Here is a 56,365-nt window from a genome sequence, read left to right as displayed (position 1 = left end):
GGTAGTTTGTCTCCGCATACGGTGGAGGAACTGAGTGCGTGGATGGAAGATTTGTCAGAGGAGCTTGTGCTGAAGGCTCTTCAAATTGCGTTTGAGAATAATAAGCGGACGGTTGCTTATGTGAAGGGCATTTTGAGAGGGTGGCACGGGAAAGGTTTTACGAAAGTGTGTGAGGTGGAGGCTGATACGGCTAAGTTTCGGAAGAAGGATTCGTCTGTTAGTACGGGGGAGACGGAGGAGTTTTTGGCGAGGTGTGAGAAGTGGGAGAAGAATGCGCCGTCTGAGGAAGAGTTGCAGCGCTTTTTAGCGGAGCGCGGGTGGCGTCCATGAGTATTCAAAATGTGGAGGCGGAAAAGACGGTGTTAGGTTCTCTATTACTTGATGGAGAGCTTATTAAGGAGTGCCGTTTGACGGAGCAGTATTTTTCTCTGTCAGTGCATAAGTCTATATTTCAGTTAATGCGAAAAATGGAAGAAGAGGGGCAACCGATTGATCTTGTGACGTTCATTTCTAGGATAGATCCGAAGTTTTTAGAGGGGATCGGGGGAATGGAGTATTTTATAGGGTTAATGGATGGTGTGCCTACAACTGCCAACTTCTCTTATTATGAGGGGCTTGTTCGAGGTGCCTGGAAAATGTATCAGGCGGGTGTTCTCGGGTATAAGATGGGAGAGCGTCTTATTGCGGAGAAGAATGAGAAGATTATTGGTGAGACGATTACGGCACTTTGTGAGTTAGAGGAAAAGGATTGTGTATGTGAGTTTGATTTGAAGGATGCGCTAGTTGATTTATATGAAGAGCTTCATCAAGATGCGAAAGAGATTACTGGTATTGAGACTGGTTATATATCGCTCAATAAAATGACGTGCGGATTGCAGGAAGGTGATTTTGTCGTCCTTGGTGCACGCCCTTCTATGGGGAAGACTGCTTTTGCGTTAAATGTTGGACTGCATGCGGCGAAGGCTGGAGCGGCGGTTGGACTGTTTTCGTTAGAGATGAGTAGCAAGCAATTGTTAAAAAGGATGGCGTCTTGCGTAGGTGAAGTGTCAGGAGGAAGACTGAAAAATCCGAAGCATCGTTTTGCGATAGAGGACTGGGAGAAGGTGAGTAAGGCATTTGCGGAAATCGGGGAATTACCATTTGAAATTTATGATAATGCGGGCATTTCGGTGCAAGATATTTGGATGCAAACTCGTAAGTTAAAGAGGAAGCACGATGATAAGAAGGTTTTAGTTATTGTAGATTACTTGCAGCTTATTACGGGCGATCCGAAACATAAGGGCAATCGATTTCAAGAGATTAGTGAAATTTCACGTAAGCTTAAGGTATTGTCGCGTGAATTAAATGTTTGTGTAGTGGCGTTGTCGCAATTATCTCGTTCGGTAGAAGCACGGCAAGATAAGCGTCCACTTTTATCTGATTTAAGAGAGACAGGACAAATTGAGCAAGATGCGGATGTCATTATGCTTATGTATCGAGAGGATTATTATGATAAGGAAACGATGCAGAAAGAGATGACAGAGATTCATGTGGCGAAGCATCGGAATGGGCCTGTGGGGAGTTTTAAGTTGAGGTTTTTGAAGGAGTTTGGGCGGTTTGTGGAGGGGAAATAGTTGAAAGACTTGAGTATGACTTTGCAAATAAAGCATAAGTTTTTCATTTCATTAACTTATGCTTTATTCTTTGATTCTTTCAATATACTTCTTATTTCCCCATAAAGAAGGATTTTCTCTCTGTAGTGATCCATTGCTGCAAATCGTCTTGGCTACGTCGGACAAGTCGATTTACTAAAACATCATGCCATACATAATCCTCTAGTAAGTATATATGAACGGGGTCATCTGTATAAAAAGCAATATTACGCTCTTCAATTGATGGTCCATAAATCATCTCTTTAGAATCTATCGATAAAATAAACCAATGTTCTGTAGACAGAGTTTCTGTATAGGGTGTGATACGATGAGCTTCTAGATTTTTAATTGGATTTTCAACATGTAAGGTAATACCTTGTACTGAAACTTTATCAGCTACCTCACATAGTTCCTCTTTTAACGCTTCATACATCTCATCCCACATTGAAATGACAATACGGTGTTCTGCTTTTTTTATTAATGCCTGACAATAGCTAATGATTGTTTTGTTGTCTTTTAAAGTAATCACTCGATTATCCGTTTTTTCCTCGGAAGTTTCGAGTTTTTTTAATGAATCACTGATTCCTTCATAAGTAGACTGCCATTCTGATTGAGCTTTCTGTAAAAAGATTTCAACAGGTAGAGGTGAATAGCGAGTGGTGTCATTTATTTCTTCCTTCATGACGATTCCTTTTTCTACAAGGTTACCTAAAATCTCATAAATTCGCGCTCTTGGGACCCCTGAATCCTTACTTACTTGGTAGGCTGTGACAGGCCCCTGTTTAACAAGAGATACATAAGATTTAGCTTCATATTCATTAAAACCAATTTTTTTAAGCTGTTGCACTATGTAGTCCACTTTTTTCGTCCTCCGATGTTTGCTTTTATCCCGCTATTTGCCGGGCAGTAAGACCCCCACCTCAAAATTCAGCGGAAGCAAAGAAGTTAGGTGGGGGGCGGGCTGCCCGTAAAAGCCCGATTGGTGAGGGCTGATAATCAGTGGGGGATGAACAAAACCCCCCACTGATTAAAGTTTCACTTTATATTTCAACGTTACAATAACTCTTTACATTTAGCAAATTGATAGTTACTATTACAATAGTGACTAAAGGGGGGAGGCTACTAGTATGGATTTGTATTTAGACCCATCTATATTAATTATTTTGATTGTTTTTGGGTTTGTGGCTGCATTTATTGATTCAGTTGTAGGCGGTGGTGGATTGATTGCCTTACCAGCTTTATTATTTACAGGACTGAATCCAGCAAGTGCAGTAGCCACGAATAAACTAGCATCAACAATGGGGAGTGCAACTAGTAATATTGTGTTTTATCGTTCTGGTAATCTTGATTTGAAATCGGCTTTGAAATTATTTCCAATCACTTTTATAGGCTCTATAGTAGGTGCATGGACCGTTCATTTAATGAACCCAGAAGTACTGAAGCCATTGATGCTGGTAATGCTTGGTGCGGTGGCTATTTATACGATATTCAAAAAGGATTGGGGTAGTATTTCTACTCATAAGAAATTATCTGGTCGACACGTCATTATTTTTACCTTTTTTATTTTTGCTATTGGTTTTTATGATGGATTTCTAGGGCCTGGCACAGGTTCGTTTTTAATGTTCGCTCTTTTATTTATTGGATATGATTTTTTAAAAGCAGCAGGTAATGCGAAGTTTCTTAATTTAGGAAGTAATGTTGGTGCATTGTTAATATTTATGTATGTAGGGCAAGTAAACTATGCGTATGGTTTTATAATGGGGATTGCTCAAATTGCTGGAGGAGTCGTTGGCTCCAAATTTGCTATAAAAAAAGGAAGCGGGTATGTTCGTGCTCTTTTCATTACAGTAACTTGTTTATTGTTAGCGAAAAATCTGTATGACTATGTGCAGTAAGTAATGTAGAAAAGGTTAGCTATGCAGGCTACATAAATATAATAATTCTTTGTAACATATTTTAGATGCTACCTTATTCAAAGATAGCATCTAAAAAAATTAAGGTAAGAGGATGAAAATAATACAAACGAATATTTTCGGGGTATGTTTATGTACTTTAGCGAAATAACTATTCCATATTCTTCTTATAATTAACCCGCAACAACCCCTTAAAATCCACCTCAGCAATCAATACACTCACTAATATAAGCGTCGCCCCTAAATATCCTTTTCCAGTGAGCGTTTCACCTGTGAAAACGAAAGCGAAGCCTGCGGAAAAGACAGGTTCTAATGAGAAGATAAGTCCTGTATGTGTAGGCGTCGTGTATTGCTGGGCGATTACTTGCACGATGAATGCGACTGCGGTGCAAAATATGCTTAAGGCTAGGATGATGAGCCATGAGTTGGTTGTGCTAGGCAGTTTTGGCGTTTCGATAATGAATGAAAAAATAAGACTAAATAGGCCGACGAAACCGAGTTGTATGACTCCAAGTGCAATGGAGTTCACATGTTTTGTTACGCTACCAGTAATGATGACGTGAATCGCATAAAATAAGGCAGACAATATGCAAAATATATCGCCATTACCGATCTTGAATTCGCTCGTTAATGTTAATAAGCCGATTCCAATTATCGTTAAAAAGATTCCTACTATCACTTTCTTTTCCGGAATGTGTTTTAAAAATATAGCTGATAAGATCGGAATGAAAATGACTGTGAGACATAGTAAGAAACCAGCATTAGAAACACTCGTATACTTTGTGCCGAATGTCGCGAAAATGTAAACGATAAATAAAACAAAAGCGAGTATAAATGCATATTTTACCGTTTTAAAATCGAATTTGAATAAATGTTTGTAAAATATTAAACCTGATAAAAGAAAGGCGATGATAAATCGTAATGCAATTAAGTTGTATTCTTCGATGCCTTCAAGTCCAACCTTTGTAAGTAAGATGGATGCACCCCAAAAGAATGTAACTAGTAGTAGCCCTAAATCCGCTTTTAATTGTAGTTTCATTTCTATTCCCTCGTTATGTATAAAATTTATAATCCCATACCCCTATCCCCATTTTTTATTTTAATATTAATTCTGAATATTTGTAACTTAAATTTATCGACGTTTTATTTCATTGATGAAGCCTTTTCATCCACTTTTGAAGAAATTCGGTAGTGTAATTACTTCAGAACAATTAGGAAGAGCAATGGTGCGAGTTGGGAAAGACGGACATTCTCATTCGATTATTGAAAGTTCGGATTTGAAGAAGATCAGTAAGTAGTGTGTACAAAAAAACGCCTATTTCATATAGGCGTTTTTTGATGGTAAAGTTATTCCTCTTCAAACTGAAAAATATCCCGATTAATAAGTTGGTGGAGATATTGGTCCATTTCAGCCGCAGAAACTTTTCTTTCATTTTTAAACCACCATGCGCTTAATGAGGTAATTGCCCCGGAATAAAATTCAATGATTAAATCATTTGGCATCGTATGGTTTTTGCAAAGTTGATGTAACGCTGCTATTTCTTGTTTTCTCGTTTCGTGACTTAAATACTGTGTCCGGCTAATAAATTGTTCATCAGACATTTGTGTCTCTAATATTTTACCGATCTCTTCATGATGTAGAAATTGCTCCATTACTTGAAATGGTTTACTTAATCGATCTGAAACCGGTATTCCCGCAATTATCTTGCTGTATCGTTTAAATCCAAATGCTAATAAAGCATCTTTATCTTCAAAGTGCTTATAAAAGGTTGTTCGGTGTACCATCGCAAGGTCACAAATTTGGTTAATCGTGATGGAACTATATTTCTGTTTTGATTGCGTCATTAATTCAAATAAGGAATCCCACAATAATTTATGTGTACGTCTAATACGTAAATCAAGTTGTTTTTCATTATCATTCATCTACAATTCTCCTTTTTTGTAGATTAAATATACAATGGCTGAAAATTGATTCTCCCTTTTTAATCTACATATGTATATTATATTACATGTGTTCGGGTTTATTTAAAGCTTTTTAAGTAAGAAATAGGAGGAGAATTTGCAAATGGATATGACAACTAAGAGCCCTGTAAGTGGCAAAGTTGATACTTCTAATATGAAACATACCCCGATTTTAATTGCATTACTTTTAGGGGCAATGGTTGCATTATTAAACGAAACGTTACTTGGTAATGCGTTAACTGTATTAATGAAAGAATTTGGCGTAACGGCTTCAACGATTCAATGGCTTTCTACAGCATACATGTTGGTAGTTGGTGTTTTAGTTCCAATTACAGCGTTACTTCAGCAATGGCTCACAACGAGACAAATGTTTTTGATCGCTATGGTAACGTTTTTAGGCGGTACATTAATTGCGGGATTCGCACCGACATTTTCCGTTTTATTAGTCGGCCGTATCGTCCAAGCTGTAGCGACGGGATTAATTACACCGTTATTAATGAATACGATTTTAATCATTTGTCCGCCTGAAAAACGGGGTGCGACAATGGGATTAATCGCACTTGTGATGATGGCAGCTCCGGCAATTGGTCCTACATTATCTGGAGTAATTGTGGATTCATTAAATTGGCGCTGGTTATTCTATGTTGTTATTCCTATCGTGATCATTTCAATTATGATTGGGATGAAGTACATTCAAAATGTTTCAGAGTTAACAAGGCCAAAAGTAGATTATCCATCTATCCTTTTATCAACATTAGGATTTGGCGGGTTTGTGTATAGCTTTAGTGCATCAGGTGATTTGGGATGGTCCGATGCGAAAGTGTATGGCACTTTACTTGTTGGGCTTATCTCATTATGTATTTTTGTCGTTCGACAATTGAAAATTGAGAATCCAATTTTAGAATTACGAGCATTTAAAGTTCCGATGTTTACATTATCAGTTGGATTAATTGTCATTGTGATGATGTCGTTATTTTCAACGATGACTTTATTACCGATGTTCCTGCAAACAGTTTTACTCGTTACAGCCTTTAAATCAGGAATCATCATGCTTCCGGGAAGTGTTATTAGCGCCATAATGGGACCAATCGCAGGTAAACTATTTGATAAATTTAGTCCGAAAGTTATTATCGTTCCTGGTATTGTGTTAGTGGGGATTGCAATGTTCTTATTTAAAGGCATTACTCCTGATACATCAATGGTACAAATTATTGTCATGCATAGCGTATTAATGGTTGGACTCATGTTTGTCATGACAGCACAAACATACGGTTTAAATCAATTAACACCAGATTTATATCCGCACGGAACAGCACTGTTTAGTACGTTACAACAAGTAGCTGGCGCAATTGGTACGGCTATATTCATATCGAAAATGTCTTCAGGAACAACTAGCTATATGGAAAGCTCCGCAAACCCACTGGACCCAGTAGAGAAGTTAAACGGTTTAACATCTGGATTCCAAGGTGCGTTTACACTAGGGTTAGTCTTTATCATTATTGCATTTATCGTATCGTTGTTTTTAAAAGAAGAGAAAGAGGGAGTAGAGACAGCGAGGGTTTTACAGAACGAGAATTAAGGTTCATATAAAAAAAGACATCTTTAAGAGATAAAGATGTCTTTTTACATTTCTTTTGTAACATCATACTTTAGCAACTGCTCCTGATCATAAAACCTCTCAAAAATAAGCCCCATTACATAAAAGAATACTAGCCCGAAACCAATATGAATGAGTGTAAAAGTAGTTCCAAATGAAGAAAATTCATACACGAGAATTGGCAATTTCGCAGTTGTCCAAACGCCTAAGAAAAATACGATGTACCGAATGCTTGCACCTTTTTGTAAGAGTAGTGCTGCAATCGGGAAGGCAACGTAGAGAGGACCAGCTGCAATGCCGCCTAATAATAAAGAGAATAAGATTCCGTATACGCCGGAATTTTTGCCCATATATTTCATAAGCGTTTCTTTCTTCACCCATTGATCAAGTAATCCTACAAATAGTAGGACAGGTGGGAGTAGAAACAACATATCTAAAATGCTATTCCCTGTTAATTGTAATGCGCTCCATCCTAAAGATTGATTTATAAAAGTTAATACAATGAGCCCCAGTAGTAAGATGAAAAAGAAGCGATATTTTTTTAGTTCCTTCATACCATCACCACCCAAATGATATAGGAGAATAGGAGAGACATGAGCAAAGCAGATGCATTACGTGCGTAAGCAAAGCTTCGTCCGAATATTTTTTGTTCCATCGGTAATGTTGTAAGCCCTACTGACATGAGTGTAGACATAAGTGCTGCAACTTGAGGAAGGCCTGCGCCGTGTTGAATTAATGTATTACCGAGAGGAAATACGACGAAGCTTGGAATAAGTGCAACGGATCCGAGTATTGCTGAATAAATAATACCGGTGAATCCAGATTGCTCCCCAATAATAGAAGAGATGAAAGACGGCGTTAATATAGAAAGCGATAAGCCAACGAAGAGCATGATGGAGAGCATCGCAGGTAGAAGATTGCGAAACATTTTCCACGACTTCATTAGAGCTTCTTTCGTTTTATTGCGGTCTTTCATAAAAGAAATCCCCGTAAGAATAATGGCTAAAGTGTAAAGGATTATGCCGTTAATCATGATCAGATTCCTTTAAGTCTTTATATTTATCTAAGAAAAAAGATAAGTTCTTCATTTTCTCTTCAATATCCATTTGAAAATCTGCCAATTGTTCCTTTCCAGCAGGCGTAATTTTATACATCTTTCGCGGTTTGTCTTGATGATCTGTACTTACATAAGATTCAATTGCACCTTCGTTTTCTAATTTTTTTAGCGTACGATATAAAATAGCGCTATCGATTGGATTAACTGGAAGTTCTTCCTCGCACTTTTGCAACAATTGCCCGCCATAGTTATCACCTTCTGCCAAAAATAACAAAAGAAATGCACCTGTATGTCTTCCTGTATGTTTCATGGATATACCTCCTTGAATGAATTAGAATTTATACTGTTAATGACAGTATACTGTTGTTAACAGTATATGGTGTATGAAGTGCTATGTCAATTTTAAAATGTGCGAATTTCGAGGATACTATTTTCTAACTATTGCCGTTGATAAACTACCAATGAGAAGGGGTTGTACATCAAAAAACACAAAAAAAAGACACTCTCAAGAGTGCCTCTTATTAGCAGCCGAATCCGCCGCCCCAACAGCTAGCTCCTACGATGATTAATAAGATAAAGAGTACAACAAGTAAAGCGAATCCGCCACCGAAACCGCAGCCTCCACCACAACTACCGCCATATCCCATATTAACTCCTCCTTCCATAAAGACCATTTAATTAATGGATTTAATTTACTTTATGTTTTTACGGATAAACTTGAGCAGGTCCTTTTGAAAAATAAAAGATGCTTAGATTTTATAAGAATTGACGACCTTATTTTGTCACGGGTATTATGCTGATGACATATTGTATTTTATTCTGTGTATTGGGGGAAGGAGGATCTTTATGGCCAATTCTGAAATGATTTTACGATTACTTACGGATTTAAAGATTGAACAGCAAGCTTTAAAAGAGCAGTTGGAAAAAATACAAACAGCTGTGACTACTCTTGAAGAAAAATCAGCGATTGTGGAAGAGAAACCAACGACTATTGAAGAAAAACCAGCTGTTGCTGCTGCAAAGCAAAGAGCTCATTCTGGACACCCGACATCTTTTCGTGCTTGGAGAGCATCTGCTCAAAAGAATTCATAAAAATATAAGAAAAGAAGACATCGATTACGATGTCTTCTTTTGCTTGTACAATCCAAATGAGTTAAGAAGGTATATCCATATTGCTTTAAAAATAAGAAGAAAATAACGATTGTCGACTCCTTTTTTAGTATAGCATGTAATAATAAAGATTTTTTATGTAATATTGCATATATATAGATTATATGATGTTAATCTTATATATTTTAGTTGTCTGTTATTTGTTTTCATTCATTTACTTATATTATTTTTTTGAGCGCCCCATTGATGGGGCCTTTTTTTATAATTGTTTTAAGGTGGAAACCCCTGAAGCATTATGAGGGGTTTCATGACTAGGAAAAAGATTATTGGTGCTTAATGAGATGAAGACCCGGATGTTGTATCTGAATTTCTTCTAAATGGATTACTATTAATTTTTAAGCTGTTCCCCATAAATGATAAACCATGCCGATAACAAAAAATGCTAGTCCTACAAAAAACAAAACGGTTAAAGCAAGCATTCCATTTTTATTATGTTCCATAAAGTTAGCTCCTCTTTGAGTTATATACAAAAAGCCTTTAGTCGTAATTATGGCTAAAGGCTTTGCTCTTCATACTTTGTAGTTTATAAAAAAGTTGCACTTCTGTATTAATTTGGAATATGATTGTTTAAAGAGTAGGTGATGAGTACATGCAGGAAAGAAAACAATTCCCGCTTATATCTGGAAATCTCTCATTAGATTTAGTGAATACAGAGTTAGTTAGGCGTGGACAACGTTATGATTTATTAATAACAGATGAAGATGTATTAGAATGGCTACATGTAATAAAGGTTAATCTTCCTTTCTGGAATGAAAAAACACTTATAGGAATTCAAAAGCGAATGAATCAAGTTACATCTAGCATACTGGAGCTAAGAGAATTACTGAGAAAACAGTTTGAGGCAATTGCCGATCAGCACGAAATCTCTGATGATTTTATTACGTATTTAGAAAAACAAATTGAGAAGGCACCATTTACATATAAAGTTATTGAACAGAGTTTAGTACCTATTCCAGTTGGAGAAATTGAGGATGTACTTGTATCGTTAATTGCATTTGATGCTTTAACGTTAATAGTAGAAAATGAGCTTATTTCTCTTAAAAGGTGTTCAAACCCTGACTGTGTTTTATTATTTATAGATAAAAGTGGAAAGCGAAAATGGTGTTCTATGAAAATATGTGGGAACCGAAAAAAGGTAGCAAAGTTTCAGGTTCGAAAATCTGAAGAAGTTTAGGGAATCAACTTATAACAGTTGATTCTTTTTTTCTGCGTCTTTAAACTAACCTCTAAAATCAATGTTGACCGGTTAGTTTGTTCGGGATATAATTATTGGTAAATAAAGGAGGAGAATGATGAGTAATATAACAGCAGCTAAGCAGAAAGAGGATCAACCAATAAGTGTACGATATTTTGCAAAAATGAAAGGGAAAGGAAGAAGTCCATTACAGGTAAATATAAAGGACTCTTTAACGGGATTATTGGGGGGATTTTTAACGATTCTCACCTTAACATATTTAACGAGTATAACTTCTACAGAATTATTAATGGCTCCATTTGGAGCGAGTTGTGTATTAGCGTTTGGAGTTTGGAATGCACCGCTATCTCAGCCGCGTAATATTATTGGAGGACATTTGATTTCAACTTTCATTGGTCTATCAATATATCATTTGTTTGGAAATGAATATTGGACAATTGCTTTAGCAGTTGGGATGTCGATTGCTATTATGATGTTAACAAGAACAACGCATCCTCCGGCAGGGGCTGATCCCATTGTCGTTATTTTAGGAGCATACAGTTGGAGTTATTTAGTAACACCGGTTTTAGTTGGTTCCCTTGTTATTGTAGTTATTGCTTTATTTATTAATAATATGAGTAGTAAAAGGAGCTATCCAACTTTTTGGATATAGTTTGTAAAGTGAAAAACAATATAAGTAATTATATTATTTTTACTATGTTTCATTTTTTATATAGAAAAAGCCTTTAGTCGTAATTACGACCAAAGGCTTTTATTCTCATGCTTTTTAGTTTACAAAGAAAAGACACCCATATAAGAGTGTCTTTCCGATAGTTTGTTTAGCAGAAGCAAGAAGCTCCAACGATGATTAATAAAATAAACAATACAACTAATAGTGCAAATCCTCCAGAAAAACCGCAGCTTCCGCCGCAACTACCACCAAATCCCATAATAGTTCCTCCTTTAATAAGAGGGGAAAACAAAGGGTCACTCATGTTTTTTAACGGATTCTATTTACTTTATGTTTTGACGCATAAACGTGAGCAGGTCCTTTTAAAAATAAAAAAAGACACCTTAAGGTGCCTTTATCCCGCTTTAATGGGCAGTAAGACCTCCACCTCAAAATTCAGCGAAAGCAAAGAATTTAGGTGGGGGATCAACTGCCCATAAAAGTCCGATTGGTTCAACTAATAATCAATGGGGGATGAAGAAAACCCCCACTGATTAAAGTTTCACTTTATAAAAGAGATAATTCTTATGAAAATAAATAAAAAAGACACTGTAAAGTGTCTTTTTTATTTGAGTTATGCGCATTGCTTAATAAGACGCTAGTTCCTCAGTTTGAATATGAGTAACTATGTAGGGTAATTTTATTATAACATTTTAACCATTACTGGGTCTATATGGAATTTTATTAATGATTATGTTTGATTATTCAGGATGGTAAATATGGTAAAATACGTAAGTTATCTATGGTAATTGTAAAATATAATGATGTATATATCTAGTCTTGTAATGAATGCAAGCAACAGCTGATCGATTGTTAGTATTTTTCTTTGTAAAAAAATATTCAATATTTTATTATTGCAACCGCTTACTCTTTGTGTATAATAAAGGTAAGTTAATAAGTAAAAGGATTGTTACTGTTCGGCAGGCAAAACCTAAATTGATCTAGAGGCTACGGGTGTAGTGTGGCTTTTGGAATCAGTTTAGGTTTTTTTTATACCTTTTGTGACTTTAAGAAGAAGAAGGCGGAACAATATGAGAATCCATAAAATCTTAAATAACAATGTTGTTTGTACGATGAAGGATACTGAGACAGAAGTTGTACTGATGGGCAGAGGTTTGGGATTTCAGAAAAAAGTAGGCGATACGATTGATGAATCTAAGGTAGAAAAGACCTTTGTGCTAGAAACAAAAGAATTATCAGAGAAACTCGCTAGGTTGCTAACTGAAATTCCTGTAGAAAATTTAGAGATTACAGAGAGAATTATTCAGTTTGCTAAGAACGCTTTGCCGGGGACTTTAAGTGATTATATTTATCTTACATTAACGGATCACTTAAGTTTCGCCTTAACTCGGCATAAAGAAGGAATGGAACTTAAAAATACTTTGCTTTGGGAGATTAAGAGGTTCTATCAGAAAGAGTTTGAAATTGGTCTACAAGCTTTGAACATAATTGAAGAAGAGACTGGGCTTAGACTTTCTGAAGATGAAGCAGGGTCAATTGCACTACATTTCGTTAATGCGCAGCAAGGAGAACCGGCGATGCAACAAACGGTAGCGATGACGAAAATCGTCCAAGATATTTTAAATGTTGTAAAGTACCACTATAAGATGAACTTAGATGAGAATTCATTTAATTATAGTCGTTTTGTAACGCATTTAAGATATTTTGCGCAGCGTTTAATGCAGAAGGAATTGAACTCGGCCGATGATGATTTTTTATACGAGCAAGTGAAAAGTAAGTATGAAGAGGCATATTGTTGTACAGAAAAAATTGAAGCGTATTTACGAAAAGCACATAATAGTCATCTTTCAAAAGATGAAAAAGTGTACGTAACGTTGCACATTCATCGTGTAACGAAACGCAATGAATTATGTAATTGAATAAACGGGATTGTTACTGTTTGGCAGGCAAAACCTAAATTGACTTGTAATGGAGTGATTCGTATGTATCACGCCGTTACGGTTAGTTTAGGTTTTTTCTTTTATAAAAAATAATAAATGGGATGATTGTAGGGAGGGAAAGTTACTATGAAGTATGAAAAATTAGCAAAAGACATACTGAAACATGTTGGCGGGAGAGAAAATATACATAGCGTTGTACATTGTATAACTCGTTTACGATTTCAGTTAAAAGATGAGGGGAAAGCAAATACAGAAGTACTGAAAAACATGGAAGATGTTGTGACTGTTATGAAAAGCGGCGGACAATATCAAGTTGTAATTGGTAACCATGTATCCGACGTGTATAAAGCGGTTATTGCTGCTGGAGGGTTTCAAGAAGCTGAGGAAGAAAATACGAGTGAGAAGAAAAAGAGTAGTCTTATAGATATTCTTTCTAGCATTTTCACTCCTATTTTAGGAGTGTTAGCTGCAACTGGGATGATTAAAGGATTTAATGCATTATTTGTAGCGTTAGGCTGGTTAAGTACACAGTCAGGAACGTATCAAATATTAAATGCAGTTGGCGATTCGTTATTTTATTTCTTCCCGATCTTCTTAGGATATACAGCAAGTAAGAAATTCGGGGGATCACCATTCATCGGTATGGCAATTGGGGGGGCTTTAGTCTATCCAGCTTTATCAGGTTTAAAAGCCACTGAGCCATTATATACGTTATTTGCAGGAACGATGTTTGAATCACCAATTCATATTACGTTTTTAGGCATACCAGTTATTTTAATGAACTATGCATCATCTGTTATTCCAATTATTCTCGCTGCTTATTTTGGAGCGAAAGTAGAACATTCTTTAAAGAAAGTTATTCCGGATGTTGTGAAAACATTTTTATTACCATTCTTCACATTATTAATCGTTGTACCAGTTACATTTCTCGTTATTGGTCCAATTGCGACCTGGGCAGGGCAGTTTTTAGGACAGGCGACGCTTTGGGTGTATCATGCAAGCCCATTAGTAGCAGGTGCTTTACTCGGTGCTTTCTGGCAAGTGCTCGTCATATTTGGCCTTCATTGGGGCGTCGTTCCGATTGGCTATAACAATTTAGCAGTAAACGGTGTTGATCCGATACTAGCGCTTATATTTGCTGCCTCATTTGCTCAAATTGGTGCTGTGCTTGGCGTTTGGATGAAAACGAAAGATAAAAAATTAAAAACACTTAGCATTCCAGCTTTTATTTCAGGTATTTTCGGCGTTACAGAGCCGGCGATATATGGGATTACACTTCCTCTTAAAAAGCCGTTTATTATGAGCTGTATCGCTGGAGGAATTGGCGGCGCAATACTTGGCGTATTTGGTACACAAGCTTATATGACAGGTGGACTTGGTATATTTACGCTTCCTACATTCATTAGTCCGAAAGATGGGATTACAGCTGGATTTTGGGGCGCAATTGTTTCAATGATTGTTTCTTTAGTAGTAGGTTTTATTCTAACTTACTTATTTGGTTTTACGAAAAAGAAAACATCTACAGAAACAGAGGAAACAAGTAATAAAATTGCTGCATCAAACGATGATGAAGTAATCTTTAGTCCTTTCCATGGCGCCGTTATGCCGCTTCAAAATATTGAAGATGCTGCATTTGCATCAGGTGCGCTAGGTGAAGGAGTTGCGATTGAGCCTTCAGAAGGAAAGTTGTTTTCACCAGTTTCAGGTACGATTGCTGCGCTTTTCCCGACGAATCATGCAGTAGGAATTACGGCGGATTCAGGTGCTGAAATTTTAATCCATATTGGAATGGATACTGTGAAATTAAATGGCGAATTTTTCTCTTCTCATATTGAACAAGGAGCGAGAGTAGAAAAAGGGCAATTACTTATTGAGTTTCATATAGCTGAAATTCAAAAGGCGGGTTATATTGTGACAACACCAGTTGTTGTTACAAATTATGATAAATATAGCATCAAAAAAACGGAAATAGAAAAGATTCAAGCAGGAGATTCCTTACTAAAGTTAGGAGTTAAATAGTAGTTACATTTCATACAGGTTCAAACGAAGAAAGGTATTCTTTAAAACTTACAATGCCTTTCCTCGTTCATTCTTATATAAAGGAGTTTTTCTATATGTCTAAAGTTAATTTTCCAAAAGGATTTTTATGGGGTGGAGCAACTGCAGCCAATCAAGTTGAAGGCGCATATGTAGAAGACGGAAAAGGATTAACGACGGTTGATTTATTACCAACTGGTGAAAATCGTTGGGATATTATGAAAGGAAATATTCATTCCTTTACGCCAGTAGAAGGAGAGTTTTACCCGTCACACGAAGCGATTGATTTTTATCATCGTTATAAAGAAGATATTGCGTTGTTTGCAGAAATGGGATTTAAAGCGTTACGTGTATCGATTGCGTGGACGCGTATTTTCCCAAGTGGTGAAGATGAAAAGCCAAATGAAGCAGGATTACAGTTTTATGATAATTTGTTTGATGAACTGTTAAAGCACGGTATTGAACCAATCGTTACGATGGCTCACTTTGATGTGCCTGTTCATTTAGTAGAAAAGTATGGAAGCTGGAGAAGTAGAAAACTCGTAAACTTCTTCGAGACGTACGCAAAAACTATTTTTAATAGATATAAAGATAAAGTGAAATATTGGATGACGTTTAATGAAATTAATATGCTTTTACATTTACCTTTCATGGGAGCAGGTCTAGCATTTAAAGAAGGTGATAATAAAAAACAAATTCAATATCAAGCAGCGCATCACCAACTTGTCGCAAGTGCGTTAGCTGTAAAAGCGTGTCATGAAATCATTCCAGATGCAAAAATCGGTTGTATGCTTGCTGCTGGTGCGACGTATCCGTACACATGTAATCCAGATGATGTACTTCGTGCAATGGAACAAGACCGTGAATCATTCTTCTTCATTGATGTACAAGCAAGAGGAGCATATCCTGGATACGCAAAACGTTTCTTTACAGATAACAATGTAACAATTGAAATGGAAAAAGAAGATGAGGAAATTTTAAAAGAGCATACGGTTGATTATATTGGCTTTAGCTACTATTCAAGCCGAGCAACAAGTACAGATCCAGAAGTGTTAAAAAGCATAACGAGCGGAAATGTATTCGGTTCTGTTGAAAATCCATACCTTGAAAAATCAGAGTGGGGATGGACGATTGACCCGAAAGGCTTCCGTATTACAGCGAACCAACTGTACGATCGTTACCAAAAACCGTTATTTGTTGTTGAAAATGGTCTCGGTGCAATCGATCAATTAAATGGTGAAGACGAAGTGAATGATGAATACCGTATTGATTACCTAGAGAAGCATATGATTGAAATGTCAGAAGCGATCCAAGATGGAGTAGATATTATCGGATACACAAGCTGGGGTCCAATTGACCTTGTAAGTGCTTCTACTGGAGAAATGAAGAAACGTTACGGATATATATACGTTGATAAAGATAATGAAGGAAAAGGTTCATTAAAAAGATTGAAGAAAAAAAGCTTCGATTGGTATAAGGAAGTAATTAAGACAAATGGTAAGAGTTTGGAGTCTTAAGTATGAAAGGGAGACATCTTGATTGATGTCTTCTTTTTTCATTGTGAATAAAGAAGGGAGCCATATTTCCCTTTACACGAACATAAAGGTATAATATAGTTTAGTTAAGTGAACTAAACTATTAAAACCGAAATAACAGCATGGAGGAAGAACGCTATGACTAAATCGTATAAAGAAGTAATTAATGAAATGAATCGAGCCTACACGGAACTCTACATTTTATTATTTCAAGATTTAAAGGATGAGTTCGGTCTTACTGGGCAGCAAGAGAGCATGCTATTTCATATTCATTTAAATGAAAACACGACAGCAAATAACATTGCGAGTACGTTTAATATAACGAAAAGTGCTGTGAGCCAAGTTTTATCGAAATTGGAAAAGCAGAAGATGATTTCGAAACAAGTAAACCCTAATAATAAAAGGGAGTATTTCCTTACACTCGGCCCAAACGGTAGTAAATATATCGAACGATTGTCTGAGTTAGATGATGTGTTAATCGAGAAATATTTCTCGAAAATTGATATCGAAGCTTTGCAGCAAATGACTGATACGTTAACGAAAATAAATAAAGTGATATTGGAAGAAAAACAGAAGGATCTTGAGTCTAATGAGTAAGAAGCAAGATGAAGCAATTAGTAGAAAGGAGGGGAAGCGTGTGATGAGTTACATACCAAATATGATTACGATAGCAAATTTTGTGTGTGGGCTTTTGGCTATTCACGCTGTTTTCGTTCACGATATGTATGGTGCAGTTCTGTTCATTATTACAGGTATGGTATTTGATCTGTTTGATGGTATGGTTGCTCGGAAGCTAGATTCTGTTTCGGAAATGGGCGGAGAACTAGATTCATTTGCGGATTTAGTGACCTTTGGTGTGGCACCTTCTATTCTTGTATATAGTGTCGCTTTAAAAGATTTGCAGTCTATTGGGATGATATGTGCGCTTGCTTATAGTATTTGCGGAATGCTGCGGCTTGCGAGATTTAATACACAACAAAGCAAACTCCCAACATTCATCGGAATGCCCATTCCATTTGCAGCAATGTGTCTCCTCATTTTATGCCTCCTACATAATACAGTGTCGGTGGCGTTTGGCACATGCGTACTCGCTTATTTAATGGTGAGCAAAATCAAATTCCCCCATTTAAAAAAAGATATATCGGAAGGTTTGAAATCCGAAAGATGGGATTAATGAGAAAGATAAGGAGCATAACATGATTCGTATGGCATTAAGATCATTCAACATACAAATATATTGTTTACTAGGCGTGATGTTATTGGGATGGTTGATGACACCTTTCTCAGCCCAGTTTGTAGGGATAAGCGTTGGCCTTTTAGTTAGTATGTACTGCGCCTGGATCTTAGGAAGGCGTATTGAAAAGTTCGGAAATAGCATCGTAAAAAAAGAAAAAGCACCAATGCTTGGCATGATGAATCGGTTTGCAGCCGCCATACTCGGTGCGATTATTATGTATGAAATTGAACACCGTGAGTACATGTGGACATTTGCAGCTGGAATTATGGGTGGGTATTTCTTAATTATTATTAATTTAGGTTATTACAGTATGAGGGATGAGAAGAAATAAAGTGCTGTGTAAATCACTAATTTGGATGTGAAAACTTTCCTTTATAGAGAGCTTTTTATTACAAAGAAAAGACACCCATATAAGAGTGTCTTTTCCGATAGTTTTTTAGCAGAAGCAAGAAGCTCCAACAATGATCAATAAAATAAACAATACAACTAGTAAAGCAAAGCCGCCGCCACAATTACTACTACAACTACCACCAAATCCCATAATAGTTCCTCCTTTAATAAGAGGGGAAAACAAGGGGTCACTCATGTATTTTAATGGATTCAACTTACTTTATGTTTTTTACACAATAATTGAGCAGGTCCTTTTGAAAATAAAGAAAAGACACCCTAAGGTGCCTTTCTCCGACTTGAACCATCTTAATTTTAATAATATTGGACTCCCGTCCGAATATTATTTTACCATGTTAAGTTGTTTTTGGAAATATTTCATATCGATAATTGCAATACACATTTTAGTTTTTGAATTATGTATCTGTCTAAACGTTGAAATTAATAAAGGAACGACATACTTGAGGGTTTTTATGAGTGATTACAATCATACCATTAAAAAGAGCCCCATAAATGATAAACCATTCCACTAACAAAAAACACTAATCCTAAAAATAAAACAATTAAAGCAAGTACTCCATTTTGATTATGTTCCATAAAATTAGCTCCTTTTAGAATTATTTTTATATACAAAAAAGCCTTTAGTCGTAATTATGGCTAAAGGCTTTGAGCATTATACTTTTTAGTTAATAAAATCTAATAAGAAGAATTTATAATGTTTTTTATCGAATTTGGAACTGAAAATGTACTAGCTTGATAATGAAGCCTGGCTATTAGAATTGAAAAATTTTAGTTTTATTATAATTAATAGAAATGAGAGTAGTGTGAATGTAAATCCGCTCCAAATAAGCTGGTGAATACCTAAGTTTGAAATGAACCAGCCTCCAATAGTGGTTCCTAAAGTAATTCCGAGATTTGAGAACGAAACGAATAGACTGTTACCAAATTCGGGTGCTTCTTTAGCTTCACTTATTAACCATGTTTGACCAACAATTAATCCACCAGCATGTACGATTCCCCAAATGAATACTATAAAAATCATTGGAACAAGGTAGGAACCTAAATAATAAACCATTATGTAAACAATAGAATATAGAATAGGGAATGATATTACAGTGTTTATTATGCTTTTTTGCAGAAGACCACCAAATAAATGATTACCTAAAATCATAACTATACCAAATATGAATAGCATGATACTGATGAGAGATCCATTCATGGAAGTTACTTTTGCAAGGTACTCAGCGAAGTAGCTGTATACGGAAAACATGGCTGCAAAAAGGAATGTGACGGTTAAAATATTTAACCATAATCCTGGTTTGCCGAGTATACGAATTTGTTTGCCGAAAGACATTTTTTCTTTAACAGGCATAGAAGGAAGTAGGAGTAGTATTCCAATGAATGCAACAGTGTTAACGAATGCTCCGAATAAGAAAGCCATTTCGAGTGAAAATTGGTCTGCAAGGTAAGAGGTTAGTGGTACACCTAAAGCAAAGCCAACAGTAATTCCCATGAAAACTTTTGTAACTGCTTGACCGCTCTTTTCTGGAGGGACAAGTTTAGCAGCTGTTACAAGAGCGATTGAAAAGAAGAGTGGATGAAGCGCTGCCGGTAAAATACGAAAAATAAGCATGATTTCAAATTGTGTTGTATAAGCGTAGATTAAATTTGAAATAACAAATATGAAAATTGCTGTTAATAAAATTATTTTGCGATTAATACTAGAGACGAGCAGAATTAAAAATGGACCAGAAATAGCAACAACTAGTGCAAATATACTTACTAAAAATCCAGCTTGTGTAGTTGAAATTCCGAATTTTTCAGTGATTTGTGGTAATACGCCGACAATACCCATCTCGGTAGTAATAATTCCGAACACACCTATTGCGAGTGTCAGAATAAGTAAAGGATTTACTTTTTTCATTTATTAAACTCTCCATTCGTATCAGTATTTTGAAAATAAATTCATTAACAAAGAAGCATTATTATAAGCATGATTGGATGCCAATATTATCAGGAGTATGTAATTTGAAATACAATAACAGATATCTAAATAACTAGATGTGATATGTTAAAAAAATTTCTCCTTTCGATGTTTCTTGCTTTTATAGGCAGTGCAATTTATACAAAAGTCATTGGATACCTGTAAAAAAGCAGAATGTGTGAAAGCTAATAATCAATTAGTATGCTGATTGATTATTAGCTTTCATTTTATAATTCGTTTTGGACGTATTCAGAAAACTCTCGTATTGTTTTTTCATTTCGACGATAGTAGGTCCATTTTCCAATTCGGTCAGACTCTAGTAGGCCTGCTTTTTTCATAGTTAATAAATAACTAGAAATAACCGATTGGGCTAAGCCAGTTTTAAGTTGGATATCTCCTACACATACGCCAACTTGAAAGTTAAGGTCTTGTTCTAGATAAGGTTTTTCATCGAAATGGTTTTCTGGATTTTTCAACCATGATAAAATTTGACATCTTGTTTCATTTGACAATGCTTTATAAATTAATAAAGGTTCCATAAGGATATTATATCTACTTTTATAGATTTGTAAATAGGTTTTAGTGATTTTAAGGGAAGAAGGTATAGTTAATCCCCTTGAATAGGAATAAGGTGCTCTTGATCTGTACCCTTTGTAAAGGACATTTTTAAAAAAGTTAGGCAACCTAAAAAAGATGATTTCTGTATGCAAACAGGAGTCATCTTCTTTAAATTCTATTGATAGCAAGCGTGATTATAGTACGTCATATATTTCTTAATTTCATGTTTTAACTGAACAAACGATTCACATGATTTTATATATGCTTCATCGGTTAAAGTACTACGAGGATTACGTGCAAAAATGATAATATTGTTAAGTTTAAGCATGTTGTTGCCTAGCTATCAATGACGGATTCCTAAGAAGAGTAATAATAAAACCTAACTGAAGATTTAAGAAAAATTTTATGTTTACCCCACTTTTTATTTTAAAAGTTTTTCCTATCCTATAAACAAGTAATATCAAGAAGGATACTAAAAACGATAAATCCATAGATGAAAATGTAAAGTTAGGAGATTCCACATGCATACAGGAGTTTTAATGAGTTATTTGTATACTTATTTTTTTACTATTATGTTTTGTATTGTGTTTCAAATTGGATGTTATTTTAATGCGAAAAGAAATATATCTATTCTGCATTTTCTATGGGTATATGTTTTTCTATTCTACCTTTCGCTAGTATATGGGGTGACGCAAATCGCGACTGTATGGGATATAAGTAGATATGAAACGTGGATTCGTGTCAGTCAAATTAACTTGACTCTATTTGATACGGCAGGTAGTACTACGTATCTTTTGAACATTGTACTGTTTATGCCGTTCGGTTTTTTATTACCGACTATTTGGCCAAAGTTTAGAAAAATGAAAAACACCGTATGTGCGGGATTCTTTTTTTCATTGGCAATTGAGTTAAATCAATTACTAAATAATAGAATTACAGATATTGATGATTTATTTACGAATACCCTCGGGGCGATTATTGGGTATGTATTATATAGAGCTTTATTTAAAATGATATGTAAAAGAGAGGAAAAAAAGCTTGATACCAACTCTTCTTTAGTCATAAAATACGAAGCTGTTTTTTGTTTAGTGTGTTCATTTGTAGGTGCGATGTTCATTTATTATCCTGGAGATCTGTAAGCCTCCAATAAGATTGCGATCTATTCTAGTTCTCCTCGCTTAAACACGGTAAAATGTGAATAACTCATCGCTTTTTCTAACTTAATAGATGCGGTTTATGTATTACATGATAGGTAGGTGTAAATGTGTTAAGTGTTCAATTATCTCAATACCTTACTAAAAGAGTCTAAACCAGCTCTTCATACAGATGGAAAACGAGAGTATATGTTAAAAAATGAAGGGTTATCACCGTATCCTATTTATTTAAATCACCCTATTATGATAGGAGTGGGAACGAATTGGAATCAGCATACAGGATTCGAAGAAATCATTAAAGGATTTATAGGCGCAAATAAAAAATTTCCTATGTACATATTATTTGAAACTTATTTATGTAGGGACTTTATTGAAGGATTTTTAGAAGAGAATAAACTTCATTTTGAGCTAGTTTTTACTAATAAGAAAAGGGATACGAACTTTTTTAAAGTGTGTATTACCGATAGTGATGATATAACGACACTTATGCAGCATTTCTTTCAATCAGCACAAGATTCCCTCTATACGTTATTAAGCTATTCAGCAGACTGTAAGATTATCAGTAATCGCACTGGTGAGATTGAAATAAAGGCTGACAGTTTTTATCCAAGCTTTTCATTCATGTATGATGAGCAAGAATTATTTATTATTGGTGGGGAAGAGAAATGGTCACATATCCATTATATAAAAAGATTTTTTCATCTTGAGCAGATTACAGATGAGTTAACTATTGATTTAAGAAAATGAGAGATGAGAAGAAATAGATGAGTAAACCCTCAAGTATAGAACGACATACTTGAGGGTTTTTATGTATGAAGAAGGCTTTTCTATTTTTCCCGAGAATGAACAGTAATATATAATCTAATTTTCGTGAATGTAATGGGGAGGCAGTAAAATTTGAACAGGAAAATTTGGTTTGTAGTTACTTTTTTTGCTCTTTTAGTAGCTGGCTATGTTGTTGTCCAATATTTTATTATGGATGGATTTCAAACAGGGCTTGTAAAAGTGAAGCTTATGTTTGGATCTAAATTAAGTGCGTTCTGGTATATGATGCTACTTATACATATTACAACTAGTATAGTAGCATTAGTAATTGGCCCTTTTACATTATCCACTAAATTTAGAGAAAGGAATATCAACCGTCATCGAATAGTTGGGAAAATCTATATGGTTGGTATATTATTAGGCGGCGTTTCTGGACTATATTTATCCTTTTATGCTACGGGAGGATTGGTAGCGAAGCTAGGTTTCGGTTTGTTAGCCGTATTTTGGCTAACATCAGCATATCAAGCGTTACATAGAGTTAAGAATAAAAAAATTAAAGAGCATCGGAATTGGATGATTAGAAATTATTCTTTAACCTTTGGAGCAGTTACATTAAGAATTTGGCTACCGTTGTTTATCGTTCTATTTGGAATAGAGCGATTTGAACTTAGTTACGCTATTATTGCTTGGTTAGCGTGGGTACCTAATTTAATTGTTGCAGAATTATTCATAAGAAAAAGACGTAATAAAGGAAAATACGAAGGAAATGAGGATTTACATTTTTGATGTAAATTTGCTGTCATATTGAGGGCAGAATTTTTTTATAGCTGAATTTCGTACAAAAATAGGATGGCCAATTGAAGTCATCCTATTTGTATTACCAACTAGCAGTTTCCGTACGTTCTTTCAACCACTTCACCCAATCCAAATCCTCCACCTTAAGCAAACTGAGCGAAACACCCTTCATATCTAAAGAAGTTAGTAGCGTACCAACTTTTACGAATGTAATATGTAAGCCTTCCAGCTCACATAAACGGCGAATATCATTTGCGAAAATGTATTGTTCCATTAGTGGAGTTGCACCTAATCCGTTAATGAGAATAGCAAAGTTGTCACCTTTTCTCCAGCGGTAAATGCTTTTTAGTTTGTTCATTAGTTCGATCGCTAATATTTCAGAAGAAGATAGCGCTTCTTTACGGTATCCTTTTTCTCCGTGAATGCCGACGCCGTAAAAGACTTCGTCGTCGTTTAATGTGAATGAAGCTTTTCCTTTCACTGGGTCGTTTGCAGGTGAAAGGGCGACTCCTAATGTGTGTAAGTTTTCGGTGATAGAATGGCCGAGTGTTGTTAGTTCGTCTAAAGAGTGACCTGCAAGAGCGGCCGCACCGAGTATTTTTTGAACGAAAACAGTACCAGCGACGCCGCGTCTTCTTTTATTAAATGAAGCATCATCTTCAATTGAAACGTCGTCATTTACGATGATGTGGTCAATTTGTCTTCCTTCTTCTTTTGTGATTTGTTCTGCCGCTAAAAAGTTTGCTACGTCATCTTTAAAGTTTTTAATGATGAATAAAATACTTTTATCTTTTGGCATGAGACGGGTTGCTGCAATAATTTGTTCCACTGTAGGCGGAGTGAAAATACTGCCGTTTACTGTCGCCGTAAGCATACCTTTTCCTACATAACCAATATCAGCAGGTTCATGTCCGCTACCACCGCCGCTTATAATAACAACGTTTTGCTTCAGTTTTTCTATATCTTTTACATAAATGATGTTATTTGTTTCATCGTAATTTACTTTTTCGTTATGTTCAAAATAAAAGCCATGCATCATATCTTGAACAACATTTTCTACATCATTCATAATCTTTTTCATTGCTGTTGCCACCCTTTAATTACTTTGCTGATTGTTCCAGTAATAGTAGTAATTGATTGTTTATCATATTTTTCATGAGAGAAGACATAATGGAAGGATCTACTTCGCATTTGCTTTCAATCCAATCTTTTATCGTTCCAACGAAGCCGTGACTATAAAAGGAGGCAATCGTATTTTTTGTCTCATCAGAAAGGCTGAATCCACAGCTCACAGATAGTTCATCAATAATCTTCATATATAAGTTTTTCGTATGCTCAAATAAATAGTGATTAAACGAGTTTTGTTCAATGACTTTAAAAGCGTTTCGGTAAAATTTTTGATTTTCATAAAAGTAATCAAATAATAAATCGAAAATGTTTTCCCACGTTTCATAGTCGAGAAAGTCGATAATGTTTTCTTTCGTTTCTTCTTTATAAATCCAGCTTAATAGTTCAAATTTATCTTTAAAATGATAATAAAAAGTTTGCCTACGCATTTGACAGTGTAACATAATATCGCTCACTGATATTTTATGAAATGACTCTGTTTCCATTAAATACTTCAATGAATTCGCGATTATCTTTTTAGAAATTATAGAAGAGGTCATCTGAATCATCCCTAGAATGTTAGTAATATGAAAATCCTACCTACAAATGAGAGCGGTGTCTTTAGACAGATTGTCCATTTTGTCCGTTTACTATAAAACGCTTTCATTTTAACATGGATAGTAAGAAGAAGATTTCAAATATATCACAATATATTAAAGGAATTGAGGGAGAATCACAATGAAAAAGATTATAAATAAACCAGAAACATTAGTAATGGAAATGTGCAACGGAATGGTTATGGCTCACCCAGAGCTTGAGCTTTTGAAAAAATATAAAGTCATTAAGAAGAAAGAAATGAACGAAAATAAAGTAACGTTAATTAGTGGCGGCGGTAGTGGGCATGAGCCAGCGCATGCAGGTCTAGTCGGAAGAGGAATGTTAGATGCGGCAGTGTGCGGAGATGTGTTTGCTTCTCCTTCACAAATTCAGGTGTATCAAGCAATTAAAGAAACAGCAAGTAAAAAAGGTACGTTATTAATTATTAAAAATTACAGCGGCGATATTATGAATTTCAAAAACGGTGCTCATTTAGCGACGGAAGATGGAATTGAAGTAGACTACGTAAAAGTGGACGATGATATTGCGGTAGAAGATAGTCTATATACAGTAGGACGACGCGGCGTTGCGGGCGTTATTTTAGTTCATAAAATTGCCGGCGCAGCAGCGGAAGCAGGTATGGATTTAGGAGCGGTGAAAGCTGTCGCAGAAAAAGCAGCGGCTAACGTGCGCACAATCGGTTTAGCGTTAACTTCTTGTACAGTTCCAGCGAGCGGATCACCTACTTTCACACTTGCGGAAGATGAAATGGAATACGGCGTAGGTATTCATGGTGAACCAGGAATTAAGCGTGAAAAAATGTTGTCAGCAGATGAACTAGCGAACCGTATGACAAACGATCTTGTAAAAGATTTAGGAGTAAAAGATGGCGAAGAAATTGCGCTTCTAGTTAACGGTTTTGGCGGAACACCACTGCAAGAACTTTACTTATTTAACAACGCAGTGACGCGAGAATTAGCAGCTAGAAAAATTAAAATAAACAGAGTATTCGTTGGCAATTATATGACGAGTATCGATATGGCTGGTATGTCTTTAACAGTAATGAAATTAGATGATGAGCTAAAAACATTACTATCGAAAGAGTGTAATACACCAGCGTTTAAAGTAGATGGACCAGTTGAAAGTGTTGAGTACGTAAATGTGCTTGAAGAGACAGAAGAGAAGGAAGTTTCCTTTGAAATAGAAACAGCGGAAGAGCATGCTGTTATTAAAAATAATGTCATTACATTAAACAACATGATTTATCTCGTTGATAAAATGAGCGACGTTATTATTAAAAATGAAGTACCGTTCTGTGAGTTAGATACGCATGCTGGTGACGGCGACTTCGGAATGAGTGTGGCAAAAGGATTTAAACAATTAAAACGTGAGTGGCATTCTATTGTAGATCAAGAGAACGTAACGATCGGATCATTCCTTGACGGTTGTTCGATGATTATTATGGAACATTGCGGCGGCGCATCTGGTCCAATTTGGGGCGGTGCATTCCGAGCAGCTAGTAAAGCAGCTGGCGAAAAATGTGAGTTAACAGTGAAAGAATTCGCTGAAATGTTACAAGCGGCACTGCAAGGTATACAATCTATCGGTGAAAGATCATTCGGTAGAGGAGCGGTAGTTGGTGATAAAACACTTGTTGACGCACTTGCTCCATGTGTAGATTCTTGGTTAGACAGCGCTTCAAACGAAGTAGACATGAAAACTGCCTTTGAAAAAGGTGCAGAAGCAGCGGTTAAAGGAGCAGAGTACACGAAAGAAATCGTAGCTCGCATGGGCCGCGCTGGTACAGTTGGCGAAAGAAGCTTAGGATATCCTGATGCAGGTGCGCATGCACTTGGAGTTATCTTTACGGAGATTGCGGGTAGTTTGAAATAGGAATTAGAAGATCCCCTCTGCCTTATGGTGGAGGGGATCTTTATTGATAACCATCATTCTTCCAGTGAAAACTTTTATTTGTTAGCCAATCTAGAAGCAGCCTCTTCAACTTCTTTATAGGCATTTTGTAATACTTCATTTGGATCTAGTAATGCTGTTCCTTGTGCACGAACGATTTGATAATCTTCAATACCAAGGAAGTTAAACATTGCTTTTAGATATTTATGAGAGTATTCCACTTCTGTATACCAATCATCATTTGTATAGATTCCTCCACTTGCTTGTATAACAAGCATTCTTCTTCCATCTTTAAGTAGTCCTACTGATCCGGTTTCAGTATATTTAAATGTTTCACGTGCAATCATAATATTGTCCATGTAATCTTTTAACTTTGATGGAATATTAAAATTGTGCAAAGGTAATACGATAACATACGTATTTGCACTTTTAAATTGTTGTAAAATTTCGGACATACGCTCCGTTACTTTTTGTTCTTCACCAGTTAACTCTTGTTCAGTTCCTTGTTTTTCCCATGCACTTAAAACAGTTTTATCTATCATTGGTACTACATCATCGTATAAATTAATCTGTTCAATCGTTTCATTATTAGGAATTAATTCTTTATAAGATACTAAAAAGTGGTTAAGAACCTTAATGCTGACTGATGATGTATCATCCACTTTCGGATGTGCGTTTATAATAAGTGTTTTGTTCATTTGTATTTCCCCTTTTTAAAAGTTTTTACGTTTTAATTGTCGACAATGTTAATCGTCGATTAACATTGTCTTTAATATAATCTCTGAAATTATTTTTGTCAAATGAAATACATACTATTCTAAAAGAGCCTTTTTTTATTTGACTAAAATTCTAAATGGTCCTAAGATACAATTTGATAACCCTTAAAATAAAAAGCAGGTGATTTGTATATGCAATATAGTGTTGGGGTTGAATATGCCTTGCATTGCCTAGTTTATTTAATCAATGCTCCTTCCAAGGAAAGTGTTGGAATAAAAGATTTGGCAGAGTTTCAAGGACTTTCTGAAACATTTCTTTCAAAAGTTTTCGGTAAATTATCTAAAGCTGACATTGTGAATTCTGTCCCAGGTGTAAAAGGAGGATACAGGTTAGCTAAGTCTCCAGAAGATATTTCTTTTTGGGATGTAATAGAAGCCGTCGAAGGCCCAAAACCTATTTTTCAATGTAAAAATATTGTACAAAATGGTCTACTATATCGAGACGACGCTTGTAATTCTTGTGAGCCTAGCAATTCTTCTTGTACAATTAACTTAGTAATGCTTGAAGCAGAAGAACACATGCGTGAGTTTCTTCGTAAAAAGACTCTTGCATGGTTAGATAAAGAACTTGATATTGTTTTACCTGAAAAGATAAGGGTAGATACTCGTGAATACTTCAAACAAAAAAACTCTAACTAAATCGCCATGACGAATTAGTTAGAGTTTTTTTGTTTTTTAACATTAATTCCATCATGTGAGTACTTCATCACAAATTCCTTCTTTAAATATCACATTTAATTAACTCATAAAGTTTCAAATTGATTAACATTGAAATTCTAAAAAATACAATTTTATTTTCGTAAAAAGTAAATGAATTTATGTGTTCAGATATTTTAAACATAGTGAAAATTGCCTTTGAAAAAGGCGCAGAGTATACGAAAGAAATCGTAGATCACATGGGCCGCGCTGGTACAGTTGGTGAAAGAAGTTTAGGCTACCCAGATGCAGGTGCACATGCGCTTGGGGTTATCTTTACGGAGATTGCGGGTAAGTTTGAAATAGGAATGAGAAAGTCCCTCTGTCTTAAGGCGGAGGGACTTTTATATAGTTGGTAGAAGACTACTTTCGGGCTCTCTCTGTAAAATATGAGTTTGTTAATATTTTTGATAAAATCTTATTTCAAAACTACAACTAATATTTCTCAACATTAATATATTGAAAATAGTTAGAATATTTAAGATAATCATTTATGAAGCAATATATTATAAAAAAAGGGGGAATTTATTTTGTTACGTCGCTTATCTATTTGTACTTTATTAACAGCTTTTATGTTTACTTTGTTTACATTTAACGGCTCTGCTTTTGCGGCTACGAATACTACTGAAAATAAAACTGTAGTAGCAGCTTGTGCAAAGGGAGGTACGGTAGGTGTATATGGTGCAAAGATGCGCAGTGGTTACACTGTTGGATCACCTGTCTTACATACATTTAATGATGGTGCGAAAATTACTGGAACATGGGTAACTGGTGAATATGTTCAAGGTCATTACAGTAATTCTAAACAGTGGTTAAAAGTTACATATAAAGGGATGACAGGTTATGTATCCCATACAACATTATATAACGTTTGCTCATAAAACTATGTACTATAATAGCTTTTGATGTATTGAGCTAATCTCTTTTAGGGATTAGTTTTTTTTTGTCTCCTAGTTTTTAATGGAGCATTTTTTGAAAAAAAACCAACGATTCATTAAATCGATGGTTTTATGTTTATATATTATTCATTTGTATCTATATCAAATTTTTCAGTGCTTTTTGCTTATTTGAGACTTAGTTTTTTTGTGATTGCAACTTATCGATTTTCCAGCGTGCTCCTAGAGGATCTAAAGAGCTTTCAATATAAAACATATATTCATCTGCGATACTTGGTACTTCAAAAGCTATTTTCAATTCTACCGTTTCATTTGGTGTAACTTGTATACCAGAAGGGTTTTGATCAAGCACCTTTCCTTCATAGGCCTTTCCGGCTTTTTCATCTTTTAAGTTATATTTTAATTCTGATAGTCCAATCGTTTGACCTCGTACATTTTTTACAGAGACATTAACAACGACGGAATCGTTACTAGCATTTAAATATGCATTTTGAACGGCGGTCAAGTAATAGCCTCCCTTAACACTCTCACCAACTAATAAAATACCTTGTTCCAAGCGGCTCATATCTTCTTTTTCTTCAAAATTTATTAATTCTTCATTTTCATTTTTTGCGGTTGGTTCTTCTATTGGACCATTTTCAACGGCACTATCTTTTTTATCTTGTGTGCAAGCAGCCGTAAAACTGACTAATACTAGAATTAAAGTAAGTAATATGAATGATTTTTTCATAAAATTAATCTGTCTCCTTAAGTTTCTCAATTTTGTGCAACTATACATATAAGATTAACATAATGTCTCATTATTGGCTCAAAATAGGTAATCTTTTAGACACCTTATTCTTTTTACTTTTAATATACATTCGATTGGGTTTCACGATATTTGTTAATCTTGTAAATCATTGTCTTAGTAATACTGAGGGTTATTATAAATATATTAATCATATAATTTGTCCCTATCAAAATGAACGTTTCTTGCATCTAATATATTGTAAATATATTTTATTTTGAAAGGATGTGATTATATGGCTCATAAATCTACTGGAGTGTTTCGAGTTCCAGTTTCTGAAAATGGGATTATTCCAACTGCTCTCAACATTATGTTAAACAATGATTCGCGCTGCCATACTAGTAATGTAACGGTAACTGTTAAGAGAAGTCGAAACATTTCTTTCCCAACTCAAAATGAATTAGTTGAAATCTCTCGTACTTTTGTTTCTTTAGAACCAAACAGAACAACTAAGATTGTGTTGTTTACGCCAGAATTCCAAATAGAAGATTTTCTTGATGTCATCATTAGTGGAAATAAAGATGATGTTAAGGATGTTCTTGTATATTCTTTCTTAGCAGATTCAGCAGGTCACAATCTGCCATCTACTGTTTTTAGAAATGCAGAATACACTTTTGCTTGCTGACACCGTGATGATGTATTCTTTACTGTCATATATTTGAAGAGAAATGTTAAATAGGAGTTGATTTAACTTTTATTTGGGTTTTCCAAAGGAGTCTGCTTTAGCCAAATAAACAAGGAACCGACTAATAGGTTCCTTGTTTATTTGCATTTAACATGCAATTTCGTGTCTATTATTCCGAAAGCAACTTTACAGAGGAACGGATTTTTCCTAGTGAAGCAGCACCTATAGATGAAAGTACCCAATATTCCAATTCTAAAGGTAAGCGAAATGCTTGAATGTTACCATTATTAATAACCATCTTCATAATATGTAATTAGTATTATTTTATTCTTCAAATATCTCCGGTTTCTCCACTCTAAATGATTTCACCTCACCACATTCTAAACAAAATGTAGTTAGTAGTTTGGAACGTTTCCCCACTGAAAAGAGCCTACTAGAATCATCTTCACAAACATATGCATGATAAGCAGATCCAACTCTTCCTTCTTTAAATGTAGTAGAACCACAATTCTCGCATCGTTTATTTTTCATGCTACTAACACCTCATTTGCTGTGTTTTTAAGATAGAAGTAAAGCAACTTGGTTATACATGATGTTTTCGACATGATACAACATACCCCTTTATATATTCGTAAGTAAAACAACACAATACCCTTATAAATCTCTATAACAATATGATTTTTCATATATCATTTAATGTATATCGGAAAAATAAGTATTAAAGGATTGATTTTTATTATTCTGATGATTATAATAAATGGAAATCAAACAATTCTTATGCTGAGAAGTGGAGGGACGGGCCCTATGAAACTTCGGCAACCTCGTTTTAGACGAAAGGTGCCAAATCCTGCAGGTGAAAAAACACCTGAAAGATAAGAGCGGTTCACTTAGTCAAGAAGGCTACTCTTATTTCGTTAAGAGTAGCTTTTTTTATGGCTAAAAGTTAAAGGGGGAATAGGTAGTGGAGTACGGTTTTTGGTTACCGATTTTTGGGGGATGGCTTCGAAATGTAGATGATGAATCTATGCCGCCTACATTTGAGTATGCAAAACAAACAGCGCAAGCAGCAGAACAATTAGGTTTTTCAACAACACTTATTGCAGAATTAAACTTAAATGATATAAAAGGTGTTTCAGCACCAAGTTTAGAGGCGTGGACAACTGCAGCAGCTCTTGCTGCAGTGACGGATAAATTAGAGATTATGACAGCTGTAAGACCTGGTTTCCACAATCCAGCAGTTACAGCGAAAATGGCAGCGAATATCGATCAATTAAGTAATGGCCGGTTTACATTGAATGTAGTTTCAGCGTGGTGGGAAGAAGAAGCGAAACAGTACGGCGGGGTATTTACCGCACATGATGAAAGATATGATCGCACAGAGGAATTTGTAACAATTTTGAAAGAGCTTTGGAAAGAAGAAGAGTTTTCTTATAAGGGGAACTTTTATGAGCTTCATCATACACATTTAAGTCCAAAACCTGTGCAGAAACAAGGTATTAAGCTTTATGCAGGTGGTGAGAGTGAGCGAGGAAAAGAGGTCATTGTAAACCACGCGGATGCATATGTAATGCACGGGGGAACAGTGGAAGAAGTATCTGTGAAAATAGAAGATATGAAGAATCGTAGAAAGAAAGTTACAGAGGAGCCATTACAGTCATTCGGGCTGGCGGCTTACGCTATTTGTCGTGATACAGAAGAAGAGGCATTAGAGGAATGGAGACGTATAACGGATGTGAAAGACGATGCTTTAGGTTATGCGGGTTATCAAGACTTTATTAGTAAATCGCATTTGGAACAGCAAGTGAAGCTCAATGATTATTCCGTATCTAATCGCGGGTTACGTCCTAATTTAATCGGAACACCAGAACAAATTGCAGAAAGGATACTTGCTTTTGAAAAAGTGGGTGTTACGTTATTACTTTTACAATTTTCACCGCAGCTTGAAGAGATGAAACGATTTTCTGAAAAAGTGATGCCATTAGTTGAAGCAAAAAGAAAGGAAATGATTACAAATGAGTAAAATTTACATATTACATGAAAATAAGGAATGGACGAATCATTTAGTGAAAAGGCTGGAAGAACTGGAGTTGCCATATGAGGAATGGCTTTTAAATGAAGGAACACTTTCGTTGGAACAAGAACCTCCCCAAGGTGTTTTTTATAGCCGCATGAGTGCTTCTTCACATACGAGAGGGCATCGATATGCACCTGAATTGACTGAAGGGGTTCTTGCTTGGTTAGAGGGATACGGGCGAACAGTATTTAATGGATCTCGAGCATTACGTCTTGAAGTAAGTAAATTGAATCAATATGCAGCATTAAGAAAATTTGGGATACAAGTGCCGAAAACAATTGGTGCTGTTGGACGTGATCATATAGTAAAAGCAGCAAAGGAGTTAGGGAAAGTACCGTTTATTACAAAGCATAACCGTGCAGGGAAAGGCCTTGGTGTTCAACTGTTTCATTCCATTGATGCTTTAGAGCAATATTTGGATGGTCCAACGTTTGAAGAGCCTATTGATGGAATTACTTTAATCCAGCAATATATTGAAGCGCCCGAACCATATATTACACGTTGTGAGTTTGTAGGCGGCCAGTTTGTATATGCAGTTAAAGTAGATACGTCAGAAGGATTTGAGCTTTGCCCGGCAGATGCATGCTCGATTCAAGATGCTTTTTGCCCAGTAGGAGAAGAGAGTAAGAAAGAGACGCCAACAAAATTTGGAATTATATCAGACTTCCAAGAGCCAATTATTGAACAATACAAAGAGTTTTTGAAAGAAAATGAAATTACCGTTGCTGGTATTGAATTTATTCGCAGTGCGGATGGAACAATTTATACGTATGATATTAATACAAACACAAACTATAATTCTGGCGCAGAGTCTGTAGCAAATCAATTTGGTATGCTTGAACTTGCTACATTCCTTGGAAGAGAATTAGAAAAGCAAGTAGATTTAGTTAAATAGTATAGAAGGTTCTAGTGAAAACCTTTGTTAAAGTAATCGTGGTCATATGACCAAGTTTAGGATATCCAGATGCAGGTGTGCATGCGTTTGAAGTGATATTTGCGGAGATTGTGAGTAGTTTGAAATAGGCATAAGAAGATCCCCTCTAGCTTAAACTAGGGGGGATCTTCTTATGCCTATATATATTTCAATAACCGCTTCTATTGTATTGAAATAATGGTATCTACATTAAAAAAACGACTTATAAAGGGACTTATCCAACGTAACATATAAATGTATCGTAAAATTGAATAAGTCTATATTTTGTTTTTAGATAGATATAATTTGAGGGTATTTCGATGATATTTCCTCTAATAGAATTGTGTGATAAGCTGCATATAACTATATATTGTTAGGGCGGGAGGTTGCTATCCTTTCTCTGATTTTATATAAGAAAAAAATTATCTGAGCTTTAATGAAAATGGAGAATATATTATATGATTTTAGGAATTTCATATTTTGATATTTTTGTACTGTAGTGATTGTCTCGTTTTTCTTGATTTTTTGGAGATTGAACGTATGGTATAACAAAAAACATAATGTTCCTAAGGTTTTTCAATGGTTTCCTAGAAAATGGGGTAAAAGAAAAGTTTCAGAGCATTTATCACAATTAAATGAAAAGCTAGCGGCTGAAGGTAAAGGTATTTGGGTTACAATCTATGCTATAGATTTATACATTGTAACTATTCCCTATACAGTCAAAAAATATAAATCTTAATAAATATATTTAAAGAAAGACCTTTTAACTAAAATAAAAGGTCTTTTCTTTTTATAAATTTTAGAAGTGATTTGTTGAGTCCATGTGTTTATGTGGAGAAAGTTACTTGAGTTCGATGAGATAGAGGCAGATTGTAGTCAAGTGAACCGTGTAATAATCAGTTTAGGACGAGGCCTTAGTGAAGGGTAAAAACCAACGGGTATTCCGCAAGAAGTTTGAGAAAAATTAGTAGGAAGAGAATTCAAATCTTTTGACGATTTTAGAGAAGAATTTTGGAAAACACTTTCTGATTCGAGCTATGCGGCAGAATTTAATCCTATGAATATAAAACTTATGAAGGGATAGACTTTCATATTTCATCATTACCAATAATAAAGTGTTATTTTTTATATAGAAATGAATAAGGAACAGAAAAAATTTTAAGTTTAAAGAGCTAAAATGGTGAAATTGTATTGAGAAAATTTTTTGAAACTATAATATTCTGAAAATTAAAAGTTTTATCAGCTGATTTTTGTTATTATGTTAGTAATCTATAGACAAAGGAGAAGGGGCTATATGAGTGTACACGTAATAAAAAAGGAAGAAATCACTTTACTTTTACATGATTGGTATCGAGAAATTCGTTCACAGAATTTCGTTAAGGCAAAGGAATTAAAACAAAGTATTGATACAAAAGTTAATAGTATGGAAGAAGATCAAAAGAATACAGAGTTTTATTCACTTTTAGATTTTAGATTTAAAATGTTGAGTGCAGAGTTTTATCCCCATCAATCTGACATATCTAAGAATGATCTAAGAAAAATGAAGTTAGATGAAGCGCCATCAGATGAATCTCTATTATATTATTACCATTTCTTTAAGGCTTCTCATGCTACGGTAAACGGTGATTTTAAAGTGGCTGAAAAGCATTATGGAATAGCAGAATCTTTGTTGGAAAATATTCAGGATCCAATCGAAAAAGCAGAATTTAACTTTAAGCTATCTAGCTACTATTATCATGTTTGCCAGCCTATTTTAGTTATTCAATATGCAACTAGAGCAAGAAATATATTTGAAGGGCTGTACGGGTATAGTAGGAAGGTCGCAGCATGTGACAATGTTCTGGGTTTAGCATGTGTAAAGCTAAATGAATTTGAACAGGCAGAAGTTTATTTTATGTCGTCTCTGGATATTTTGAAAAAGCAGAATGAAGAGGAGTTAATGTTACGAGTTAGACATAGTTTAGGGGTTATGTATGCAGAGCAAAACCTATCTGATTTAGCACTTCGTTATTTATCAGAAGTATCACAAAAAATCCCGAATCACTTTAGAGCGATTTTTTTGGAAGCTAGAGAGAATTTAAAGTTAGGGAAAACAAAGCTTGCAGCCTCTTTAATTGAAAAAGGTTTAGTAATCTGTAATGAACTAGAACAAAAAGAATATGAACATCATTTTACCATTCTAAAGGGAATGAATGAGAATGTTTCTGCTGAAGAATTAGAGTTAGCTATTTCTAAAGGAATTTCTTTCTTTAATGAAGTAGGTTTATGGCAATATGTCCAGGAATATGCTGAAAAGTTAGCGGTTAAATATCATGAAGAAGGAAATTCAATAAAATCTAGTGAATACTTCTATTTAGGATATCAAGAAAAAGAAAAAGGTTTTCAGAAAGGGGCTTTAAAATGAAAAGAATCATAAGCAGTTCAATTGGATTAATAATTACGGTCATACTATTAAATGGAGTAAATGCTCCAACAGACCAATCAAAGGTTAATACAACAAACGTTATACAATATACGCATGGAGAGCCGTGGGGCTGATGGAATATTGAAGTATAAAGAGTTGTTGGATCAAGGGATTATTACTGAAGAAGAGTTATCAGTGAAGAAAAAGTAATTATTAGGTATATAGATGAAACGCTCAAATGAGCGTTTTTTATTTTATAATCAGATGATTTATTTTCATATATATCCTGGTAAAATTTATTCCTTTCCCTAAAAGAAAAGACACCTAAAGGTGCCTTCCTCGGACTTGCCTCTTCTTAATTTTATTGTGTTATTATATAAGAAAAGAAGACACCGATTAAGATGTCTTCTTTTACTTGTACACTTGGTGTTAAGAAGGTATTGTATTGCTTAAAAACCATAAAAATATATAACAATCATCGAGTAAGCTTATTATAGCATCAAAAAATAGGGTTTTTATATGAAATGTTACATATATAGATTTATTTATATTTAATCTATATAGTTAAATTGTCTGTTATTTGTTTTAATTCATTTACTTATTTTATTTTTGAGCGCTCCAGCAATGGAGCCTTTTTTTATGCAATAAAACATTTTCTTTGCGTTATTTAGTTGATCTATATTAACTTTACCTTCTTAAATTATATCTATATTTTATTAAAACATTATATAGTTAACCAGTTTGTGCTAATAAGCTAGTGAATTAATAATTTTAATGTTATTTGTAGGATGGTTTTAGATGCAAAAAATAACAGAAATGAGAAAAGATATCAGTAATATATATATGTCTTAATGTAAAGTATATATTGCATTTAACCTAAAAATAACATAATATATAGAATATAAGATTTGTGGTATAAAGTTTATTTTTACAAATGAGGTGTATTTAATGTCTGTAAGTAAAATGAAAATTGCAAGAGTAGAAAAAGGTCTGACCCAACAAGAGCTAGCCGATATTGTAAACGTTACACGACAAACCATTAGTCTTATTGAAAGTAATAAATATAACCCTTCTTTAAAACTTTATATTCATATAGATAAAATATTAGATAAAAGCTTAGATAAATTATTTTGAGAGGAACTTTAAAATGGAAAAACTAAAAAAATGGTTTTCACTCAGTACGCACTCAGATGAAAGAATTCAACAAATCGAAATGAAAATTTGGGCTCAATCTGGAATTGTTGTCCTACTTATAGCTTTTGTTGATTTTATAATAAGAGGAGCATATCTACACCGTCCATTTCTAGAATGGGCTGCCTCATTAGCTATTATAATTTTTTATATGATATTCTTTTTTATTAAATCTATTCTGACTGGTGTTTATGAAACAGATATTAATAATAAAGAACAATTAAATGAAAAATTAAAAGAAAAAATGAGTAATACCTTTATTTTTTGTTTTGTCGCAATAGGTGCTACTACATACAAATATAACTTACCTGAAGATTTCGTTGGATGGTTATCAGTAATAGCGAGGTTCATTATACTTTTCGCTGTCCTATTTGGTGTTCAATATTTTATTACAGTATTAGCATGGAAGAAATCCAATAAAATTTAATAAGTATAGACAAAGAAGCTTATCTTATAGCAATTAATGATAAGCTTTTTATTATTTTTTCATCTTTTTTCATTTCGGGGGTACAATGAATTTCTTAACTTGATAGTGATGTGGCGCTAGATAATGAATAAGGCACATAAAGAAAAGGTACCTATATAGGTACCTTTTCTAATAGTTTTTTAGCAGAAACAACTACATCCGATAATGATTAATAGAATAAATAATACAACTAGTAAAGCAAATCCTCCAGCGAAACCGCAGCCTTCGCCGCAACTACCACCATATCCCATAACAATAGTGCCTCCTTTAGATAAGAGGGTAAAACTAGGGTTCATTCCATGGGTTTTAACGGGTTCACCTTACTTTATGTTTTAAAGAATGAATTGAGCAGGTCCTTTTGAAAATAAAGAAAAGACGCCATTAGGCGCCTTCCTTTTAGGTAGATAAGACTTTAGTTTTCCAATCTAAAGAAATTTTGTATCAGCTCTTTGTGAGTATATCATAATATCTGATTGATTTATTATGCATTGTTACATACTTTTCTAAACTCCTCTATTTTCCATTTGATAAAATAAAATCCCAATATTACTAAGAATTAAATAAATATTTCTACATATTCAATATATTTACAAAAATTACAAAAGTGATACATTTAAGTTGTAAGCTATAAAAACTATTAAAGGGGGATTTATTATGTTCAAGAAATTAGTAGTAGGGCTATTGGCAACTGGTATTGCATTAACAGGAGGAATTGGGGCAGCTTCGGCTGATACGCAAAAAGCTGTGAGCTCTCCGAAGCAAGCAACATGCTCAATTCCTTATGAGTATTCTAATGGTAAATTTAAAAGAACTCTTTATTACTCAAATGGAGTATATGCTAATAGTTTTAATGAAAATGTTTGTGGCGGGACGATTACGTGGTATTTAAAACATGTTCAAAATGGAGTTGCTTTTTACGAAGGTAATTTAAAATAGTAGATTTTTTGAACCTCATTTATTGAGGTTCTTTTATTTTTAGTTTTTAAACTGATTCTCCACAAAAAAAGACACCCAAAGGTGCCTTCCTGTGACTTGAACCACTTTAATTTTAAAAATACAGGGATTTTTCCTGTGGGTTTTGTAAGTAGCTTGTACGAAGTTATGATTGTTTTTTATTTTGTATTTCAATAAGTTCATCTGGTAGCATTTTTGTATAATATTCTTTTTCTGTTAGTTCAAATATAAATAATGCTTTTTTCCAGTTATAAACAACATCTTCTACATTATGTTGTTTAATCTTTAATAAATACTGACCTTTTAAATAGAATAGTTCACCTAATAGGTATAAAGTATTTAGATTAATTGCTAATTTTATACCCTTATCAAGGTATTTTATTGCCTCTTCATGTTGAAATGTGGAGTCTAAACATTTTGCTAAATTTAATATGATTTTTAATTTAATTTCTTTATCTCTAGGAAAATCTAACTTATTAAAATTAGTTAAACATCTTCTTAATATATTAATACCTTTTTCATAATTTTTATTTTCCGCATAAAATATAGCCATTGTTTGCATAATATCTATTTCTCTTTCTGATAAAAAATCACAATTAGTTAAAGTTAGTTTTAATGCATTATTTAAAAGATCTAAAGCAGTTTTTATTGTTTTATCCACCATAAATATAGCAATTGCTTCGTGCCATATTAGAAACTGTTTCTCTTCTTTTGTTTGAAAATTATTTAAGTTTTTCTCTTTTTTAACTATTTCATAAAGTTCTTTATATTGTTTTTGCTTTAAGCAATCTTTTATTACATATTTTACATTTTCTACATATTTTAATCTTTTGTTTTGAGTTAGTGCAAATATATTATTTGGATCAATACCAAGTCTTTCTGATAATTGATATAACAATATACTAGATGGATAAATCATACCTTTTTCAATCTTGCTAATTTGACTTTGTGAACATATTCCATGACATAATTCGGATTGTGATATATTTTTTTTCATTCTAAGTTCTTTAATGGTAATACCCAAATCGTTAAATTCCATTTTTTCACCTACTATCTAGCACTTTATTAGTAAAAGAATATTCCTTAACCTTAATGTAATGTAAAAGTAATGTAGTTGCAATTATTGTTTGTTGTAAAGGGCTTACCGTTTTCATAAGGTGGTGAGGATTTTAATATGTACAAAAAAGACACCCAAAGGTGCCTTCCTGCGACTTGAACCATCTTAATTTTAATAATATGTATTGGAATCCCATACGAATATTATTTTACCATGTTAAATACCTAAATTCATTGAAAAAAGATATAACTCATTATTTGAACGCAAAAGGCCCTAGGAGAACTAGGGCTTTTTGACAGAATGAATATGATTTTTTAAAAAAAGGATTTATCAAACGTAACATATGAATGTTCCATAAATTTATTGAAAGCATGAACAAATCGTGATTGGCATGAAAAAAGGGTTCTTACTATTACGTAAGAACCCATAAAAAAAGAAAAAATCGTATGTGCCTCTATAGTATTGTAATGAAATTAAATAAAAACGCTATTTTAATAAAAAGCGACATTGAAAGTTAACAAGCAATACTTAAAAGAGTAAGAGCTGCAAATCCGTAAACTAATAAGCTACTAGTAGCAAGGAATTTTATAATTTCATTTGTAGAAATAATAGTTAAACATAATGCTATAGATGAACCTATAAAGAATTGGTACTTTGTATGTATATTTGTAAGATTAATTATTACAAGTACAGTTAAGAAAAGTGAAATGAAGTTAAAATATCTTTTCATTGTCATATTTCCTTTCAATGTTTAATCTGTATTTATTATACCAGCTTGTACCAGTAATAACATACTTTGTAATGAGGCTTAATAGAAATCTTATTTTGCCATAAATAAAAAGGCGGTTGTTTCCGCAACCACCTTTCAGTAAAGTAAAGCACTTTTTTAGAAATAAAATATGGATGATTTCTGAAAAAATTATAGGATATAATTCAATTTTTATAATCCAAGTGACGGGTTTAATTTATCCCGCTATTTGCGGGCAGTAAGACCTCCACCTTAACATTCAACGGAAGCAAAGAAGTTAGGTAGGGGGCGGGCTGCCCGTAAAAGCCCTATTGGTGAGGGCTGATAATCATTGGGGGATGAACAAAACCCTCAATGATTAAAGTTTCACTTTATAAGAAAGGAATGACTACATTATATGAAAACTTGTCTAATAAGGTTACATATAAAAGAGCAGCTAGCAATGGCTAACTGCTCAATACAAGGAGATACAGAGAAAACTAAATGAATGTTGGCATACAGCCTATCAACATTATGGACATAATATTGAGTTTTATTCGAAGGAATTCATGTTTTATAAATTAGATTATGATAGTCGGTATTCTTTTATTAAATAGCCAACAGCACTGATTACTATAAGAATGAAAAGAATAAGTTCTAGTGTAACTGGAAGTTGATCTACCCTAAATGCATTAATTTGTTACATTATGATTATAAGATGTTTTTTATAGTTAGTGGTGAAAAATTTAATAAAACTACCTCTATATGAAAAAAGGTTCTGTTGTCTCCAACAGAACCTCTTCTAAAATGGCAAAGAGTAACTCTTACCTTACTCTTTGTTAATAATATTACAGGAGTGTTAATGAAAATCCAAGACTCCTTATATTAAGAAATAAAGAAGAATTATTTTAAAGAATTCCAATATAAAATTAGAGATTACCATGAGGGGAGTTATAACGAGTTACTACCTATACATATCCATAAATAAAACAACATAATATTAATACGGAAAAATATAATAATATGAGTTTTTGCATATTTCAAAACTTAATATATCCTTCAAAAAATTTTAATAGTATAATATGGTTTGTCATATTCTTTTAGATTTTTCGACAAAATATAAAATAGAGAACGTATTGGGAGAAGGACTTATGTACACAAAACTATTAAAATCAATTACATCATTATCACTTATTGGTGGTGCTTTATTGTATACAAATGGCAGTGATGTGAGAGCTGCTGAGGCGGGTATTTTTTCTGATGTGCCTACATCGCATTGGTCGTATCCAGCGATTAAAGATTTAGCGAGTAAAAATATTATTTCCGGTTATGGAAATGGGATATTTGGTTTTGGAGATGTTGCGACGAGGGAGCAAGTTGCTGCTTTAGTGTATCGAGTTATGCTACCGAATAAACAAGGCGGAATGTTTAGTAGCAATAATGCTCTTTATGTATTAAAGGATGGATCTAAGTTTAATAATCCTTATGGCGATATTAATCAAAACTCTACGATGTTTCCTGAGGAAATTTTAATGTTAACGAATGCAGGGGTATTTAAAGGGGATGAGAAAGGGAATTTTAGACCGAAAGCTCCTGTGAATCGCGCAGAAATGGCACAAATTCTTACAAACGCTTTCCATCTTTCTGCGAAACAAAAGCATACATTTAATGATGTTCCAAGCGGTTATTGGGGTGAAAATGCAATTAGTGCGGTGCAGTCAACCGGAATTGCTTCTGGTACAGGCGAAGGGAAATTTGAGCCATCTAAAACGGTAACACGTGAACAGTATGCACAGTTTTTATATAATACTTTGAAATATAAAAAGCCTGAAGTTGCGGTGCAAGATACCGGAGATACAGCATTATTAGCAGCATTTAAAGATGAAGTGCAAAAGCGTATTAATGCGTACGAAACGAATATTACACTTCCATATAAAACGAAAAATAGTAATCAGGAAGAAGTAATGAAGACACTTTTCAACGCCTATAAAGAAGTTGCAAGTAAAAATGAGTATACAAATTATAATAGGTCGAATGTTTCATATGGAATTTCTGGATCACCTGGAAATTATACGTTTACGTTAAAGATTACATATCGTGAAACGAAAGAACAAACGGAATATGTAATGAAGCAAGCAAAGGCGATCGTTTCTTCTATTACTCAAGTTGGAATGGATGATCATGAAAAAGTGAAGGCGATTCATGATTATGTCGTAAAGCATATTTCTTACGATACGTCTTATAAAGCTTACACCGCATATGAAGCACTCGTAAATCGTTCTGCGGTTTGCCAAGGTTACGCACTATTAACCTATCAATTATTAAAAGAAGCAGGTATTGAGAATCATTTTGTAGTAGGCACTGGAGACGGTCAGCCTCATGCTTGGAATTTGGTAAAAATTGAAAATAAATGGTATCACCTTGATACAACATTCGATGATCCAGTGCCAGATGAACAAGGCCGCGTTACGTATTCCTATTTCAACTTATCAGATGAGCAAATCGCAAGAAATCATGAGTGGAACAGAAGTGACTATCCGCAAGCTACAACAAATTATTATAGTACATTAACAAATAAAATTGCGGCAGGTAGTACGAAAAAACCTGCATATCAGCAAATTTTAAAAGATACAAAGTTAAATTATTTAGGAAATGAATACATTGCAAACAACTATAATGAATTCAAAAATAAAATGCAGCAACGTTATAACGCAAAGTCACCAAAGATTGAAATCCTTTATAAACAATCAATGGATGGCGCATTGCAAGATGTGAAAAAAGTAATTGGAGAAATCGGTTATCCGCAAGGGGCGAACCGTGTTTCTTATAAAGCTGAGCCGTATAATGCAAAAGAAGGATATTCTTTAGTGACGATTACGTTTATGTAGTGAGAATGAGAAAAAGCATCTGTTTCAGATGCTTTTTTATTATTTTAGTTCGACAAAATATGACAAAGGAACGTAGCTGCATCTGTTATGATGACTTTGGTAATTTTACATTTTGGAGGATTAATAATGAACAAAAAGAAGATTTTAGCTGCGTTAATAGGAATCATAGTGTTACTTGTAATTATTAATGTAGTTATTGAGAAGGGAAAAACGACATCAACTAGTGAAAAAATGTACACTGAGAAAGAATACAATAAATTAGTAGATGAACATTATGAAGAAATGCAAAAGTTAAAAAGTGATATGAGTGTATTAGAAACTGAAAAAAAATCTCTTGATGCGCAAGTTAAGAAGTTAAAAGATGAATTAGCGAAAAAAGAGCAAGAAGTAGTACAACAGCCAGTTCAACAAGAACAACCTAAGCAACAACCAGCCCCAGCTCCACAGCCGGAAACGAAAGAAGAGCCGAAACCAGAACAGCCTACAGGCGCATTCGCAAACCCTGTGAAAAGTATAAATAAAACAGATGCAATGAACAAAGTGAAAGAAAAAGCGAAGCAAGACTTCCAAGATGACTATATGACGCAAAACTTTGTTGCGGATGAACAATCAAAAGCATTTGATTTCTTAAACGGAGTAGAGATCAAATCACAAGAAGAATTGAACGTGATGAAGAAGGCATTGGGAGATTTTCCTAACGATTTTATGACCGCAAAGTTTGTTTATGAAGAGCAAATGAAAGCGAAGAATAAGCAAGGATAATACAAAAACGCTATCTTTTAAAAAGGTAGCGTTTTTGTTATGGGTTATAAAGTCATTCCTGCATTTGACATATACAGTCTAACTGTATAAAATCAAACTATACAGTTGAACTATATAGTTTAGCTATATATTTATCGTTACATTGGAGGTCTTTATGAATAGAGATAAAAATTTACCATTAACGGAAACAACGTATTACGTTCTTTTAGCTTTATTAGAGCCAGCTCATGGATATTTAATTATGCAAAAGGTGGAGGAACTGAGTAATCATCAAGTAAAAATCGCAGCGGGTACATTGTATGGTGCGGTTGAAAATTTATTAAAACAAGGGTTAATAGAATCGGTAAAAAGTGAAGATAAACGAAGAAAAGTGTATGTCATTACGGAACGTGGGAAAGAAGTATTGCACTTAGACTTTATGAGAATGCAACACATTATTGAGGTTACAAAGAGTTTATTACACGTATAGTTAGGGGGAAACGATGATGTGGAGATTGAAATTCTTTTTAGACTTTGAGAAAGAGGAAAAATGGTTAGAAGAGATGGCTTGGAAAGGCTATCAACTAGAAAGCAATACATTTGGTTATACATTTAGATATACAGAGCCGGAAGATGCGACGATTAGAATAGATCATAGAGTATTTAGTAGAAAAAGTGAATTTATTAATTACTGCACATTATTTGAAGATAGTGGCTGGGAGCATATAGCTGGTAATCGGTGGTCAGGTACGTACTATTTTAAAAAGATTAATGAAGAAAGTGAAGATGACATTTTTTCAGATCAAATGTCACGAGCAGGGAAGTATAAACGTCTATCTAAAACATTTTTAGAATTAGCGATCTGTTATTTGCCGATATTATTTTTATTTATGTATAGTAATACGATGAATTTAGGAGCGTTTGTAAATCCGAAAGAACTATACTTGACGCCAGGATTATGGGATAAGCAAGGTGTAGCATTTTTATGGTCATTTTTATTTGAAACGCCATTTGCATTAATGAGAGGACTTTTTTTGACATTTATCCCCGTTGCGACATGTATGTTTTTCGTTTGCTCGTATAAAGCAAATCGGTTGTATGAAGAGAGAAGATGATAGGAGAAATCCCTTTAGAGCTGACGCTTTGAGGGGATTTTTTGAGTTCGTAAATGGTATCTTTTTAAAATAGATAAAGGGAAAGAAGTTATTATAATTTTAATTTTGTAAACAGTATACAATGGAATAATATTCTTAAAATATCCAATATTAACCTCTTTATATGTTAATATTGGAAAAGATGTGTGCAATATATTTTAAGGATAAGGGGATTTAATTATGAATTTTAAACAACTAATTTTGGCGGGGGCAGTTATTGCATCAACAACACTAACTCCTCTAACAAATGTGCAAGCAGAAAATACGATAGGATTTAAAGATGTTCCTGAACATCACTGGTCGTATAAAGCAATTATGGATTTACAAGAGAAAAATATTGTATCGGGTTATGGAGATGGAATATTTGGTTTTGGTGATAGTATTACACGTGGACAAGTAGCTAGAATGTTATATGCCTACTTGAAGCCAGCGGATGAACCTAACTTACAAAACCCTTACACAGATGTGAAAAATCATATGTTTGAAAAAGAGATTTTAACTCTTAGTAAAGCTGGTATTATAAGTGGATTTGGCGATGGAAGATTTGGTCCAGATCGTATTTTAACGCGTGAACAATTGGCTGCTGTATTAACAAATGCTTTTCATTTAAAAGCAACATCTACTACCACTTTTAAAGATGTAAATAAAAATTACTGGGCAACAAATGCTATCAGCGCGTTAGAAGAAAATAAAATTGCTGCTGGCATGGGCGATAATATGTTTGAACCTTACACAATTGTAACTCGTGAGCAGTATGCACAATTCTTATACAATGCAATTATTAAATCCGAGAAACCAGAAAAAGAGCCTGAGTCAAAGCCTACTGTTATCCCGCAAGAGTTAGCAGACGATGATATTTATTATTATGAAGGTTGGATGGAGAGCTCATCTGTATTGAAAAAATCTGTATCTAAGGAAGCACAAAATCTTGTTACTCAAATCAACACAAAATATAATGCGGAATTAAAGTATGCAGCGATAGGTGGGCCACGTTCAGAGGTCGTGTTATTCTCTCCGGTATTAGAAGGGATTCCAGAATTTAATGGGAATTTCACTGTAGATGGCGATAATGAAAGTAACTTTACCGTTAATTTTGTAATTGATAGAGGTCAAGGTAAGAATGCGTTAATAGATTTAGGGAAAAAGTGGATCACTATGATAAATCCAAACTTAAATTTGAGTACAGAGATTGATAACATAGTGGCTTCTAATACACGCACAGGTAAATTTGATATAAATAAAAACAATCTTAAAATAGAGATAAGCGTAGAGAAGCAAAATTCTAGTAGCGATCTAATGAGTGTTAAAATCCAAAAGTAAAAAAGAGGAGTGAAGTTTCACTCCTCTTTTACTTTTTATGTATGGTGACTCTATATAACTAAAGTTAATAAAAATTGCTTCTTTTAAAAGAAGCAATTTTATAGAGCATGCCTACAATTTAGAATTTACTACATGCATTGTCGTAAATATGTATAATTACATAAAAATTCAGAGGAAAAGAGAGTATACTTTCTTATTGTGTAATAAAGATAAGGCCCGCCTACGGAAATAGGCGGGCTTTTTTTACATCAATTATATTAGAATTTTTTTAAAAAATCCTTCATCATTTTCGCGTCTTTAATGTTCATTGTCACACCTTCAACTTTATCTTTCTTCTCATCTTTAGCAATCGTAACTTGCTCTTTATTATCAACCCACACAAGAAACTCTTCTTTTGCGTCATCTTTATATGTAACGGTAATAGTAGAATGTACAGATTCTCTCTTTTTTTGATCTAGTGTGATTGTTTTAGGTGTGCCTTTTTGAACTGCTGAAACGATAGATTGTATCATTTCTTCGTTGTCTGTTTGAGATTTTGAAACGTTGTTATTTATCGTGCTAAGTATTTCAATATCTGTAATATTTGCGGAGTTTAATTGAAAGGTAGTTTGTGTATATTCTTGCTTAGCTTGTGAAGCTTTATCTGTAGCTGAGGTGCTTGTACATCCTATTAAAGTGAAAGATAGAGCGGTTAGAGCGCATATAGATATGATTTTTTTCATAGTATCCCTCCTTATCTTAAATTATAACAATTTTCTGTTAATTCAGGTAGTTATTGTAAGTAGATTTGTTCTACTAGTTTTAGGATAGAAAAAATTCACATAACTTTTTTCATATTTTATGTTTAACATTTCGAAAATGGGTGTACTACATATAATATAACAAATAATTCATTTTAGAGGAGGAAGTTAAAGATGGAAACGAAGTATAGTAAACCTTTTGTATATGAATTTATTACGGAGAAAGAGGTCATGAATGCGGCGAATGATCTAGTGAAGAAAGGGATAGACCAAAAAGATATTTACGTATTAACACATGAGAAAGAAAGGACAGATAGAATCGCAGACAATGCAGACGTGAATACAATTGGAATAAAAGAGGAGGGACTTGGGACAAGCATTATTAACGTCTTTCAAAAAACGGGAGATCAGTTAAGAAATAAGATGCAAGAGTTAGGACTTAATGAGGAAGAAGCTAACTTTTATGAAGAAAAACTGGATGAAGGAAAAATCTTGTTATTCGTTAAGGATTTAGAAAGAATCGGTGAATGGTTACAAGAAAGAAGATGCACGTATTCTATTTAAATTTGTATCCTTTAAATCTATAAATCTATTACGAAAAGGAGATTGGAAATATGAGTGAGAGCGGGCTAAAAGAACAAATTACTGGTAAAGTTGAAAAGAAAAAGGGGCAAGTAAAAGAAGGAATTGGTGAAGTTACAGAAGATAGAGAGTTGAAAAATGAAGGGAAGTGGGAGAAGACGAAGGGAACTGTAAAAGAAAAAGTCGGAAAAGTGAAACAAAAGATAAGTGATGGATTGGATAACAAAGAATAATACATGTTTATCAAGCTTTGGTTAAACGCCAAAGCTTGATAAATCCATTATAAAAATAATATAGGAGGTCTAATTATGGGACTTATTATTACGTGTATTGTAGGTGGACTTATTGGTGCGTTAGCTGGAATGATTACGGGAAAAGACTTTCCTTTAGGTATAGTTGGTAATGTTATTGCCGGATTAATCGGATCTTGGGTAGGTAGTGCGTTATTTGGTCATTGGGGTCCTGAATGGGGAGGCATCTTTATTCTTCCAGCTTTATTAGGTGCAATCGTCTTTATTTTAATCGTTACATTCTTTTCTAGAATGCTACGGAAAGCGTAAGTATGATAATGAATAGTAATCTTAAGTTTATTATATATAGCTATAAAGTTAATAAACTGATAAAAATACATAAAAAAGCATCCAATTAAACTAATTTGGATGCTTTTTTAATGTATTTTACATAGGAATGAGTGGAGGATGAAGAACCCCCACTCATTAAAATTATACTTTCTAATATGTATTAAACCATTGTTACTTTTTCACAATTATTTATTCTTACGACCTGCCTTGGTTCTATATGAGATAAGTCGTCGCTATTGCCTATATCAACTACAATTGTATTCGTTAGTATGTTAATAATGGAACCAATTAATTTTGTAGCATGATCGTGTCGATAAGAAAATTGAACAAAATCTCCCTTTTTAAAGTTGTGCTCTTCCATAGATAGATCCCCCTAAAAATAATGTTTATACATTATACATACACAAATTTATAAGGTTTAAACATTTGGTAGTATTTTTTTTAGTGTTAAGCTGAGAAAGGTGTAGAAAATTTATTTATACTTAAAATGAAAAAATATGTTTAAAACTAATTTTTATGGGTAATTAAATAGTAGTAGTTTGAGATAAGGGGGCGGAAATGATGAATTTGGCAATAAATATTTTGCAAAATGATTTAGGTTATACAGTACAACTTAATGGTGAGATTGATGCGTATACGGCATCAGATTTAAAAAATAAGGTAATGCCTATTGCAAGTGAGAAAGAAGTTTATATAGTAGTAGATTTTAATAAGGTAGATTATATGGATAGTACAGGTTTAGGCGTTTTTATAGCGCTATTAAAAGCAATTAAGAAAAATGATGGAAAACTAGAGTTTATTGGTGTATCTAAAAGACTAAAAAGATTATTTGATATTACAGGACTAACAGAAATATTAAATTTGAATTCAGATTTTGAAAAAGTAGAAAGAAGGTGACTAGGGATGATGGAGAAATTTGAAAAGATAGAAATGAAAATTCCTGCAAAAGCAGAATATGTGGCTATTATTCGTTTAACAATGGCTGGTGTTGCAAATCGAATGGGCTTTGCTTATGACGATATAGAAGATATGAAAATTGCTATTAGTGAAGCATGTACAAACATTGTACAACATGCATATAAAGAAGACGTTGGAGAAATTACAATTGTCTTTGGTCTATATGAAGATCGATTAGAAATTATGGTTGCGGATAATGGAGTTAGCTTTGATTTTAGCACCTTAAAAAGTAAAGTTGGTCCGTATGATATTAATAAACCAGTAGAACATTTGCCGGAAAATGGTTTAGGTTTATATTTAATAAATACGTTAATGGATGATATACAAATTATGCATGATGAGGGCATGACAGTTTTAATGACAAAATATATACAAAGAGAGCAGGTGGAGAATGATGGAAATCCAATCTCAACCTACAAATCTTACTAAAGAAGACGTTATTAAACTAATTGCAGAATTCCAACAAAACCAATGTGATGAAGCGCAGGAAAGATTGGTTAATCATTATAAAAATCTCGTATATTCCATTGCATATCGCTATTCAAAAGGTGGGCCGATGCATGAGGATATTATACAAGTAGGAATGTTAGGGCTCTTAGGCGCAATAAGAAGGTATGATTATTCGATAGGGAATGCTTTTGAGCCATTTGCAATACCTACGATAGTAGGTGAAATAAAGAAGTATTTACGTGATAAAACTTGGGGTATTCATGTTCCAAGGCGAATTAAAGATTTAGGCGGGAAAATTAAACTTGCGATAGAGGAGCTAACAGATCAACTGCAACGTTCACCGAAGATTATAGAGATTGCGGATCATTTAGGACTATCCGAAGAGGAAGTGCTAGAAATTATGGATGCGAAAAATAATTATCGAGTATCTTCCTTAGATGATGTAGTTGAAAATTCATCTGATGGAAGTTCGGTAGCGAGAATTGAATCTGTAGGTGAAGTAGAGCAAGGATATGAAGAGACAGAAAGACGTCTCGTTTTAAAGGATATTTTTAACGTATTAAATGATACGGAAAAGAGTGTTATTCATTATATATTTGGTGAAAATTTAAATCAAAAGGATACAGGGGAACGGTTAGGTATTTCACAAATGCACGTTTCTCGTATTAAAAGACAAGCGATAAGTAAATTGAAGCAAGCAGCGTTTTTAGATACATAAAAATTTAAAAGAATTATGTTTAAAACATGAGAAAATGGGTAGTTATTAAGTATAGGAGGAGATATAAAAATGTCACACGATGTGAAAGAACTAATCGAAGGATTGAATGAAGATTTAGCAGGAGAATACTCGGCAATTATTATGTATAACCATAATGCAGCTACAGTTTCTGGTATATATAGACAAGTGTTAAAACCTTTCTTTGAATCTGAAATTAGTGATGAACAAGGACATGCCCTATATTTAGCGGAGAAAATTAAGACGCTAGGTGGTACACCTACTACGATCCCTTTACCAGTGAAACAAGTAGAAGATGTTAGAGAAATGTTAGAATACGCTAAACAATCAGAATATGAAACAATTAAGCGTTATGAAACGAGAAAAGAACAGGCAGCGAAATTAAATATGACAGAGTTAGTTGTAAAGCTAGAAGATATGATCGCAGATGAAACAAATCATATGGAAGAATTAGATCGTCTTTTAAGTGACAAAGCAATGGTGTTAAATTAATAGTGGAAATTTATAGAGTGAAAGAACAAACTCTCATTTCTAGGGGGTTTGTTCTTTTGCTGTATAAATATGTTTGAGTAGGAAATTTTCATTTTGTAACTGAGTATGCAATACTAGAAAAATAGAAAATGATAATAGATTTACATTTTAAATAAGAAAAGGGGAAATAACTTGTGTCCATTTTAATTGTCGATGATAATCCGGTTAACATCTTTGTAATTGAAAAAATTTTAAAACAAGCCGGATATCAGGATCTTGTATCGCTTAATTCTGCACAAGAGCTTTTCGAATACATCCATTTTGGAAAAGATTCTTCCAGGCATAATGAAATTGATTTAATACTATTAGATATTATGATGCCTGAAATTGACGGACTTGAAGTTTGTAGGCGATTACAAAATGAGGAGAAGTGTAAAGATATTCCTATTATTTTTGTAACAGCTTTAGAAGATGCGAATAAATTAGCTGAAGCGCTTGATATAGGCGCAATGGATTATATTACGAAACCTATAAATAAAGTTGAATTGTTAGCGCGTATGCGTGTAGCATTACGCTTGAAATCGGAATTAAATTGGCATAAAGAACAAGAAGAAAACCTTCGTAATGAATTAGATTTAGCTACACAAGTACAAAGAAACTTATTAAGTAGCCCATTAAGAGAAGATCATATAAAAATTGAAGCAAGTTACTTACCTTCATTCAAACTAGCTGGAGATATGTATTATTGGTATAAAATCGATGAAAACCGCTACGGTATTATATTATTAGATGTGATGGGACATGGTGTATCTGCTTCATTAGTTTGTATGTTTATCTCGTCTGCATTACGTGAATCGATTAAATGTTTAATCGATCCAGAACTTGTCATTAAAGACTTAAATAAATATATGACCCTTTTACATAATGAAAATGACAATATCCCATATTATTTTACAGCGATATACTTAGTAGTGGATACAGAAAAGAGAACAATTGAATATGTAAATGCAGGACATCCTTCTGGATACGTTTTAGTTGATGAAGCGAATGTAGTGGAACTAAATCGCGGGAGTTGTGCGGTAGGATTTTTTGATGAAATAAAAGTTGAAAAGACAGTTATACCTTTTGAGAAGAACGCTCAAATCGTATTGTTTACAGATGGTGTTCTTGAAGCAATTGCAAATGATGAATTTGAGTCTGAAGAGAAATTGCGTACTTTTACAGAAAGAAAATGGGGAGATTTAGAAGAAGAGATAGAAGGGTTTTATAAGGAAGAACAGAAGAAAACACAATCAGATGATATGTGTCTAATTATGATACAAACGAATGCGAAATAAAAAGCGTATGAAATCCAAACAGAGGATTTCATACGCTTTTTATTGTATTTTTTGATAGATTTGTTCGTTAGGATTAAACTGGATATAATGCGGCATTATATGTGAAAAACGAAGAGTTTCTTTATTTCCTAAACATAGGAATCCATTGTGGCCTAAACTTTCATAAAATAGTTGCTGTACTTGGTTTTGAAGTTTACCTGTAAAGTAAATTAAAACGTTACGGCAAAGTATAATATGAAATTCGTTAAAAGATTGATCAGTTACTAAATTATGTTGCGCAAAAATAATGTTTTGTAACAGGGATGGATTAAAATAAGCAAAACGACTATCTGTTGAATAATAGTTAGAAAATGCTTGTGTACCGCCAGCTTGTAAATAGTTTTTCGTATAAGTTTGCATTTTATTTAACGGAAGGATGCCTTGTTTTGCTTTTTCTAACACATTTGTATTCATATCTGTTGCGTAAATAACAGCTTTTTCACTTAATCCTTCTTCGTGAAGTAAGATGGACATTGATAATACTTCTTCACCGGTTGCGCATCCAGCGTGCCAAATTCTAATTTCAGGATACTTTTTTAATTCCGGAATAACATGCTCTCTTAGTGCCTTAAAAAAAGCAGGGTTACGGAACATTTCAGTTACGTTAATGGAGAAATCATTTAATAACTGTTCTAAAAACCCTTCCTCATGAATTACTTTTTCAATTAATTTTGAAATGGTAGGGATATTAGAGAGCTGCATTCTATTACAAATTCTTCTATAAATAGATGTGCGAGCATATTGGCGAAAATCAAAGCCAGATAGTTTAAATACCGCTTCCAATAGTAATTCAATTTCTAAGTTCGTGTGCTTATCCATATCTACGGATGGATCAAAATTATAATACTTATTTTCCACTTAAACTAAACCTCACTTATTTTATTAACCATACACTCATTACTGAATAGAGTTGATGTAAATTTAATGGTTTACTTATATAATCTGAAGCGCCAGCAGATAAACATTTTTCTTTATCATTTGGCATTGCTTTAGCAGTTAATGCAATAATAGGTACTTCATGTAACCGTAAGTTCATTCGGATATGTTCCATCGTTTCATAACCGTCCATATTCGGCATCATAATATCCATTAAAATAAGGTCAATATTTGTATTGTTTTTAAGTATTTCTAAACACTCTATGCCGTTTTGTGCAGTAATAATGTTGGCATGTTGTTTTTCTAATGCATTTTGTAATGCAAATATATTTCGATGATCATCATCGACAATTAAAATAGTTTTCTCTTGGAAGACGTTATTTGTTTCTGGCGTCACGATAGTTTCCTCAATAACTTCAGCAGGAATAACATCTTCTATCGTTGCTGCAACTTCTAAATTGGATACTTGTATATCAGTTAACCCATTTGGAAGGTTAGGGATATATACGGTGAAAGTACTGCCTTCTCCTATGTTACTCTCTAACGTAATCCAACCACCTAATAATCTAGCAAACTCTTTACAAATAGATAACCCTAAGCCTGTACCACCATATTTTCGAATCGTTGCGCCATCTGCCTGTTGAAAGGCTTCGAAAATGAGTTGATGCTGTTCTTTTGCAATACCAATACCAGTATCTTTTACTGAAATTGTCATCCAATCTTTACTTATAGACTGCATATCATGACTTAAATTAGTTGTTTCTATCGAATCGAAATGTAAAGTGACGGATCCTTTTTCCGTGAATTTAAATGCATTGGATAATAAGTTTTTAATAATTTGTTCAATCCGCTTTGCATCTGTATAAAACAGATCAGGAATCGTATCACTGTCTTCAATCATAAATTCAACATTTTTTTGTGCAGCTATATGTAAAAAGTTTTGATGCATATTTGCTGCCATGTCACTTATGTTCGTTGCTTCAAAAATCACATCTAGTTTTCCGGCTTCTACTTTAGATAAATCTAGTATGTCATTAATTAAAGTAAGTAAATCTTTCCCTGATGAATGAATAACGGTTGCTAATTCAATTTCATCATCGGATAAATGATTATCATGATTTTCTTTTAACATTTCAGATAATAGTAAAATACTATTTAACGGTGTGCGTAATTCGTGTGACATATTTGCTAGAAATTCTGATTTGTATTTTGAGCTACGTAATAACTCACTTGCTTTTTCTTCTAATTCTGATTTAGTAATTTGTAAGTCAGCTGTCTTTTGCTCGGCCTCTTCCGTTCTAGACTCTAGTTGTTCATTCGTTGTTCTTAATTCTTCGGCTTGCATTTGTAGTTCTTCAGCTTGCGTTTGCAATTCTTCTGATTGAACTTGCAGCTCTTCTGTCATTGCTTGTGATTCATGTAAAAGAGTTTGAATTCGCATACGTCCCATAATACTATGGATCGTTAAACCTAGGTTATCAACAGTTTGTTGAATTAAATCTTGATGTAAGTCTGAAATCTCAGTTACACTTACTAACTCCATTACTGCAATCACTTCATCTTCAAATAAGATAGGGATGACTAGTAGGTTTTGAGGGCGTATTTCTAATAAGCCGCTAGTGACATAACGAAATTCTTCTGGTATTTCTCGAAGAATAAAGCTTTTCTTTTCTAAAGCACATTGCCCAATTAAACCTTCACCCATTTTAATGGATTGTTTTCCAACATCAGAACCTTGATCGGCGAAAGAAGCTTTCTTCACATAGTAGACAGTTTCTTCAATTTCTTCACGTACATAAAATGCACCGCAAGAGGTTTGCGTTTTTTGTATAACTCCACTAAGAATTTTTTTACCTAACATCTCAATAGAAGGTACACCTTGATACATTAAAATTAATTCTGCAAGCTCGGTTTGTAACCACTCTCTTTTAGATATTTCGTCTAGTAGGTGGTTCGTTGTATGAGCAAGATCTTTTATTTCATCCCGCGTGTTTACATGAATTCTTTCAGTAATTTTTTCTTTAGAAGAAATGGATTTAATAGCTTGAATTACATTTTTAATCGTTTTTGTAATGGAATTCGAAATATAGAGTGAAATGATAATAGAAATACAAGAAAGTAAGAACAATAAACTGTATAACCAAATCTCTAATTTATTATTTTCAGTATCTAATTGTGCAGCTCTTTTTTTCGTTAGTTGCTCCTCTACACCACGGAAGTTAGTTATCTGCGATTGTAATGATTGAATTTGAGTCGTATCGATTGCTTGTATGTTATTACTATTGTGATTTGTAATTAATGGGTGAATCTCTTTATTAATCCAACTATTGATGTTTTCATTAATCTGTTTTAATTTTTCTTGCTGAGAGGGGTTATCCTCTAATAGAGCAAAAAGATCTTGATAATGTTTTTCGTAATCCTTTTCTACAGCGTTAAGGGATTGAACGTAATTTGCATCATTAGAAGTAATAAATCCTTTCGCTTTATTTTCAATTGTTAGCAATTCTTTCTCCACTTGATTCGTTAAATTAAGAACTTTAAAATCGTGATCAATAATAAAATTACGAGATTTTTGTAAACTAGAAATCTCATTGTTTAGCATAATGAAAGAAATAAGTAAGAACAAAATGATAACTAAATAACCAGCCATAATTTTGTAGCGAATACTAAATTTTGCTTTCGATTTCATTAAAAATTCCTACCTTCAAGGTTATTAAAAGTTTTC

64 protein-coding genes, 3 pseudogenes and 1 riboswitch (1 of these 68 only partly in view) are annotated in these 56,365 nt (G+C 33.8%); of the genes and pseudogenes, 43 read left to right on the top strand and 24 right to left on the bottom strand.

All coding sequences use genetic code 11. The features are described 5' to 3' along the window. Together FS802_RS09165 and dnaB are read left to right on the top strand one after the other, a co-directional pair. Positions 1-330, top strand: partial view of a DnaD domain-containing protein gene (locus FS802_RS09165; RefSeq protein ID WP_098720340.1) — the final stretch only. 537 nt of this gene lie to the left of the window's left edge; only the last 330 of its 867 coding nucleotides appear in the window; its start codon lies off the left edge, out of view; the stop codon is at positions 328-330. Beyond that, complete coding sequence (dnaB, locus tag FS802_RS09160; RefSeq protein ID WP_142336907.1) at positions 327-1,613, top strand: replicative DNA helicase; 1,287 nt, start codon at positions 327-329, stop codon at positions 1,611-1,613. The genes FS802_RS09165 and dnaB overlap by 4 nt, the downstream gene beginning before the upstream one ends. Positions 1,614-1,704: 91 nt before the next feature. Here the strand turns inward: dnaB and FS802_RS09155 are convergent, their stop codons facing one another. Then, entirely contained in the window at positions 1,705-2,490 is a 786-nt protein-coding gene (locus FS802_RS09155) for a TrmB family transcriptional regulator (RefSeq protein ID WP_098720342.1), read from the bottom strand. Between the two features lie 268 nt (positions 2,491-2,758). On the opposite strand from FS802_RS09155, the gene FS802_RS09150 reads away from it, so the two are divergent. Beyond that, on the top strand, positions 2,759-3,526 hold the full coding sequence (locus FS802_RS09150) for a TSUP family transporter (protein ID WP_025966954.1): 768 nt from the start codon (positions 2,759-2,761) through the stop codon (positions 3,524-3,526). Between the two features lie 169 nt (positions 3,527-3,695). Here FS802_RS09150 and FS802_RS09145 read toward each other — a convergent pair whose 3' ends face one another. Together FS802_RS09145 and FS802_RS09135 are read right to left on the bottom strand one after the other, a co-directional pair. After that, the gene (locus tag FS802_RS09145; RefSeq protein ID WP_144524970.1) at positions 3,696-4,583 is read right to left on the bottom strand and encodes a DMT family transporter; all 888 of its coding nucleotides are present in this window, start codon (positions 4,581-4,583) and stop codon (positions 3,696-3,698) included. Positions 4,584-4,891: 308 nt separating this feature from the next. Then, positions 4,892-5,467 carry a TetR/AcrR family transcriptional regulator gene (locus FS802_RS09135; protein ID WP_098720343.1) on the bottom strand — a complete coding sequence of 192 codons (576 nt, stop codon included), beginning with the start codon at positions 5,465-5,467 and terminating at the stop codon, positions 4,892-4,894. 142 nt (positions 5,468-5,609) lie between these two features. On the opposite strand from FS802_RS09135, the gene FS802_RS09130 reads away from it, so the two are divergent. After that, entirely contained in the window at positions 5,610-7,085 is a 1,476-nt protein-coding gene (locus FS802_RS09130) for an MDR family MFS transporter (RefSeq protein ID WP_098720344.1), read from the top strand. A 44-nt stretch (positions 7,086-7,129) separates the two neighbouring features. On the opposite strand, the gene FS802_RS09125 is transcribed toward FS802_RS09130, so the two are convergent. From FS802_RS09125 to FS802_RS09110, 4 genes are all read right to left on the bottom strand, one after another. Next, entirely contained in the window at positions 7,130-7,657 is a 528-nt protein-coding gene (locus FS802_RS09125; protein ID WP_141547078.1) for a permease, read from the bottom strand. After that, positions 7,654-8,136, bottom strand: coding sequence for a hypothetical protein (locus FS802_RS09120; RefSeq protein ID WP_098720345.1), 483 nt, complete (start codon positions 8,134-8,136; stop codon positions 7,654-7,656). Before FS802_RS09120 ends, FS802_RS09125 begins: the two co-directional genes overlap by 4 nt. Next, entirely contained in the window at positions 8,129-8,470 is a 342-nt protein-coding gene (locus FS802_RS09115) for a PadR family transcriptional regulator (RefSeq protein WP_000683187.1), read from the bottom strand. Before FS802_RS09115 ends, FS802_RS09120 begins: the two co-directional genes overlap by 8 nt. Before the next feature lie 211 nt (positions 8,471-8,681). After that, complete coding sequence (locus tag FS802_RS09110) at positions 8,682-8,807, bottom strand: YjcZ family sporulation protein (RefSeq protein WP_000540377.1); 126 nt, start codon at positions 8,805-8,807, stop codon at positions 8,682-8,684. Positions 8,808-9,006: 199 nt separating this feature from the next. Here FS802_RS09110 and FS802_RS09105 point away from each other — a divergent pair, with 199 nt between their 5' ends. From FS802_RS09105 to FS802_RS09095, 3 genes are all read left to right on the top strand, one after another. Further along, a complete protein-coding gene (locus FS802_RS09105; RefSeq protein WP_000013675.1) occupies positions 9,007-9,252 on the top strand; it encodes a hypothetical protein in 246 nt (81 codons plus the stop codon). 667 nt (positions 9,253-9,919) lie between these two features. Next, on the top strand, positions 9,920-10,504 hold the full coding sequence (locus tag FS802_RS09100) for a CGNR zinc finger domain-containing protein (RefSeq protein WP_064473765.1): 585 nt from the start codon (positions 9,920-9,922) through the stop codon (positions 10,502-10,504). 118 nt (positions 10,505-10,622) lie between these two features. Further along, complete coding sequence (locus FS802_RS09095; protein WP_000065737.1) at positions 10,623-11,177, top strand: HPP family protein; 555 nt, start codon at positions 10,623-10,625, stop codon at positions 11,175-11,177. Positions 11,178-11,343: 166 nt separating this feature from the next. Here the strand turns inward: FS802_RS09095 and FS802_RS09090 are convergent, their stop codons facing one another. Next, positions 11,344-11,454: a YjcZ family sporulation protein gene (locus FS802_RS09090; RefSeq protein ID WP_000505686.1), complete on the bottom strand. Its 111-nt coding sequence runs from the start codon at positions 11,452-11,454 to the stop codon at positions 11,344-11,346. Between the two features lie 811 nt (positions 11,455-12,265). On the opposite strand from FS802_RS09090, the gene licT reads away from it, so the two are divergent. From licT to FS802_RS09060, 6 genes are all read left to right on the top strand, one after another. After that, positions 12,266-13,114 carry a BglG family transcription antiterminator LicT gene (gene licT / locus FS802_RS09085; protein WP_098720246.1) on the top strand — a complete coding sequence of 283 codons (849 nt, stop codon included), beginning with the start codon at positions 12,266-12,268 and terminating at the stop codon, positions 13,112-13,114. Between the two features lie 147 nt (positions 13,115-13,261). After that, positions 13,262-15,154, top strand: a complete 1,893-nt coding sequence (locus tag FS802_RS09080; protein WP_098720247.1) for a beta-glucoside-specific PTS transporter subunit IIABC — start codon at positions 13,262-13,264, stop codon at positions 15,152-15,154. A 95-nt stretch (positions 15,155-15,249) separates the two neighbouring features. Continuing rightward, entirely contained in the window at positions 15,250-16,689 is a 1,440-nt protein-coding gene (locus FS802_RS09075; protein WP_098720248.1) for a 6-phospho-beta-glucosidase, read from the top strand. A 156-nt stretch (positions 16,690-16,845) separates the two neighbouring features. Then, on the top strand, positions 16,846-17,304 hold the full coding sequence (locus FS802_RS09070; RefSeq protein ID WP_070168498.1) for a MarR family winged helix-turn-helix transcriptional regulator: 459 nt from the start codon (positions 16,846-16,848) through the stop codon (positions 17,302-17,304). Next, positions 17,297-17,881, top strand: a complete 585-nt coding sequence (gene pssA / locus FS802_RS09065) for a CDP-diacylglycerol--serine O-phosphatidyltransferase (protein WP_098708672.1) — start codon at positions 17,297-17,299, stop codon at positions 17,879-17,881. Before FS802_RS09070 ends, pssA begins: the two co-directional genes overlap by 8 nt. A 22-nt stretch (positions 17,882-17,903) precedes the next feature. Then, positions 17,904-18,275: an ATP synthase subunit I gene (locus tag FS802_RS09060; RefSeq protein ID WP_000620589.1), complete on the top strand. Its 372-nt coding sequence runs from the start codon at positions 17,904-17,906 to the stop codon at positions 18,273-18,275. Between the two features lie 105 nt (positions 18,276-18,380). Here FS802_RS09060 and FS802_RS09055 read toward each other — a convergent pair whose 3' ends face one another. The 4 genes and pseudogenes from FS802_RS09055 to FS802_RS09040 all read right to left on the bottom strand — a co-directional run. Continuing rightward, positions 18,381-18,485 (bottom strand): YjcZ family sporulation protein, encoded by a 105-nt coding sequence (locus FS802_RS09055; RefSeq protein ID WP_075310385.1) that lies wholly within the window; start codon positions 18,483-18,485, stop codon positions 18,381-18,383. 594 nt (positions 18,486-19,079) lie between these two features. Next, positions 19,080-20,255, bottom strand: coding sequence for an MFS transporter (locus tag FS802_RS09050; protein WP_000757547.1), 1,176 nt, complete (start codon positions 20,253-20,255; stop codon positions 19,080-19,082). 287 nt (positions 20,256-20,542) lie between these two features. Further along, positions 20,543-20,854 (bottom strand): ArsR/SmtB family transcription factor, encoded by a 312-nt coding sequence (locus FS802_RS09045; RefSeq protein ID WP_000433539.1) that lies wholly within the window; start codon positions 20,852-20,854, stop codon positions 20,543-20,545. Between the two features lie 194 nt (positions 20,855-21,048). After that, positions 21,049-21,150 (bottom strand): annotated as a pseudogene (locus FS802_RS09040) (TetR family transcriptional regulator); the annotation flags it as partial. 244 nt (positions 21,151-21,394) lie between these two features. On the opposite strand from FS802_RS09040, the gene FS802_RS09035 reads away from it, so the two are divergent. The 3 genes and pseudogenes from FS802_RS09035 to FS802_RS09025 all read left to right on the top strand — a co-directional run bounded on the left by FS802_RS09035 (position 21,395) and on the right by FS802_RS09025 (position 23,578). After that, positions 21,395-22,012 carry a VanZ family protein gene (locus FS802_RS09035; protein WP_098720250.1) on the top strand — a complete coding sequence of 206 codons (618 nt, stop codon included), beginning with the start codon at positions 21,395-21,397 and terminating at the stop codon, positions 22,010-22,012. Between the two features lie 125 nt (positions 22,013-22,137). After that, positions 22,138-22,774 (top strand): annotated as a pseudogene (locus tag FS802_RS09030) (hypothetical protein). A gap of 150 nt (positions 22,775-22,924) precedes the next feature. Continuing rightward, complete coding sequence (locus FS802_RS09025) at positions 22,925-23,578, top strand: DUF2306 domain-containing protein (RefSeq protein WP_098653146.1); 654 nt, start codon at positions 22,925-22,927, stop codon at positions 23,576-23,578. Between the two features lie 91 nt (positions 23,579-23,669). On the opposite strand, the gene dhaQ is transcribed toward FS802_RS09025, so the two are convergent. Both dhaQ and dhaS read right to left on the bottom strand, forming a co-directional pair. Further along, entirely contained in the window at positions 23,670-24,668 is a 999-nt protein-coding gene (dhaQ, locus tag FS802_RS09020) for a DhaKLM operon coactivator DhaQ (RefSeq protein ID WP_098653147.1), read from the bottom strand. A 19-nt stretch (positions 24,669-24,687) separates the two neighbouring features. After that, positions 24,688-25,254 carry a dihydroxyacetone kinase transcriptional activator DhaS gene (gene dhaS / locus FS802_RS09015; RefSeq protein WP_000204210.1) on the bottom strand — a complete coding sequence of 189 codons (567 nt, stop codon included), beginning with the start codon at positions 25,252-25,254 and terminating at the stop codon, positions 24,688-24,690. Positions 25,255-25,432: 178 nt separating this feature from the next. Between dhaS and dhaK the strand changes: the two genes are divergently transcribed. Further along, a complete protein-coding gene (gene dhaK, locus FS802_RS09005) occupies positions 25,433-27,184 on the top strand; it encodes a dihydroxyacetone kinase subunit DhaK (RefSeq protein ID WP_098653148.1) in 1,752 nt (583 codons plus the stop codon). A gap of 74 nt (positions 27,185-27,258) precedes the next feature. Here dhaK and FS802_RS09000 read toward each other — a convergent pair whose 3' ends face one another. Beyond that, positions 27,259-27,900: an FMN-dependent NADH-azoreductase gene (locus FS802_RS09000; protein WP_001044360.1), complete on the bottom strand. Its 642-nt coding sequence runs from the start codon at positions 27,898-27,900 to the stop codon at positions 27,259-27,261. A 210-nt stretch (positions 27,901-28,110) separates the two neighbouring features. Between FS802_RS09000 and FS802_RS08995 the strand changes: the two genes are divergently transcribed. The 3 genes from FS802_RS08995 (at position 28,111) to FS802_RS08985 (ending at position 29,555) form a co-directional block, all read left to right on the top strand. Beyond that, the gene (locus tag FS802_RS08995; protein WP_001200329.1) at positions 28,111-28,617 is read left to right on the top strand and encodes an RrF2 family transcriptional regulator; all 507 of its coding nucleotides are present in this window, start codon (positions 28,111-28,113) and stop codon (positions 28,615-28,617) included. A 179-nt stretch (positions 28,618-28,796) separates the two neighbouring features. Next, positions 28,797-29,033 carry a DAK2 domain-containing protein gene (locus FS802_RS08990; RefSeq protein WP_000336953.1) on the top strand — a complete coding sequence of 79 codons (237 nt, stop codon included), beginning with the start codon at positions 28,797-28,799 and terminating at the stop codon, positions 29,031-29,033. A 171-nt stretch (positions 29,034-29,204) separates the two neighbouring features. After that, positions 29,205-29,555: an SH3 domain-containing protein gene (locus tag FS802_RS08985; RefSeq protein WP_000946188.1), complete on the top strand. Its 351-nt coding sequence runs from the start codon at positions 29,205-29,207 to the stop codon at positions 29,553-29,555. 193 nt (positions 29,556-29,748) lie between these two features. Here FS802_RS08985 and FS802_RS08980 read toward each other — a convergent pair whose 3' ends face one another. After that, positions 29,749-30,300, bottom strand: a complete 552-nt coding sequence (locus tag FS802_RS08980) for a DUF4352 domain-containing protein (RefSeq protein WP_098720251.1) — start codon at positions 30,298-30,300, stop codon at positions 29,749-29,751. A 292-nt stretch (positions 30,301-30,592) separates the two neighbouring features. Between FS802_RS08980 and FS802_RS08975 the strand changes: the two genes are divergently transcribed. Next, entirely contained in the window at positions 30,593-30,982 is a 390-nt protein-coding gene (locus FS802_RS08975) for a hypothetical protein (protein WP_000940657.1), read from the top strand. Positions 30,983-31,306: 324 nt separating this feature from the next. On the opposite strand, the gene FS802_RS08970 is transcribed toward FS802_RS08975, so the two are convergent. Next, a complete protein-coding gene (locus tag FS802_RS08970; protein WP_000792083.1) occupies positions 31,307-31,513 on the bottom strand; it encodes a hypothetical protein in 207 nt (68 codons plus the stop codon). Between the two features lie 241 nt (positions 31,514-31,754). Beyond that, positions 31,755-31,861: riboswitch (SAM riboswitch) on the top strand. Between the two features lie 82 nt (positions 31,862-31,943). Here FS802_RS08970 and FS802_RS08965 point away from each other — a divergent pair. The 8 genes and pseudogenes from FS802_RS08965 (at position 31,944) to FS802_RS08940 (ending at position 37,991) form a co-directional block, all read left to right on the top strand. Next, on the top strand, positions 31,944-33,002 hold the full coding sequence (locus FS802_RS08965; protein WP_098720252.1) for an LLM class flavin-dependent oxidoreductase: 1,059 nt from the start codon (positions 31,944-31,946) through the stop codon (positions 33,000-33,002). After that, complete coding sequence (locus tag FS802_RS08960; RefSeq protein ID WP_098653151.1) at positions 32,995-33,951, top strand: ATP-grasp domain-containing protein; 957 nt, start codon at positions 32,995-32,997, stop codon at positions 33,949-33,951. The genes FS802_RS08965 and FS802_RS08960 overlap by 8 nt, the downstream gene beginning before the upstream one ends. A gap of 550 nt (positions 33,952-34,501) precedes the next feature. Further along, entirely contained in the window at positions 34,502-34,708 is a 207-nt protein-coding gene (locus tag FS802_RS08955; RefSeq protein WP_033657684.1) for a hypothetical protein, read from the top strand. A 201-nt stretch (positions 34,709-34,909) separates the two neighbouring features. Then, a pseudogene (locus FS802_RS31930) lies at positions 34,910-35,047 on the top strand (WXG100 family type VII secretion target); the annotation flags it as partial. Positions 35,048-35,263: 216 nt separating this feature from the next. After that, the gene (locus FS802_RS08950; protein ID WP_098095776.1) at positions 35,264-36,373 is read left to right on the top strand and encodes a response regulator aspartate phosphatase; all 1,110 of its coding nucleotides are present in this window, start codon (positions 35,264-35,266) and stop codon (positions 36,371-36,373) included. Then, entirely contained in the window at positions 36,370-36,507 is a 138-nt protein-coding gene (locus tag FS802_RS08945) for a Phr family secreted Rap phosphatase inhibitor (RefSeq protein WP_000821340.1), read from the top strand. Before FS802_RS08950 ends, FS802_RS08945 begins: the two co-directional genes overlap by 4 nt. An 814-nt stretch (positions 36,508-37,321) precedes the next feature. Then, positions 37,322-37,507, top strand: coding sequence for a helix-turn-helix transcriptional regulator (locus FS802_RS31475; protein WP_255291341.1), 186 nt, complete (start codon positions 37,322-37,324; stop codon positions 37,505-37,507). Positions 37,508-37,520: 13 nt separating this feature from the next. Further along, complete coding sequence (locus FS802_RS08940; RefSeq protein WP_255291342.1) at positions 37,521-37,991, top strand: DUF6773 family protein; 471 nt, start codon at positions 37,521-37,523, stop codon at positions 37,989-37,991. 179 nt (positions 37,992-38,170) lie between these two features. On the opposite strand, the gene FS802_RS08935 is transcribed toward FS802_RS08940, so the two are convergent. Beyond that, positions 38,171-38,281, bottom strand: a complete 111-nt coding sequence (locus FS802_RS08935) for a YjcZ family sporulation protein (protein WP_000540371.1) — start codon at positions 38,279-38,281, stop codon at positions 38,171-38,173. Between the two features lie 403 nt (positions 38,282-38,684). Here FS802_RS08935 and FS802_RS08930 point away from each other — a divergent pair, with 403 nt between their 5' ends. After that, positions 38,685-38,966, top strand: coding sequence for an LCI fold-containing protein (locus FS802_RS08930; protein WP_000473837.1), 282 nt, complete (start codon positions 38,685-38,687; stop codon positions 38,964-38,966). Between the two features lie 163 nt (positions 38,967-39,129). Here FS802_RS08930 and FS802_RS08925 read toward each other — a convergent pair whose 3' ends face one another. Continuing rightward, positions 39,130-40,023, bottom strand: a complete 894-nt coding sequence (locus FS802_RS08925) for a helix-turn-helix domain-containing protein (protein ID WP_000395489.1) — start codon at positions 40,021-40,023, stop codon at positions 39,130-39,132. A gap of 532 nt (positions 40,024-40,555) precedes the next feature. Further along, a complete protein-coding gene (locus tag FS802_RS31860) occupies positions 40,556-40,771 on the bottom strand; it encodes a hypothetical protein (RefSeq protein WP_002096823.1) in 216 nt (71 codons plus the stop codon). Between the two features lie 1,148 nt (positions 40,772-41,919). Between FS802_RS31860 and FS802_RS08910 the strand changes: the two genes are divergently transcribed. The 5 genes from FS802_RS08910 to FS802_RS08890 all read left to right on the top strand — a co-directional run bounded on the left by FS802_RS08910 (position 41,920) and on the right by FS802_RS08890 (position 46,871). Then, positions 41,920-43,656, top strand: coding sequence for an S-layer homology domain-containing protein (locus FS802_RS08910; RefSeq protein WP_098720253.1), 1,737 nt, complete (start codon positions 41,920-41,922; stop codon positions 43,654-43,656). Positions 43,657-43,782: 126 nt separating this feature from the next. After that, the gene (locus FS802_RS08905; protein ID WP_142336892.1) at positions 43,783-44,418 is read left to right on the top strand and encodes a hypothetical protein; all 636 of its coding nucleotides are present in this window, start codon (positions 43,783-43,785) and stop codon (positions 44,416-44,418) included. A 154-nt stretch (positions 44,419-44,572) separates the two neighbouring features. Beyond that, positions 44,573-44,887, top strand: coding sequence for a PadR family transcriptional regulator (locus FS802_RS08900; protein ID WP_001078066.1), 315 nt, complete (start codon positions 44,573-44,575; stop codon positions 44,885-44,887). 13 nt (positions 44,888-44,900) lie between these two features. After that, complete coding sequence (locus FS802_RS08895) at positions 44,901-45,512, top strand: DUF2812 domain-containing protein (RefSeq protein ID WP_098653155.1); 612 nt, start codon at positions 44,901-44,903, stop codon at positions 45,510-45,512. Between the two features lie 219 nt (positions 45,513-45,731). Continuing rightward, positions 45,732-46,871, top strand: coding sequence for an S-layer homology domain-containing protein (locus FS802_RS08890; RefSeq protein ID WP_098720255.1), 1,140 nt, complete (start codon positions 45,732-45,734; stop codon positions 46,869-46,871). Between the two features lie 257 nt (positions 46,872-47,128). On the opposite strand, the gene FS802_RS08885 is transcribed toward FS802_RS08890, so the two are convergent. After that, entirely contained in the window at positions 47,129-47,593 is a 465-nt protein-coding gene (locus tag FS802_RS08885; RefSeq protein WP_000720855.1) for an outer membrane protein assembly factor BamD, read from the bottom strand. A 192-nt stretch (positions 47,594-47,785) separates the two neighbouring features. Here FS802_RS08885 and FS802_RS08880 point away from each other — a divergent pair, with 192 nt between their 5' ends. The 3 genes from FS802_RS08880 to FS802_RS08870 all read left to right on the top strand — a co-directional run bounded on the left by FS802_RS08880 (position 47,786) and on the right by FS802_RS08870 (position 48,753). Then, entirely contained in the window at positions 47,786-48,175 is a 390-nt protein-coding gene (locus FS802_RS08880) for a YflT domain-containing protein (RefSeq protein WP_000448807.1), read from the top strand. A 50-nt stretch (positions 48,176-48,225) separates the two neighbouring features. Continuing rightward, complete coding sequence (locus FS802_RS08875; RefSeq protein ID WP_000004264.1) at positions 48,226-48,426, top strand: CsbD family protein; 201 nt, start codon at positions 48,226-48,228, stop codon at positions 48,424-48,426. 75 nt (positions 48,427-48,501) lie between these two features. Beyond that, the gene (locus FS802_RS08870; RefSeq protein WP_000522902.1) at positions 48,502-48,753 is read left to right on the top strand and encodes a GlsB/YeaQ/YmgE family stress response membrane protein; all 252 of its coding nucleotides are present in this window, start codon (positions 48,502-48,504) and stop codon (positions 48,751-48,753) included. A gap of 181 nt (positions 48,754-48,934) precedes the next feature. Here the strand turns inward: FS802_RS08870 and FS802_RS08865 are convergent, their stop codons facing one another. Next, positions 48,935-49,135: a methyltransferase gene (locus FS802_RS08865; RefSeq protein WP_076535866.1), complete on the bottom strand. Its 201-nt coding sequence runs from the start codon at positions 49,133-49,135 to the stop codon at positions 48,935-48,937. A gap of 197 nt (positions 49,136-49,332) precedes the next feature. Here FS802_RS08865 and rsbV point away from each other — a divergent pair, with 197 nt between their 5' ends. From rsbV to FS802_RS08840, 5 genes are all read left to right on the top strand, one after another. Continuing rightward, positions 49,333-49,671: an anti sigma b factor antagonist RsbV gene (rsbV, locus tag FS802_RS08860; protein WP_002011067.1), complete on the top strand. Its 339-nt coding sequence runs from the start codon at positions 49,333-49,335 to the stop codon at positions 49,669-49,671. Between the two features lie 6 nt (positions 49,672-49,677). Beyond that, positions 49,678-50,160 carry an anti-sigma B factor RsbW gene (gene rsbW, locus FS802_RS08855; protein WP_000970215.1) on the top strand — a complete coding sequence of 161 codons (483 nt, stop codon included), beginning with the start codon at positions 49,678-49,680 and terminating at the stop codon, positions 50,158-50,160. Beyond that, positions 50,123-50,899 carry an RNA polymerase sigma factor SigB gene (sigB, locus tag FS802_RS08850; protein ID WP_002096821.1) on the top strand — a complete coding sequence of 259 codons (777 nt, stop codon included), beginning with the start codon at positions 50,123-50,125 and terminating at the stop codon, positions 50,897-50,899. Before rsbW ends, sigB begins: the two co-directional genes overlap by 38 nt. A 69-nt stretch (positions 50,900-50,968) precedes the next feature. Then, a complete protein-coding gene (locus tag FS802_RS08845) occupies positions 50,969-51,409 on the top strand; it encodes a ferritin-like domain-containing protein (protein WP_070168507.1) in 441 nt (146 codons plus the stop codon). 173 nt (positions 51,410-51,582) lie between these two features. Then, entirely contained in the window at positions 51,583-52,725 is a 1,143-nt protein-coding gene (locus tag FS802_RS08840) for a fused response regulator/phosphatase (RefSeq protein WP_098653157.1), read from the top strand. 39 nt (positions 52,726-52,764) lie between these two features. Here FS802_RS08840 and FS802_RS08835 read toward each other — a convergent pair whose 3' ends face one another. Both FS802_RS08835 and FS802_RS08830 read right to left on the bottom strand, forming a co-directional pair. Then, positions 52,765-53,622, bottom strand: a complete 858-nt coding sequence (locus FS802_RS08835) for a CheR family methyltransferase (protein ID WP_098653158.1) — start codon at positions 53,620-53,622, stop codon at positions 52,765-52,767. A gap of 16 nt (positions 53,623-53,638) precedes the next feature. Continuing rightward, positions 53,639-56,329, bottom strand: a complete 2,691-nt coding sequence (locus FS802_RS08830) for a response regulator (RefSeq protein WP_098653159.1) — start codon at positions 56,327-56,329, stop codon at positions 53,639-53,641. Positions 56,330-56,365 lie beyond the last annotated feature (36 nt).

It is taken from the genome of Bacillus sp. DE0042, assembly GCF_007680225.1.
Lineage (GTDB): Bacteria > Bacillota > Bacilli > Bacillales > Bacillaceae_G > Bacillus_A > Bacillus_A wiedmannii.
Note: the sequence above shows the minus strand (reverse complement) of the source record. Positions and strands in the feature narration are given on the sequence as shown.

Bases quoted from the DNA above. Each gene is read 5' to 3' on its own strand.
- FS802_RS08845 (WP_070168507.1), top strand. From the start codon at position 50,969: ATGTCACACGATGTGAAAGAACTAATCGAAGGATTGAATGAAGATTTA.
- FS802_RS08890 (WP_098720255.1), top strand. From the start codon at position 45,732: ATGAATTTTAAACAACTAATTTTGGCGGGGGCAGTTATTGCATCAACA.
- FS802_RS08945 (WP_000821340.1), top strand. From the start codon at position 36,370: ATGAAAAGAATCATAAGCAGTTCAATTGGATTAATAATTACGGTCATA.
- FS802_RS09115 (WP_000683187.1), bottom strand. From the start codon at position 8,470: ATGAAACATACAGGAAGACATACAGGTGCATTTCTTTTGTTATTTTTG.
- FS802_RS08905 (WP_142336892.1), top strand. From the start codon at position 43,783: ATGAACAAAAAGAAGATTTTAGCTGCGTTAATAGGAATCATAGTGTTA.
- FS802_RS09070 (WP_070168498.1), top strand. From the start codon at position 16,846: ATGACTAAATCGTATAAAGAAGTAATTAATGAAATGAATCGAGCCTAC.
- FS802_RS09105 (WP_000013675.1), top strand. From the start codon at position 9,007: ATGGCCAATTCTGAAATGATTTTACGATTACTTACGGATTTAAAGATT.
- FS802_RS09120 (WP_098720345.1), bottom strand. From the start codon at position 8,136: ATGATTAACGGCATAATCCTTTACACTTTAGCCATTATTCTTACGGGG.
- FS802_RS08885 (WP_000720855.1), bottom strand. From the start codon at position 47,593: ATGAAAAAAATCATATCTATATGCGCTCTAACCGCTCTATCTTTCACT.
- FS802_RS08950 (WP_098095776.1), top strand. From the start codon at position 35,264: ATGAGTGTACACGTAATAAAAAAGGAAGAAATCACTTTACTTTTACAT.
- FS802_RS09145 (WP_144524970.1), bottom strand. From the start codon at position 4,583: ATGAAACTACAATTAAAAGCGGATTTAGGGCTACTACTAGTTACATTC.
- FS802_RS08960 (WP_098653151.1), top strand. From the start codon at position 32,995: ATGAGTAAAATTTACATATTACATGAAAATAAGGAATGGACGAATCAT.
- FS802_RS08995 (WP_001200329.1), top strand. From the start codon at position 28,111: ATGCAATATAGTGTTGGGGTTGAATATGCCTTGCATTGCCTAGTTTAT.
- FS802_RS31475 (WP_255291341.1), top strand. From the start codon at position 37,322: ATGTCTGTAAGTAAAATGAAAATTGCAAGAGTAGAAAAAGGTCTGACC.
- FS802_RS08980 (WP_098720251.1), bottom strand. From the start codon at position 30,300: ATGAAAAAATCATTCATATTACTTACTTTAATTCTAGTATTAGTCAGT.
- FS802_RS08930 (WP_000473837.1), top strand. From the start codon at position 38,685: ATGTTCAAGAAATTAGTAGTAGGGCTATTGGCAACTGGTATTGCATTA.
- FS802_RS09075 (WP_098720248.1), top strand. From the start codon at position 15,250: ATGTCTAAAGTTAATTTTCCAAAAGGATTTTTATGGGGTGGAGCAACT.
- FS802_RS09095 (WP_000065737.1), top strand. From the start codon at position 10,623: ATGAGTAATATAACAGCAGCTAAGCAGAAAGAGGATCAACCAATAAGT.
- FS802_RS08990 (WP_000336953.1), top strand. From the start codon at position 28,797: ATGTGTTCAGATATTTTAAACATAGTGAAAATTGCCTTTGAAAAAGGC.
- FS802_RS09135 (WP_098720343.1), bottom strand. From the start codon at position 5,467: ATGAATGATAATGAAAAACAACTTGATTTACGTATTAGACGTACACAT.
- FS802_RS08910 (WP_098720253.1), top strand. From the start codon at position 41,920: ATGTACACAAAACTATTAAAATCAATTACATCATTATCACTTATTGGT.
- FS802_RS09080 (WP_098720247.1), top strand. From the start codon at position 13,262: ATGAAGTATGAAAAATTAGCAAAAGACATACTGAAACATGTTGGCGGG.
- FS802_RS08865 (WP_076535866.1), bottom strand. From the start codon at position 49,135: ATGGAAGAGCACAACTTTAAAAAGGGAGATTTTGTTCAATTTTCTTAT.
- FS802_RS09130 (WP_098720344.1), top strand. From the start codon at position 5,610: ATGGATATGACAACTAAGAGCCCTGTAAGTGGCAAAGTTGATACTTCT.
- dhaQ (WP_098653147.1), bottom strand. From the start codon at position 24,668: ATGAAAAAGATTATGAATGATGTAGAAAATGTTGTTCAAGATATGATG.
- FS802_RS09090 (WP_000505686.1), bottom strand. From the start codon at position 11,454: ATGGGATTTGGTGGTAGTTGCGGCGGAAGCTGCGGTTTTTCTGGAGGA.
- dhaS (WP_000204210.1), bottom strand. From the start codon at position 25,254: ATGACCTCTTCTATAATTTCTAAAAAGATAATCGCGAATTCATTGAAG.
- dnaB (WP_142336907.1), top strand. From the start codon at position 327: ATGAGTATTCAAAATGTGGAGGCGGAAAAGACGGTGTTAGGTTCTCTA.
- FS802_RS08830 (WP_098653159.1), bottom strand. From the start codon at position 56,329: ATGAAATCGAAAGCAAAATTTAGTATTCGCTACAAAATTATGGCTGGT.
- FS802_RS09050 (WP_000757547.1), bottom strand. From the start codon at position 20,255: ATGAAAAAAGTAAATCCTTTACTTATTCTGACACTCGCAATAGGTGTG.
- FS802_RS08925 (WP_000395489.1), bottom strand. From the start codon at position 40,023: ATGGAATTTAACGATTTGGGTATTACCATTAAAGAACTTAGAATGAAA.
- dhaK (WP_098653148.1), top strand. From the start codon at position 25,433: ATGAAAAAGATTATAAATAAACCAGAAACATTAGTAATGGAAATGTGC.
- FS802_RS08940 (WP_255291342.1), top strand. From the start codon at position 37,521: ATGGAAAAACTAAAAAAATGGTTTTCACTCAGTACGCACTCAGATGAA.
- FS802_RS09110 (WP_000540377.1), bottom strand. From the start codon at position 8,807: ATGGGATATGGCGGTAGTTGTGGTGGAGGCTGCGGTTTCGGTGGCGGA.
- FS802_RS09100 (WP_064473765.1), top strand. From the start codon at position 9,920: ATGCAGGAAAGAAAACAATTCCCGCTTATATCTGGAAATCTCTCATTA.
- FS802_RS09150 (WP_025966954.1), top strand. From the start codon at position 2,759: ATGGATTTGTATTTAGACCCATCTATATTAATTATTTTGATTGTTTTT.
- FS802_RS08900 (WP_001078066.1), top strand. From the start codon at position 44,573: ATGAATAGAGATAAAAATTTACCATTAACGGAAACAACGTATTACGTT.
- rsbV (WP_002011067.1), top strand. From the start codon at position 49,333: ATGATGAATTTGGCAATAAATATTTTGCAAAATGATTTAGGTTATACA.
- FS802_RS09045 (WP_000433539.1), bottom strand. From the start codon at position 20,854: ATGGAACCTTTATTAATTTATAAAGCATTGTCAAATGAAACAAGATGT.
- FS802_RS09055 (WP_075310385.1), bottom strand. From the start codon at position 18,485: ATGGGATTTGGTGGTAGTTGTAGTAGTAATTGTGGCGGCGGCTTTGCT.
- FS802_RS08935 (WP_000540371.1), bottom strand. From the start codon at position 38,281: ATGGGATATGGTGGTAGTTGCGGCGAAGGCTGCGGTTTCGCTGGAGGA.
- FS802_RS08895 (WP_098653155.1), top strand. From the start codon at position 44,901: ATGATGTGGAGATTGAAATTCTTTTTAGACTTTGAGAAAGAGGAAAAA.
- FS802_RS08970 (WP_000792083.1), bottom strand. From the start codon at position 31,513: ATGAAAAATAAACGATGCGAGAATTGTGGTTCTACTACATTTAAAGAA.
- FS802_RS31860 (WP_002096823.1), bottom strand. From the start codon at position 40,771: ATGAAAAGATATTTTAACTTCATTTCACTTTTCTTAACTGTACTTGTA.
- FS802_RS09060 (WP_000620589.1), top strand. From the start codon at position 17,904: ATGATTCGTATGGCATTAAGATCATTCAACATACAAATATATTGTTTA.
- licT (WP_098720246.1), top strand. From the start codon at position 12,266: ATGAGAATCCATAAAATCTTAAATAACAATGTTGTTTGTACGATGAAG.
- FS802_RS09035 (WP_098720250.1), top strand. From the start codon at position 21,395: ATGCATACAGGAGTTTTAATGAGTTATTTGTATACTTATTTTTTTACT.
- FS802_RS08875 (WP_000004264.1), top strand. From the start codon at position 48,226: ATGAGTGAGAGCGGGCTAAAAGAACAAATTACTGGTAAAGTTGAAAAG.
- sigB (WP_002096821.1), top strand. From the start codon at position 50,123: ATGATGGAAATCCAATCTCAACCTACAAATCTTACTAAAGAAGACGTT.
- pssA (WP_098708672.1), top strand. From the start codon at position 17,297: ATGAGTAAGAAGCAAGATGAAGCAATTAGTAGAAAGGAGGGGAAGCGT.
- FS802_RS09125 (WP_141547078.1), bottom strand. From the start codon at position 7,657: ATGAAGGAACTAAAAAAATATCGCTTCTTTTTCATCTTACTACTGGGG.
- FS802_RS09000 (WP_001044360.1), bottom strand. From the start codon at position 27,900: ATGAACAAAACACTTATTATAAACGCACATCCGAAAGTGGATGATACA.
- FS802_RS08870 (WP_000522902.1), top strand. From the start codon at position 48,502: ATGGGACTTATTATTACGTGTATTGTAGGTGGACTTATTGGTGCGTTA.
- FS802_RS08880 (WP_000448807.1), top strand. From the start codon at position 47,786: ATGGAAACGAAGTATAGTAAACCTTTTGTATATGAATTTATTACGGAG.
- FS802_RS08975 (WP_000940657.1), top strand. From the start codon at position 30,593: ATGGCTCATAAATCTACTGGAGTGTTTCGAGTTCCAGTTTCTGAAAAT.
- rsbW (WP_000970215.1), top strand. From the start codon at position 49,678: ATGATGGAGAAATTTGAAAAGATAGAAATGAAAATTCCTGCAAAAGCA.